The following is a 57671-nucleotide window of genomic DNA, read 5'->3' as shown; positions in this document are numbered from 1 at the left end:
ATCAACAACCCCGACGGGGTGGGCAATGATGACCTTGCAGCTAGGGTTGCACAGATCGCAAAGCGAACCCTTCGAAAGGACGCGAATAAATACATTCGCTTTACCACCCGAATGCCACTGACCGTTGCCTTCACCCCCAGTGAGGATGAGATCCAACTCTATGAGTTCATCAATTCCTACTTGCAACGGCCGTTTCTGTGGGCTTTCGCTAAGTCTCAACGCCACCTATCTGCTCTCATTCTCCGTAAACGTCTCGGTTCGTCTTCCTACGCGGTAGCTTCCACGTTGGAGAGCATCGCGAATCGTCTGGAGGCTGAGGCAAATAGTGGTAAACGCCGCAACGACGCTGGAGCGTTCATCGCAGATCCAGATCTGACCAGTGAGGAGCGGGAGGAAGCCAACAACACATCCGCCTCGCCCGAATCTGTTGGGGATCGGGAACACGCTGAGATGCTAGCCGAGGCACAGGAACTCCGTGACTACGCTGCACTCGCACGCTCCATTACTGTCAACCAGAAAGCCGTCAAGCTGGTTGATGCTCTTGAGCAAGGCTTTGCAAAACTACGCGAGATCGGCGCACCTGAGAAAGCGATTATTTTCACCGATTCCACCGTCACCCAGAAATATCTGGCACGCTCCCTGGCAGAGGCAGGTTGGGGTGAGGGGCTTGTCTTGTTTAACGGCACCAACACCAACGCCAAAGCCAACGCAATTTATCGGGAATGGCTGGAGGAGAACAGTGGCAGTGACCTCGTCACTGGGATACCTGCCGCTGATCGGCGCAAAGCTCTCGTTGATGAGTTCCGTCAGCGCGGGCGCCTCATGATTGCCACCGAAGCCGCCGCCGAAGGCATCAACCTGCAATTCTGTTCAATGCTAGTCAACTACGACCTGCCGTGGAATCCCCAGCGCGTTGAGCAGCGAATTGGCCGCGTACACCGTTTTGGACAGAAACATAATGTTGTCGTTGTAAACTTCTCCAACAAAGGCAACCTTGCCGAAGAACGCATCCTTCAGTTACTCACCGAAAAATTCCAGCTCTTCACCTCCGTGTTTGGAGCTTCAGACGAAGTACTCGGGCAAATCGAGGACGGCCTGGATTTTGAGAAAAATGTTGCTGCGATTTTGGAGCGATGTACCACCGCCGAGCAGATTGACGCCGCGTTTACTGATCTTGAAGCGCGCTATGCCTCTCAGATCAACCGAGAGATGAAGCGAACGCGCAAGAAGGTTTTCGACAATCTTGATCCAAAGGTCCGCGATAAACTCAAGTCCTACGATACTCAAACTGGCGTCGTCTTGAACGCTTTCGAGCGACTTCTCATTGCCCTTACGCGCTATGAGCTGTCTGGTATCGCCACCTTCAACGACACCGCTACACAGTTCACGCTCACTCAGCCTCCCACACCCAACATCACCGTTGGAGAGTATTTCTTCAAGACCGAACCACGCAAGGGTGCCCACCAGTACAGGTACTCCAGTGAACTGTGTCAATGGGTGGTTGACTCCGCAAAAAAGCACAAGACACCCCCGGCTCGGCTCACATTCCAGATCAAGGGTTCAGTGCGTGTTACTGCCATAGCAAGGCGACTACGAAATAAGACTGGTCGGATCACCGTTCACGAAACGACGTTTACCATGCAGGCTGGTAACCAGAACCTACGCGAGACCTATTTGTTGTTGGCAGGTTTCTTTGAAGACGGTACGCCCATGGACCACGAGCAGATCCGTGACCTTTTTGACCTCACTTGTATCAACGTAGCCCCGGAAGCCGTGAACACCGATGGTTTCAGTGAAACGATTGATGCTTTACGAAGTCAATTTGCCAAAGACGTGCAAGATCGTAACGCAATTTTCTACCTGCAACAAGAAGCTCTCATTGATGCTGCGCGCCTTGATCTTAAGGCTACGTTTGACGCGAAGATTCGAGACTTCCACGCCAAAGAATCCACCGCTACTAAGGCTGCACGCAAAGCCTCCAGTACAGCCGAACAACTCAAACTCACCCGCGAGGCACGCCAATGGAGACGCCGAGCCGAAGAGGCAGACGACGAATACCGCCGCCAGCGCGACAAACTCCGCAATGAGTCAGACACCTATCTTGACAATGCTGCACAAGCCCTAGAAGTAGAACAATCCACCAATGAACTATTCACTGTCAACTGGGAGGTTCGCTGATACCATCATGCAGAAATAATCTACGGCACCATAACAATTTAACACCCCTATACAACAACTAAAGTGTCAGACATCAAAACACTCAATATGGAGATCAGATGTTGTTGCAGATACTGTGTTACGGGGATTAGAGAAGTATCACAGTCATGATCGCCTAGTAACTCTCCAGATATCAGGATATATTAAGCAAAATTAGGCAGTAAGTACAAACTGGATGCACTGTTAGTTTGAGTCAATTCCAACGCTGTAACCCGCTGCCCTCTCCCCTACCCCTCAATCGCCACTCCGCCTAGTGGATCGATCAGCCCTCGGAAGAAATGCAGCACCAGTTTTTAGAGCCGCCGCCAGCACACAGACAACGGTGGGTGAAATAAGCAACCACGCTCATCTCACCCACCGTTTCTTTCTTTAATTTTTTAATTCAATACAAAGAATATATGTGCTTTGATAAGGGGTTTTACTGACCGCCCCCTGCTACCGTCTCGATTTCTTCCGGGGTTTACGGGATTTGCGGGAGCTCTTTAACCGTCTCATATTCTGTGCTGACTGAGCATTACCTGCTGTTCTCTGCTCTGCCGCAGCCGCACGGTCAGTTGGGCTATCAGCCTGCTCCTGTGCCGCAGCAGTGCTTTCCTGTGGCGAGGTCTCTTCATGATCCGCGGCGTTGGTATCCTGCGGCTCATCCGCTACGGCGCTAACATCAGATGCAGATTCAGACTCACTCCCCTGCTGCGGTGTATTATCCTGCTCGGCCGCATCTTCTTTCTGAGACTCTGGATCAACATCAAGTTCTTTAGCAGAAGGTTCACGCGGACTCTCCCCCGTTTGCTCACGCTCTGCCTGCTCCTTCTGATGCTGGTGCGCCTGGCGAATCTGGCGCAGCTGCTCACGATTTGTCAAAATCACCAGGGTCATGGCGTTCAGGAACACACCAACTAGGAACAGCATCCAGCCGATAAGCATATACCTGCTGCCGCTCAGAACCGCACCAGCAACCAGCAATGCAATAGAGAGCAGATATGCGGGAGAAATCAGGAATCTAGTGTTCACGCCGCTCCCCTAACGCACAGTGGGGCGGGACGACGACTGAGAATCCTCAATCTTCGACGGCAAAACGCTTTTCTTCTTTGGAGTCTCAGAGCCCAGCTCAACCGTGGCTTCCGAATCCAGCGGGTCACCGTCAAAATCGGGCTCCCCCTCAATCGGCTCTTCGCTGCGTTCGGCGGCTTTCTCCCGCATCGCCTCAAAACGCTGCTCAAGGTTGGTCAGCATCGCGGGTGCTGGCTCACCCTTCATCTTTGAAACCGTCACCAGGTGCGCAAAAACATTCAGCCCCACAGCCAGCAACAGCAGAAGCCACCCCACCCACAGCATCCAGGAGACGCCGGAACCAATCATGAGTGCACTCACCAAGACGGCGCCAAGTGAGCTAAGGTACGCGGGTGAGAGGTTCTTAAAATCCATGTCTACTTTCCACAAACTTCACAGCGGGGCTACAACGGTACTCGGTGACATACCGTACTCTCTCATTCTATGTGATTCTGAATGCTTAAATCGCCCCTGACGCCTCAATATTTCCGTGGGCGTAGCCCAAAAGACGCCGGGGGAGGTTCTGGCCGGTTCCCCACCTAGTTTTTCTCGCGGGAATCCACGCTCGTCACCAGTGGTGATGACGGCGCATTCTCAACCAACGGAATGGATGAGGTGCCCAAATGTTCCCGCAGAAGCCGGTAACGTTCCAAAGCGACCGCACCGGCGGGCATCGCCGGGAGCACAAAATTATTGTTGGAGCGGATGGTATCGGCCTGCGAGAGGATATCAAGCTTACGAATCACGCGGTACACATCGTTCGGGTCGTACCGGTCTTGTGCGGACAGCACCTCGTGCTGGGCGGCAGTCATGGCCACATCGCGCAGCCTCGTGTACTCCTCGCGACTGTTCTTCAGCGCCTGCATCTTCGGCTTATATTCGTCCGGCAGGTTTTCAATAATGTCGTCGCGGCGGGTGATTGCGGTGCACATATCTTTCACCCGTCGGTATGTCTCAGGGCTTGCCGCGCGGGCCTCCTCCTGCAGCACCTCAAGGGCAGCGTGCTGGGCCAGCTCCAACAGCTCGGGGACCGCGTTATCTTCGGAATGATCCGCCTTAACACCCAAAACATTCACCACGAACGGCAGGGTAAGGCCTGGCAGCACCATCGTGAAGAACAGCACCGAAATGACCACCACAATCGAATCGGCACGAAGTTCCTCGGTGCCCGCAACAGTGGGGATAGAAAGAGCCAAAATGAGGGTTACCAGCCCGCGCATCCCCGACCAGGTCATCACAATAACCTCAGCGAATGTGCCCGGCGCCCCTTCATGCACAGGGGTTTTCTTCAGGTTTCCCAGCATCCAAACAGCAGCAAACCACAGCAGACGCACCGCGATAGCAACCAGAGAAATGAGGGTTCCGTAGCAGAACAGGTTCAGCAGCCGGGTGGAGTCGGCTTGATAAATAATTTCGCTCGCCTGCAGACCGATAAGTCCGAACGCCAAACCGGTCAGCAGCAGCTCAATAACCTGCCAAAATGATGCATTTGAGAGGCGATCTTCGGCTTCCAGAGCCACCAGATACTTGGTGCTCGTAAACTGCACAGCGGCGATCACAACGGCAATCACGCCCGAGGCATGCACGCTTTCAGCAACCAGGTACACACCAAATGGAATAACGAGAGTAACAGCGCTGCGGGCCACAGTCCCGTGAGCCTTCTGCCGCACATATCCGCCAAGCCAACCAAAAATATAGCCAACCACAACAGCAACCACAGCACCAAAGGAGAAATCCCACAGAACCTTCAGCGGGTCCACTTTCTCATGGTGGTCAATGGCGTGAATTGCCGCGTGAAAAAGCACCAGAGAAATGGCGTCGTTAAAACTACCCTCGGTCTGCAGAGTGCCAATCAGGCGGCGGGGGATGCCAACAGGCTCGGCTACAGCCTCAACAGCAACCGGATCCGGCGGGGCGATTGCGGCACCAATAGCCAGGGCCATCGCAACGGTCATCCCGGGAACCCACCACATGGCGCTGCCGGCGACAGCAAGGGCGGAGGCAGTCGTCAGCAAAACCGAGTACAGAAGCACCGAACGCCAGCGGCGTTTAAGAGTTCCCCACGAGAATTTCACGCCAATAGCCCACAGAAGCGGGGGCAGAAAGATCGGAAGAATAATTTCGGAGTCAATCTCAAGGTGCGGCCTGTCAGGTAGCAGCAGGGCACCCACTCCGAGGATTGTCATCATAACGGGCCAAGGCAAATTAAGCCGATCACCAACGCCCACCATAATGACGGTGGCGAGTAGGATCAGCACAATGATGGATAGATATAGCATCGGCCCGAGTATCAACCCCTTGAGTTTAAAGTGTGTGCTTAGCTCAAGCGTACAGGAGGTTCAGCGGAAGGTTTTGCCGCCTCGCACGCTTGAGTCAAACCCACACACAAGCTAAATATGTCTTGCTAGAAATATACTAAAAATGGCTTTTTGAAAATATAGCTATTCCCCTCTAAATTAGTATACCTAATCCAGAGGGGAAATATATGCATTTTTAGCTATTTATTGTGTGTGATACTGCCCCTACGCCCCACACCCGCCAGAACCACAGCCGCACCCATGCGATGCGCTAGCCGCAGCAGGTTGCGGCTCTTCAACAGATTCAGAGGCTTGAGCGGAAGACCCGCATCCTTCAGAGCCGCAGCCACAACCACCCGCAGAAGACTCGGCGGAAGACTCAGCATGATCATGCCCACCGCAGCACCCGCCACCATCGACAGAGCCGCACGCGGAACCGCGGGCCTCACGGTACCCCATTAAATCCACCCCCAGCTCAGAGAGATACCGCAGGTACCCAGCGAGCGCATCCTGCCCGCTGGCACCAGCAATCACAATACCGCCGTGTTTGAGGGCTTTAAGGGTTTCGTTAATAATGGGCCAGCGCTCAATATCGTCACTAATCGTGATGGCACTAACAATATGCATAGCCAGTGACGAGAGGGAACGCAGCGCCTCTTCATAGCCGTCGGGCAGATGAAGAACTTTATCGGGGGCGGCCATGCGGGTAATAGCAAGCACCCGCATGAGGGTCATAGGTACGGCGTTAGCGGGGAGTTTCACGGTAATACCTGTGGCGCTGCCCGCGCCGAGCTCCGCCAGTTTATCCGCGAGCACCTCAGAGTCAATATCGGCGCTTAAATCCAGTGTTTCGTAGCCGCCTATGGCGATAGAACGAGTGCCGAGCGCGGCCGCTAGTTCTTCATCATCAGTATGCACCGCGATCATATTGCGGAATTCGTGGCGTCGGATAGCTGAGGCTGCCTCAATAAGGGCGAAGTCTTGCCCGTCGCTGGTGACGATTAGTTCGTGTATTTCATCCCGGCTCAGGGTTTGCCCGGACATAATGCGTTCGGCAAGTTCGGAATATGTAGTGCTCATACCGAATATTAAACACCCGTTCAGTGTGTGTGCCCACCGGGTTACGCCACCAGCGGCGATTATTCTCCCGCTCATTTGTCGAATATTACCTTCAGGCGCGAATGATTCGCTTCAACGGCGGGTGTGGGGCCCGTAGAATATTGGGTGTGGCTCTTTCGCGCGATAAGATTCTTCACACCGCCTACGAGGTGCTGGCAACCTACGGTTTGGCGGATTTGTCGATGCGCCGATTGGCCTCCGAGCTGCAGGTGGCACCCGGCGCCTTGTACTATCATGTGCGCTCGAAGCAGCATCTGTTGGTGTTGCTGTCCGACTATATTCTAGCGCACGCCCCAGACCAGTTACACGCTCCATGTTCTGCTGGCTCAGCCGATGCGGTGCGTTCGTGTCTTATGCGTCGCGGAGAGATCCTGTTTTCAGTACTGTACCCTATTCGGGAGTGCCCGGAAGTGATCCGGTTGGCTCTCACGTTGCATCCGGGCTCGGTTGTTCTGGTGCGTGTGCTGAGCGCGGATCTGCACCTGCTGGGTTTTTCGGGGGAGCGGGCTCAGCGTCAGGCCCGACTATTAGCTCATCTTGTGCTGAGCCTCATTGAGGAGGCGCAAACTCTGCCGCTGCTGGATCCTGAGGGGGCACACACATATTCTGAGGCATTGGAACGGTACAGAGAGGATATGCAGTGTGCCGTGGATTCTATAATTGGCTTATAGTTCCTAAATCTCTCTAATTACCCTTGCAAAACCACCCCGACCAGTATGTATGCCTCAAATATTATATATTAATGGGGCATTGCGTGGCACTACGGTGGCAGCAGAAGTGCCGTGTGCCCCACCAAGAACCATTTGTTTTCCTACAATGTTTAACATCCCAGTCACATTCCTACTCGGTTCCGTCTCGGAGGTTCTATGACCACCACCGCTGCCCCCCAATGGGACACTCTTCCGGTTCACGCTCAGGAGGTGCGCCGCGCACGTGAGGCGTTCATTGAAACCTACGGCAGAGAACCTGACGGAGTGTGGTCGGCACCGGGACGCCTGAACCTGCTGGGGGAGTACATTGATTTTCTGGGCGGTTCGTGCATGCCCATGCCGTTGCCGTACCGCACCTATGTGGCGGGGTCACTGCGGCGTGACGGCGTGCTGCGGGCCTCATCATTACAGATGCCCGGTGATGAACGAACCGTGGTGGTGCGTGATATTCAGCCGGGTCACCTCAAGGGATGGTTCACATACGTGGCGGGGGTTGCGTGGGCAATGAACCATGAGGGTGGGCGCGATATTGTTCTCCCACCCGATTTCGGTGCTGACCTGCTGATTAATTCACGGGTGCCGGTGGGCGGCGGGCTGTCTTCCTCGGCGGCGTTGGAGTGCTCAACGGCGCTGGCGCTGCTGGATCTTTCATGCCCTTTACGGCCGGGGTGCCCGGAGGCTGATGAGCTCCCTTCAGACCGTTCACCGGGGAATGATGCGCTTCGGGCACGTCTAGCACAGGTGTGCATTACCGCCGAGAATAAGGTGGCTGGGGCACATACTGGGGGTTTGGATCAGACGGCGTCGCTGCGGTCTAAGCCGGGGCAGGCGCTGGTGGTGGATTTCCGTGATTTTTCGATTGACCCGGTGCGGGTAAATGCCGCCGAGAATGGGCTGAGCTTTCTGGTGATTGATACGAAAACCCCGCACGAGCTGACTGACGGCGGGTTTGCGGTGCGGCGTGCCGCCTCCGAATCGTGTGCTCAGGCGCTGGGGCTGCGTTTTTTGCGGGATGCCCTACCGCAGGATTTGTCGTGTGCCGGGCTGGGGGAGCGTGCAGCGAAACAGTGGCGCCTGGATCTGGTGGATTCTTCGGTGAACCGTGCATTGGCGGCGCTTGAGGAGCGCGGCACTCCGGCTGATTTCCCGCGCGGGTGGGTGCGGCATGCCTTTCACGATATGGCCCTTGTGGGGCGGGCTAGTTATCTGCTGAAAAATGCGGATTCTCTGGGTGCGGCGGCTTTTGGTGAGGCGGGCCGTATTTTCACGGAGTCTTTTGTGTCGATGCGTGATGAGCTGCGGGTTTCGCGTCCGCAGATTGATGTGGCGGTGGATGCGTGCCTGGCGCATGGGGCGCTTGGTGCGCGCATTGTCGGCGGTGGTTTTGGGGGAGCGGTGATGGCTTTAATACCTACCGACCGGCTGGGGGAGGCGGCTCAGGCGGTCGCGCAGGCGTATGCTGAGCACGGGTTCGCCGAGCCGCGTTTTTTGCCGATGGTGGCTGGTTTCGCGGCGGATCATGACTGGCCTGAGCACAGCAGCGCGTTAGGGCGTGAGGGGGATACTCTCAAAGGCTGTTCCTGCGGGGATTAGCCGCCAGCCTGCACGGGTGTTGTGCCCGTTAGCGGGCTAAAGCACTGCGCTGAAGATTTTCGGTGACCAAGAAGGTAGAATAATCCACGGTACTTATGTACCGCACCGTCCTCACACCGAGGGGCGGCACCGCACAGAAAGGAGCCTCACGATGGGCTTTGATATTAAGGGCAGCGTTGATCAGGGCCTGGATAAGGCCAAGGACGTTGTGAACGATAAGGCTGGCAAGGAAGTTGTCACCGATGAGCACGTCGATAAGGCTGGCGAGGCTGTGAACGAGAACGTACAGAAGCTGACCGATAAGTTCGGTAAGTAACCTGTATTGGGGACACGGGGCGGAATTTTTAGGTTTCGCCCCGTGTTTTCTATGTTGGTCCGTGCGGTACGGATGGGAGGGTCACAATGGTGGCTTTACCGGTTTTGAGAACTATTTTTTGAGGAGCAACTTTAATGCTTGAACGTCAGCAGTCCACCCAGGAGCAGGCACGGCAGGTTATGGCCGATGGTGGTGTGGTGATTTATTGGCGCCCTGGGTGCCCGTTCTGTGAGCGTCTTGATTCTAAGCTGGGCGAGCTGGGCGATCACGCCACGTGGGTGAATATTTGGGAGGATCCTCAGGCTGAGGAGCATGTGAAAAGCCTCAACAACGGTAACGCCGTAGTACCTACCCTTGACACGGGGGATGTGCACTTTGTGGTGGCTGATGTGAAGTCCCGTAATCAGGCGGCTCAGCTGATTAGGAATGCCATGGAAGGGGCTGTGCAGTAGCCACGTAGCCACCCTTTGGCCCGCTATTTATGAGGAGGCTCCGGTGCGTCCGGCTTTAAATAAGAACACGACCGTCTGCATTTCCCTGTCGGGACGGCCGTCAAACCACGGCATTAAGTTCCACAATTACCTGTATGAGAAACACGGCCTTGATTACCTGTATAAGGCGATGACAACCACGGATATTGAGGGTGCTATTGCGGGTGTGCGCGCCCTGGGTATTCGCGGGTGCTCCGTTTCTATGCCTTTCAAACAGGCGGTTATTCCGCTCATGGATGAGGTCGATCATTCGGCGCAGGTCATTGGGGCGGTTAATACTATCGTCAATACAGATGGATACCTGCACGCCTACAATACCGATGTGATTGCGGTAGCTTCCTTGCTGAAGTCGCATGCTGTTGATCCTAAGCTGCCGTTTCTTCTGCGCGGTTCGGGCGGCATGGCGGCGGCCGTTGCGGGTGCTTTCTACGATGCTGGGTTCCGGGCGGGCACTATTATCGCCCGCAATGAGGCTGCGGGCACGGCGCTTGCACGCCGGTACGGGTATGCGTGGGCGCCTGAACCCGGCGATCTTACCGCCCCGGTGATTGTGAATGTTACCCCGATCGGTATGTCTGGCGGTGCCGAGAGTGAGCAGCTGGCGTACCCGCAACCCACGATTGAGGCGGCGTCGGTGGTCTTCGATGTTGTGGCGATGCCTGTGGAAACCCCGCTGATTCGTGCCGCTCGCGCTGCCGGTCGTGAGGTTATCACGGGCGGTGAGGTGATTGCTTTGCAGGCGGCTGAACAGTTCCGGCTGTATACGGGTGTCACGCTTAGCCCTGATGACATTGCTCAGGCTGAGGCGCAGGCGAATTAGCTTGTACAGGCATTCCTCTGGGTGCAGTTCGTTGTTCGGACTGCACCCATTTTTTGTAATTACAGATAATGCATTGCACACCCTGGGACTTAAGTTTTCCACAGGTGGGGATAAACATGGGGAAAACCCTACATGTCTGTAATTTCGAGATGATTAAGCCTTTTATCCACAGGCCATAATGGGGTACTACCACCGATGGAATTACATCATTGTAGTTATTCACAGTGTGGATAACATCTGTGGATAGATAGGTTCCACCGCGTGTTTAAAGGGTTTTCGGGTGCTCCCGCCGCTGATTTTCTCCACGGCGGGAACACCCGGAAGAGCCGCTATATTCAGTACTCTCAGTTCACCCCGTTTAGCGGCCGCGTGAGCGCATAAGCTGCGGGGCGATACACAGCAGGGTCGCTATTGCACCGGCAATGAAACCACCCAGGTGGGCCTGCCACGAAATGCCGGGCATTATGAACCCGTAGATGACGTTCACACCAATCAGCACCATCACCGAGCGCACATTATCGCGTTCTTTGAGGGCAACCATAATGGTCAAGTAGGCGCCCATGAGCCCGAAGATACCACCGGATGCGCCTACTACCACGGCGTGTGGTTCTAGCACCCACACGGCTGCTGAACCGCCTAGGATGGCGGTGAGGTACACCAGCAGGTACCGCCAGTTCCCGATCATTTTTTCGATGGCGGCACCGAAAAGATACAGGGAGACCATATTCAGCAGCAGGTGGCTGGGGTCGTTTTGGGAGTGTAAGAACCCGCTGGTAATGGCACGGTAGTATTCGTGGGAGTATGCGACCCAGTCGGCCTTGTACGCGAATTCGTTATAGACCCAGTAGTTAGGGATGATCCACTGCAGCAGGTATACCACCACGTTAATACCAATGAGGGTGTAGGTGATATTGGGGTTATTGCTGGTACGTGCCCGCTGCGGCCGGGAGTGCCCGGTAACGTCGCGGTAGCAGTCGGGGCAGATCATGCCGACTTCCAGGTGGATTTGGCATTGCCCGCAGGCTGGGCGCATGCACCGGGTGCACCGCGCGTAGCTGGCCCTTTCGGGGTGGCGGGGGCACACGGGTTCCTGCTGTTGGCCGGGGGAGTGGCTGATAGGTGGTTCGCTCATGGGGTGTCCTTTCGGGGCGCCTATAAGCCGTTGGGCGCACCAGGGGATAAGCGGTTTATATACGCGAAGGGGACCCCCCTCGGTTTCCCGAGCGGGTCCCTGGTTCGGTTCAGAGGTTTTTAGAGCTTCTGAATGTCGATGGAGGAGATGACCACATCCTGCGTGGGGCGATCCTGCGGACCGGTTTCTACGCTCTCGATTGCGTCGACGACCTTCTTGGAGGCTTCGTCAGCGACCTCACCGAAGATGGTGTGGCGGCCGTTGAGCCAGGGGGTTTCGTCGGTGGTGATAAAGAACTGCGAACCATTGGTGCCGGGACCTGCGTTTGCCATGGCCAGCAGGTAGGGCTTGGAGAAGGTCAGTTCGGGGTGGATTTCGTCTTTGAACTGGTAGCCAGGCCCGCCCACACCAATACCGAGGGGGTCGCCGCCTTGGATCATGAAGCCCTTAATGATGCGGTGGAAGATAACATCCTTGTACAGGGGGCCGTTTTGCAGCTCACCGGTGCGCGGGTGTTTCCATTCGCGGGTTCCATCTGCCAGACCAATAAAGTTTTCAACAGTTAGTGGAGCTTCGTAACCGAAGAGGTCCACGACGATGTCACCGTAGTTAGTGTGAATAGTTGCTTTAGCGGTTGCGTTAGTCATGTCTCTATTTTGGCATGGCGCGCGCTTGTGCGCTAGGACGGCGCGCGGCGTGGGTCTTCAGTAAATTTAGCCGGTTGAGAAAAACCGTATAGTAAAACCTATTTTTTAGTGGTTGAGGCGGTTTTAAACAAGATTTTTGGTGTAAAACTCTTTATGCTGAAAGGTAAATATTCTTTTTGTTGCGGTGCTCTCGCTGTGTGTGGGTGCCCGTGGCTCTATTTATGGGAGATACCTATGTTCTGTTGCAAGAAACGCAAGGCTCGTAAAGCGGCGAAAAATGCGGCCGTGGTGGCAGCTATGGCTGTTGCCGAGAAGGCTAATGATTTGAATGTGCCGCAGAAGGCTGAGCTGTTTGCAGAAAAGCTCACCGGTGATCGCAAGGCGATGAAGAAAGCACGTAAGGTGGCCGCGAAAACCGCCCGTAAGGCGCAGAAGGAGCTGAAGGGGATTGAGCGTCGTGGCGGTAAGCGCCGCCCCCGTAAGGTTCTGGCTCTTCTTGGCCTAGCGTTGGCTCTGGGGGTTGCCGTGGTGGCTGCTTACAATGCGGCACGCCCGGTGGAGGACCCCTGGAAGAGCGCCTAGGTTCTTTTCTTTTGTATCGGCTAAAAGTCGCTTTCTGGCCGACTACCGCCCTGTAGGTGGTTTCAGGTTAGAAAGCGGCTTTTAATGTTTGAAACAGCTTTTGTGCTCTCATATTTTTATGCCACAAAAAAGGAGCCTCAGACACATGCTGTGTCTGAGGCTCCCACAAAACTAGTCCGGCGACAACCTACTCTCCCACACCCATCAAAGTGCAGTACCATCGGCGCAAAAAGGCTTAGCTACTGGGTTCGGAATGGAACCAGGCGTTTCCCTTTCACTATCATCACCGAAACGTGGAGGCGAGGGGACTCGAACCCCTAACCCTCTGCTTGCAAAGCAGATGCGCTACCAATTGCGCCACGCCCCCGCGGTGCTCTACAACTATATACTATTGCGCGTACCGATGCAAAACGCACCCCCGCAGAGGCCGTTTTCCATGGTGTAATGCGGTTTTACGGCTATTGTGCACTGTTAATGTCTATCTTCGCACCGCCGTGGTAGGCGGACGCCTCCGTACCAGCTGGCAGTTTTGAGAGCCATTTTGACAAGTATTTTCTGCATCCTGCAGCGAGGTTCTTCGGATCGTTATCGCGTCTAAAATCTAGCCGCAATGCACGGTCCTTCTGCTGCGCCGTATCACCCAGCCACACGAAGGAGAAACTGGTGAGGGTACGGAAATCACCCCGTTTCGCGGCGGCTTCTAAAGCGCCTGCTACCGATGGAACATGTTCGGTACCCACCACATCTACCCGAACCTCTGCGTTTGCCCCCGAAGGCAGGGGAGTGTCCTTAAGGTTCAGGCGGTACCGGGCGGTAACCTGCTCGGGTAGTTTCACGGTTTTGAGGTCTTTAAACCGTTTGATGCCTTCCGTCCAAGGCCCGGTAGTGATACGGGCGGTCACTACCACCCCTTCTTCGGTGGAGGTGGTGGCTTCTAAAGCATCGGATGACTTGCCTTTATATGACTGTGCCGCACGCAGAATTTTAACCCACTCGGTCTCGGTGATGCTCGCAAACCGGTACACGTCAATAACAGGGGTTTCCTCGTCCTGCACAATACTCACCCGATGCGGACGCCCATACTCGCCTAAGGCGGCAAGTGCGGCCGCAGCAGCAGATATATCGCCCTGCCCGGCATCGGTCAGCCCAATACGCGCCACTAAACGCTGGGAATCCTCATCTTCGCTCTCCCCAATGTAGATACGACCGATGTCTTCAAGCACCAGGTATTCGGTGTTAATGTTCCCGTGGATCTCACGCTCCCACTTCACCAAACGTTTACTGTTTGATGCGGTAGCTGCGGCTTCCTCACCAAGCACCCCGGTGGAGGCAATCGCGGGTAAAAACACAACGAATCCGGCCGCAGCCACACACCCGCCTCCCAGCAGCAGGGAGCGGCGGCTCATACGCCGTGGACGGTTTTTCGGGGTGGAAGGCACGGGCCGTTTCCCTTCGGTCAGGCACCCAGCGGAAGGCTAGGTGTGAGAATCGGTGCATAGTGTCGGCAATCCCCTCCGCATGAGGGTAAAAATCGCCGCAGGTGATACGGTTCCATTGTATGAGAACTACGCTTTTCAGCGCGGCAGAAATGGGCGTGATAGCCCACTCAGAATCTGAAGACCATTCAAGAGTGCACCGCTACATATAATGCGATACAAGCCGGTTAACACACGGTGGGCGGAAACTAAGATGTCTCCGCCCACCGTGTGTTCTCTGAGGCTCCTACGCCGAGTCACCGGCCTGTTCGGTGATTTTCTCGGTCTCCTGCTTCTCTGCGGCATTCTCAAGCGCCTCATTCGGCAAGGTAACACCCGCCGCCGCAAGCTCAGCAATTCTGATTTCCCCGGTGGTGGGGTCTTCATAGGCCACATACTCCGGGTGGCCGTCAGCATCCACGTCGTCGTTCACGTGGGTTTCGGAGATGAGGAAGCCGTGCGCACCGAGGATTTTAGCTACTCGGTCAATATCCTGCGGGGTCGGCGCATGGTCCACAACACGCCGGATGTACTCGTTAATGCGCTGGTCGCTCACGTACGCCTCACCACGGGCGGCACGGGACTGCATGAGGCGGCGTACCACTTCCTGCAGCTGCTCATCGTTTAGGCGCATCTTTAAAATAGCCATCACGGCAGCACGATCCTGCACGGGCACATCTTTAGGGTAGCCGACGCTAAGCCAGTCGACTACGCGGGATATGATGTTTTTATCGGGCATCTAACACCTCCTTCACACATTCATAGGTTATGAGCTGTCTTAATAATTCTAGTGCCCTCCACCGGTTACACCGAAAACATTCCAGCCGAAGGTGTGGTAGATGAAATCTTTGGCGACCCAGAGGATACCGATAAACACGATTCCTACGATAATAGCAAATACTACGGTGGCAGCCATCCGTGAAGCCGTTGATGGCGGCTCAATTTCGATCAGCTGCCCATCAGCCGTGTACTCGGTCGTCCCAGACAAAAGGCGCATCCCAAAGGCGTAAAGTGCTGGCAGACCGGCCCCGAAGAACAAGCCCGCAAGAATGACAGGAATGATTTTTTCGAGAAGTTCAATCAGGGACATTATGCACCTGCCTTCTGCGGGAGGGCTTCTTGATGGTTCTTAGCGGAGTCATCCATCGGTGCCTCATCTGCGGTCAAGGATTCCTCAGCAGCGGCTACGGCTTCACCATCCCAGCTGTTGGTCACATTGGAAGCATCAATAGCGTCCTTCTGGGAGTGGCGCCACATCCAGAGGCAGAAGACAACCAGGATAGCGAAAACCACCAGTTCGCCCACGAACTGGGTGTTGGTTAGGGAATTCAGCCCCGCACCAATCATCCAGGTGGTGGCACCAATTGCTGCGGCGGCGGGGAGTGTAATCACCCAGGCCACCACCATGCGCCCGGCCACACCCCAGCGCACCTCGGCACCTTTACGGCCTAGTCCGGTGCCAAGAATCGACCCGGTGGCAACATGCGTGGTAGAGAGCGCCATACCGAAGTGTGAAGAAGTAAGAATAATGGCTGCGGATGCCCCATCTGCCGCTACACCCTGGGGGGTGTCAACTTCGACAATACCCTTGCCAAGAGTGCGGATAATGCGCCAGCCGCCCAGGTAGGTACCCAAAGCAATGGCAATAGCACAGGATGCCTTGACCCAGAAGGGGATAGCGTCGTCATCGTTCACGCTACCGGAGGCAACCAGCGCCAGGAAGATCACGCCCATAGTTTTCTGGGCGTCATTCGTACCGTGCGCCAGCGACATGAGGGAGGCGGTTCCCACCTGCCCCCACCGGAAGCCACGGGTTTTCCTCTCGTCCGAGACGGGGGAGGCAATACGGTATACCAACCATGTGCCCACAGTTGAGACAAGTGCGGCAACCAGAGGTGACATAACTGCCGGAATCACGATTTTAGAGAGCACACCGCCCCACTGCACACCTGAGAACCCCAGAGCGGCAAGCGCCGAACCAATCAGCCCACCAAACAGCGCATGCGAAGAACTAGACGGTAAGCCCAATAGCCAGGTCAGCACGTTCCAGAGGATACCACCCACAAGCCCGGTGAACACTATGAGCATAAGCGCCGAACCGTCTTTTTTGATGTCTATCTGATCTAGATCTACCAGCCCTTTACCAACGGTTTTAGCGACCTCGACGGAGAGGAAAGCACCGACGAGGTTCAACGATGCCGACAGGGCAACCGCTGTTTTAGGTTTAAGCGCGCCCGTGGCGATGGAAGTAGCCATCGCGTTACCGGTATCGTGAAAACCATTCGTGAAGTCAAAAGCCAGCGCCGTCAACACCACGATCACGAGGATAATCAGTTCTGTAGTCACACCATGATTATGGGACGGATGGGGCGAAATCTAAAGTGTTCGTAGCAAATCATGAATAACAAATAAAACCACATTTTTAAATAGGTGATTCACAGCAGAAGTTTAAGCGTCTCACTGGTTTAACGGGGATAACCGCTATTTTTAGGGGTTTCCAAGCTCGGTTCTCATGATAGAAGCAGACCATTTTTTATTGCTTCATGTGGTTTTATCTCACGAGTTAGCACACCGTCAGGACGTGCGAAATACGGGATTTATAGGACGTTCATCTATTGTTCATTTTCAAAGCTGGATAGGGGTTAATGAACCTTAATACGAAAGTACCCAGTCGATGATTTCAAGACTTATATCGTGGCATATTGGTTTCCTCAAACAGGCATCTTTTGCCCCTGCGCCTACCCGGTCTGCAGCCTTTACCTATCCGCCCAGCACTAATACAAAAAGGAGGGGTTTCAGGCTAACCTGAAACCCCTCCGTAAAAACTAGTCCGGCGACAACCTACTCTCCCACACCCATCAAAGTGCAGTACCATCGGCGCAAAAAGGCTTAGCTACTGGGTTCGGAATGGAACCAGGCGTTTCCCTTTCACTATCATCACCGAAACGTGGAGGCGAGGGGACTCGAACCCCTAACCCTCTGCTTGCAAAGCAGATGCGCTACCAATTGCGCCACGCCCCCGCATCAGCGGAAAATCGCTATGTAATTCTAAATAGAATCCGTGGATTCCTGCCAGGCCTGACGAACCTGATTCCCCTGGAACTTCTTGAATCCCAGGAAAGCAGCACCCGAAAGGAGGATTAGAATCAGTAGTTTCTTCATCGTTTTTCCTTCCCATCGTGCAGTGGGCGTACCAAGACTTGAACTTGGGACCTCTTCGTTATCAGCGAAGCGCTCTAACCGCCTGAGCTATACGCCCTCACCGCCTCCAAGGGGTTTTCCCCTTAGGACGAAATATAACTATACAGACACTTGCCCCCATAACCAAATCTTCATGAGGTGTTCTATAACACACATATTTCGCTGTTGGTGGCGGAGTTTAACCGAGATTACTCATCCTTCATGGTGAGGGTAATACCACCCACCAGCTTCGCCGCCAGGTTATACAGGATCGCACTGATCATACCCAGCAGCGTGAAAATCACGGTATTAATCACCGCAATAACGGTCGTCGCCAACGCCACCTGACCCAGCGAAACCATCTGCGCAATATCAATTGAGCTATTGCCACCGGTACCCAAGGAGCTCAGCAGCTGGTTCAAGCCATTGAAGGCGCCTGTAGCCTGCAAAAACAGCCACAGGATCATAGAGGCCACCACGGTCACAATACCAACGGCAATGGACAGCAAGAACACCAGCTTTGCCACCGACCAGGTATCAACCTTAGCAATGACAAGGTCAGCGCGACGCACCTTCGTACGACGCACCAGATTCTGACGTTTACGCCGACCCTGCTGCTGTTGCGGCGGGGCGCTACGCCTGGGGCGACGCTGGTTCGAACCAGACCGTGCGCCGGGGCGGTTAGCGGACGCGGCACGCCTCGCCGGGGCCTGACGCCTCGCGCCCTGCCCGGCCTGTACCCGCCCCTGTGGGTTCATGCTCATTACTTACCTCCGTGTGCTTCAGCAGTATCGGTGACAGCCTGCTGACCGTCCTGGTTCTCATTCACTTGAGGGTCTGCGGACTGCCCACCGGGAGCGTCCATGTCCGCTTCATCTGGTTCGTCAAGCTGACGATCCTGGTTTCGGGCGACGCCGATAATGCTATCGCCCTTGCCGGGCTTTGCAAAAATCACGCCCATCGTGTCTCGGCCCTTAGCAGGAACCTCGCTCACCCCGGTACGCACCACTTTACCGCCTTGCATAACAACCAGCACCTCGTCGTCCTCATCCACGATGAGAGCACCGACAAGAGCGCCGCGGTCTTCAACCAGTTTAGCGACCTTAATACCGTAACCGTTACGGCCCTGAACGCGATACTCATTGACACTGGTGCGCTTAGCATAACCGCCCTCAGTGACGACAAACACGAATGAATCTTCAGTCACCACGTTCGCCGAGATTAACTCGTCTCCATCGCGGAACTTCATGCCGGTCACACCCGAGGTGGAACGGCCCATTGGGCGCAGCGCCTCATCATTAGCGTTAAACCGCAAAGACATGCCCTGGCGGGAAACCAGCAGAATATCCTCATTGGGAGAGATCAAGAAGGCGGAAACCACCTCATCGCCCTCACGCAGGTTAATCGCGATCAGCCCGGCGGTACGGTTCGTATCGTAATCACTCAAGCGGGTCTTCTTCACCAGACCGCCCTTAGTAGCCAGCACCAGGTACGGAGCATCCTCATAGGAACGCAGCTCCATGACCTTCGCAATAGTCTCACCCGGCTGGAAAGCCAACAGGTTCGCCACATGCTGGCCTTTCGCATCACGCCCGGCCTCCAGCAGCTCGTAAGCTTTTGTACGGTACACACGGCCCATATTGGTGAAGAACAAAATCCAGTTGTGGGTGGTGGTCACAAAGAAATGCTCCACCACATCATCCCCACGCAGCTGGGCGCCCCGAATACCCTTACCGCCGCGATGCTGGCTGCGGTACTGATCACTGCGGGTGCGCTTCACATACCCGCCGCGAGTAATGGTAACCACCATCTCCTCTTCAGGAATCAGGTCCTCCATCGACATATCTCCGTCAAAACCGCGCAGAATCTTGGTGCGGCGCTCATCGCCATACCGGTTCACAATCTCGCCCAGTTCTTCGGAAATAATCTCGCGCTGACGATCCTCAGAAGCAATAATCGCGTTGTACTCGGCTATCAGACGCATCAGCTCATCGTGGCGGTCCTGAATCTTCTGACGTTCCAGAGCCGCCAGACGACGAAGCTGCATATTCAAAATAGCCTGCGCCTGCGCCTCATCAATATCCAGCAGCTCCATTAAGCCCGTGCGCGCATCATCAGCGGTGGGAGAGCGGCGGATAAGGGCAATGACCTCATCCAAGGCGTCCAGGGCCTTGAGCAGCCCACGCAGAATATGTGCCTCTTCCTCCGCCTGACGCAGACGGTAGCGGGTGCGGCGCACAATCACGTCCATCTGGTGGTTTACCCAGTGGCGCACGAACGCATCCAGCGACAGGGTACGCGGAACCCCATCCACGATAGCCAACATATTGGCCGAGAAATTCTCCTGCAGCTGAGTGTGCTTATACAGGTTATTCAGCACCACTTTAGCCACAGCATCGCGCTTAAGCACAATCACAAGGCGCTGACCGGTACGGCCCGAGGTCTCATCCCGCAAATCCGAGATGCCGGTGATTTTGCCTTCCTTAATCAGGTCGGCAATCTTAATAGCCAGGTTATCCGGGTTCGCCTGGTACGGCAGTTCGGTCACCACCAGGCAGGTACGGCCGTGAATCTCTTCAACATTCACCACGGCGCGCATTGTAATGGAGCCGCGTCCGGTGCGGTAGGCATCCTCAATTCCCTTCGTACCCAAGATTGTGGCACCCGTGGGGAAATCAGGGCCTTTGACACGCTCAATCAGCGCATCCAGCAGTTCCTCGTTCGTGGCCTGCGGGTTCTTCAGGAACCATTTCACACCCTCAGCAACTTCGGTGAGGTTATGCGGGGGAATATTGGTGGCCATACCCACCGCAATACCCGAAGAACCGTTGACCAGCAGGTTGGGAATACGTGCGGGCAGCACAGTTGGTTCCATAGATTTACCGTCGTAGTTCGGCTGAAAATCTACGGTGTCTTCGTTAATGTCCCGCACCATTTCCATGGCGATAGGGGCCATCTTCGTCTCGGTATAACGCGGCGCAGCAGCCCCATCATTACCGGGAGAGCCAAAGTTGCCCTGCCCAAGTGCGAGGGGGTAACGCATTGTCCACCCCTGGATCAGACGCACCAGTGCGTCATAGATAGCACTATCGCCGTGCGGGTGGAACTGACCCATCACATCACCGACGATGCGCGCGCACTTATTGAAGGAACGGTCGGGGCGGTAACCGCCATCGTACATGCCGTAGATAACACGGCGGTGCACGGGCTTCAGGCCGTCTCGCACATCCGGTAGTGCACGGCCGATAATGACCGCCATTGCATAGTCCAGATAGGAGCGCTGCATCTCGGTCTGCAGGTCAATCTGTTCGATATTTCCGTGCGGGTTATCGACCACGATCTCACCTTGGTTGGTGTCAATTTCGATATCGACGTCAGGGTTTTCGCTCTGGTTTTCTTCGCTCATTACCTTCTCGTTCCTCAAAGACTCACTCGGTTATATAACCATTCAAGAATATTCCGTATTAGAAATATTTCTTTTCTGCTAAATATCGAGGAATCGGATGTCCTTTGCATTCTGCTGAATGAACTCACGGCGAGCCTCAACATCTTCGCCCATCAGCACCGAGAAAATCTGATCCGCAGCTGCAGCATCTTCCATTTTCACCTGCAGCAGGGTGCGGCGCTGCGGATCCATCGTAGTGTCCCACAGCTCGGTGTAGTCCATCTCGCCCAGACCCTTATACCGCTGAATGCCGTTTTCCTTCGGCAGACGCTGGTTATTTGCCTGACCGCGTTCCAAGGCAGCATCGCGTTCAGCATCCGAGAAAACATAATCGTGCGGGGCGTTTGACCACTTAATGCGGTACAGCGGAGGCTGTGCCAAATATACATATCCCGCCTCGATCAGCGGACGCATAAAACGAAACAGCAGCGTCAGCAGCAGGGTCGTAATATGCTGGCCGTCCACGTCCGCGTCGGCCATGAGTACAATCTTGTGGTAGCGCGCCTTATCAATGGTGAATTCGTCGCCAATACCCGTACCAAAAGCAGTAATCATAGCCTGAATCTCGGCATTCGACAGGGCACGATCAAGCCGGGCCCTCTCGACGTTAAGAATTTTGCCGCGCAGAGGCAGAATCGCCTGCGTATTCGGGTCTCGGCCCTGCACCGCCGAACCACCCGCAGAATCACCCTCCACCAGATAAATCTCGGAAATTGAGGGATCTTTCGAGGCGCAGTCCTTGAGTTTGCCGGGCATTGAGCTGGTTTCCAACAGACCCTTACGCCGAGTGGTTTCACGCGCTTTACGTGCAGCAATACGCGCCTGCGCTGCGGTAATTGCACGGCGCACCACATCCTTAGCGGTTGCCGGGTTACGGTCAAACCAGTCCGCTAAGTGATCGTTAATCTCGCGCTGAGTAAAGGACTTTGCCTCCGAGTTACCCAGTTTCGTCTTCGTCTGACCCTCAAACTGCGGCTCAGAAATCTTAATTGAAATGACGGCGGTCAGACCCTCGCGCACGTCTTCACCGGTGAGGTTATCGTCCTTCTCACGCAGCAGTTTATTCTCGCGGGCGTACCGGTTCACCAGGGAGGTGAGTGCAGCACGGAAGCCTTCCTCATGGGTGCCGCCCTCGTGAGTGTTAATAGTATTCGCGTATGAGTGCACCGACTCCCGGTAGGCACCGGTCCACTGCATTGCCACTTCAAGGGTCATATTGCGGTCGGTATCTTCGGCTTCGAACGAGATAATTTCCTCGTTCACCACGGTCTTAGCCCCCGCGTTCAGGAAATGCACATAGTCGAAAAGACCATTATCGTACCGGTAGGTGACGGTGCGGTGCCCATTTTCGTTGGCGCCGACCTGGTTCAGCGGCAGAGGCTTTTTCTCTTCATCTTCGGCAGCTACTTCGTCACCCTCAAATTGATCCCGTTCATCGGTGAGGGTGATGGTCAGCCCCTTATTAAGGAACGCCATCTGCTGGAACCGCGCCCGCAGGGTCTCAAAATCGAACTCTACAGTCTCGAAAATCTGGGGATCAGGGTAGAACGTTTGAATAGTGCCGGTAATATCTGACGTATCGCCCCGACGAAGCGGGCCGTCGGGGATACCACCGTTAGCAAAGGAAATATGCCAGGAATAACCCTGGCGGTGCACCTCGGTTACTACACGGGATGACAGTGCATTCACCACAGAAATGCCCACACCGTGCAGACCACCTGAGACGGAGTACCCGCCGCCGCCGAATTTACCGCCTGCGTGGAGCACGGTCATAACCACCTCAACGGTGGATTTATGTTCGGTGGGATGCTCATCCACCGGAATGCCGCGGCCGTCGTCTTTAACACGTACCGCACCGTCTGCCTGGATGGTTACCTCAATGCGGCTGGCATACCCCGCAAGGGCCTCATCGACAGAGTTATCGACCACCTCGTACACCAGATGGTGCAGGCCACGCTCAGTGGTGGAACCAATATACATACCGGGGCGTTTACGTACCGCTTCTAGCCCTTCAAGGACTGTAATGTCGGACGCGCCGTACTCATGGGGTTGTTCAGTTGCCACTGGTGCGAAACTCCTCGGATTGAATTGGTATGAGCCGTGCTGCTTGTCGCGGGTTCCGCATCCGTTGGGGTGCGGACGGCACATATTCTTTAATATTCTACCGAAATATTCGCCATCACGGAGATTATTCCGTCGTTTTCAGGGAGTATTTTCCGCTCTACGGCCTTCTAAGGTGCCGCGAGGGCTTCACACCCCCAACCCTAGTGAGGGGATACCCACCATAGGCCCGAGGCGGTTATCGGGCAAAAATGCTTGTCAGCTCATTCTCTGTCGGCCTGCTACCCATAAGTATCGCGCACCCCGCGACCACCCGGCGCTCGTTTCGGCCCACGCGAGCTCCATCGCCCGTTATTGGGGCCAAAAATACGCACTGAGCTAACGACACCGGCACCCAGTTCACGGTCAAACATCTGCACAATCTGCCTCTGCATCAGACGCAGCTGGGTTGCCCACGCAGTTGAGTCGCAGCGCACCTCCACTATAGAGTTCTCAAACCGAACCGGCTGTGCGTGAGCCGAGACTTCGGGCCCCATCAAATCGTCCCATCGTGCAAGCACACTGGAAACCGCAACGGGTTCTTTCCACCCGCGTGAGCAAATCAACTGCCCAACAATACCCCCCAGGGGTTTAGGATCTCGGGTACTCTCACCCGGTCCTGTGTAACCGCCCATGACTCGCGGATCCCACCCCTGAGCACGCTGAGACTTCTTGCGTTGGCCCGGCTCGGCACTCATGGCAGTACCAAACTCACGCATAATTTTCTTAGCGGAATAGGCATTAAGTCGCCCTTCACCACGGGCACTGGCAGCCGCGCGCATCCTCTCTAGTAACGCAGCGGGGGCATCGACCTCATCCACATAGTATTCACCGTAAACTTCCGATGTTTCACGTGAAACATCTGTTTTATCACTGTCAAAGGGTTGTTTTTCCCAGAGAATGAGTCGGGGGTGTTCCTTATTCATGGGTTTTCCCATCCGACAGATTCTGCTCACCCGCATATCCTGCCGCACCGGGTGAGACAGTGACGATACGGTATGCACCAAGTTCTTCGGGAATGTCACTGAGTACTGCGCAGGTAATAAGTACCTGCTCCGCTTCACGCACCAAAGCCCCTAACCGGTGCCTGCGTGCCGCATCCAACTCAGCAAACACATCGTCAAGGATAAGTATCGGCGAAGAGCCTGGCGACGGGTCATCCTCCAAATGCACAAACCATGATGCCAACCGCATGGCTAAGGCAAACGACCAACTTTCCCCATGTGAGGCGAACTGTTTAACAGCTAGGCCCCCTAACAGTAGGGTTATATCTTCCCGATGCGGCCCCACCAGAGTAATTCCCCGCTCAATTTCTTCGCTGCGGCGCTCCTCAAAGCAGCGCAGAATCGCCACTTTAAACTCCTCAGGGCGCATACGTGCAGCATGTTCCAGACCCCGCTCAGTCACAGGCGGGAAAACAGTGGACTCGTAGGTCAATGAGACGTCTTTAGAACCATCGGTGAGCCCTGCATAGGCACGTTTAAGCTGGGGGAGCAGGACACACAACACCCGGAAACGAGCAGCTAAAAGCTGAGAACCAACTTCAGCAAGTTGTTCATTCCACACTGCGAGGGTGCTCATTGCGTTCTCATCGGCGCTGGCGGCACCTGTACGACGGCGCTGCATTGACTTCAGCAGAGAATTCCGCTGCCGCAGAATACGTTCGTATTCGCTCCGGTACCCGGCAACAGCGGGCCGCAGCGATACCGCCAGATCATCCACGAACCGACGGCGAGCCGCTGGTTCTCCCCTCACCAACTGTAAATCTTCGGGTGAAAACAGTACCGTACGGGCAATACCCAGCGCTTCACGGGCACGCACCGGGGCCGCACGATTAATCCGCACCCTATTGCTGTGCCCTGGAGCCACCTCAAACTCTGTGACGGTCTGCTGCGATCCACGCACAGTGCGGGTGCGAATATAGGCCCGTGAAGCACCCACGCGCACCAGCGGAGCATCATTACTCACCCGGTGAGAGGACAAATTCGCGGTGTAATCAATGGCCTCCACAATATTGGTCTTACCAACACCATTTGGCCCCAAAAATACCGTCACCCCGGATGACAGCGGCAGACCCAGCAGGGGGTAGGTGCGGTAATCGAGTAACGAAACGTGGTCGATAAACATCTCTACCCCCTCACACGGTCACAGTGGCACACCGCTATAGTGCCCGATGCTCACTACTAGTCGGCGGGCAGCCGTACCGGCATGAGCAGGTACCGGTATTCGGTACTGTCATCGCCCAGAATCTCGTCCTGTCCCGAAAGCACAGCCGGGCGAGTGGGTTCGGTAAATGAGAACCGCACAAACTCCGTAGTGAATGCCCCCAGCCCCTCCGAAAGATAAGCTGGGTTGTATGCAACAGTCACTTCCTGCCCCGAAAGATGTGCCTGCAGCGTCTCAGAGCCCTGAGCCTCGTCACCGCGGCCTGCATCAATCACAACCTCACCCGTCTCGCTAAAAGCCAGCCGCAGGGGAGTGTTACGCTCGGCCACCAGAGAAATACGGCGGGCAGCCTCAGCTAGGTCAGAGGTGCGAATAACAGCGTGAATCTGTGTTTCTTCCGGGAATAGGGCACGAATATTTGGGTAATCCCCATCCATGAGCACACTCGTGGTGCGGCGTGAAGCAGCCTCAAAGCCGATAAGCTCATGTGCATCTGGTAGGGCAATCGATAGTTCACCTGAACCAGCCAAAGTACGGCCTACTTCGGCAAGTGTTTTGGATTTGATGAGTACCTGTGCTGAGATCTCCGGGTTGGTGGGCGACCAGGTGAGTTCACGCATCGCCAGACGGTACCTGTCGGTGGCCAACAGGGTCATAGTGTCGCCCTGAACCTCCAGCCTAATTCCGGTAAGGATCGGCAGAGTTTCATCTTTTGACGCGGCCACCAGAACCTGGGAAACCGCCCGCGCGAACTCAGTACCGTCAACGGTACCCGAGACCTCCGGCAGCTCCGGCAGTTCTGGGTAGTCAACCAGCGGCATAGCAGCCAACTGGAACTTTGCTGAACGGCATGAAATAAACACCTTGGAGTCAGATGCGGCGAACTCAACCGGTGCGCTGGGGAGAGAACGGCAGATGTCGGCGAGCATCTTACCGGGCACTAGGCAGGTGCCGTCCTGCTCAATATCCGCTTCAACTACCTGACGGGCGCTGATTTCATGATCAAATCCCGCGATAGCTACCTCACCGTTTTCTGCAGTAATCAGTAGCCCACTGAGTACTGGGGAGGTGGGCCGTGCCGGTAGTGAACGTGCGGTCCAGCCTACGGCCTCGGCCAATACATCGCGGTCGATGGTGAATTTCATGAGGCGCCTTTCAGAAGTAGCTGAAGAAAGTCCTAAACAAGTGCGGTGGTTCCCGATAAGGGCACCTCTTCCATCCTACCGGAAAAGATGTAATTACAAGCTCAGATGAGGTGCATCGGGAACTGCGGAAGAAGGTAGAAGACTCAAGGATTTTTTGTAATTACATCTTTTGTATGTCGGCAGAAAGTCCTCAGAATGCAGTGACCCGTTTTTCGAGTCACATCCGTTGGGCAGTGTGCGTGATGAACGGGAACATCATGTTGTGTGAAGAGGATTTTTCTTAAAGTACAGTAGTGTTAATAACGCTTGTGGAAATCGTGGAAAAACCTAGAAATCCGCGAAAATCCAAGGAAATTCTCTGTGGATGAAACGTGGATGAATCGGTGCCACACTGAGGATGCATTGTGCATGGATATTTATACATTCCGGGTCTTCCACACCCACGGAATAATCATTCACTTAATATCCACAGTGCAGCGGTGTTTAAAACACACCCTATCCACAGGCGAAAATCCCTGTTTTTACCGGTTCTGCCGCTGATCCTGTTTGATTTTGTTCGTCAGCTCCGTCACCTGATTAAACGTCACGTGCCGCTCCGGCATTTGTGCACTGACCTTCCGCACCGCATGCATGACCGTCGTGTGGTCGCGCCCGCCCAGCTCCTGCCCAATCCGTGGCAGAGACATATCCGTCAGCTCACGCAGCAGATACATGGCGATCTGCCGGGCATTCGTGAGCGTACGGGTGCGTGACTTTGAGCGTAAATCATCAATCGACACATCAAAATACGCCGCCGTGGTCGCCAGAACCTGCGCCGCAGTAATTTCGGCACCCCCAGCATCCGTAATCAGGTCTTTGAGCACCACCTCAGCAAGCGATAAGTCCACCTGCTGCTTATTGAGCGAGGCGAACGCCGTTACACGAATGAGCGCGCCTTCCAGCTCGCGAATATTCGCCGTAATATGCGATGCAATATACTCCATCACATCGTCGGGAACGTTGAGCGATTCGCTCTGTGCCTTCTTACGCAAAATAGCGATACGAGTCTCCAACTCGGGAGGCTGCACATCAGTAATCAGGCCCCACTCGAAGCGTGAACGCATCCGCTCGGCGAACCCGGTGAGCTGTTTTGGTGGCAAATCAGAAGTAATCACAACCTGCTTTTGGTGATTATGCAGGGCGTTGAAAGTATGGAAGAACTCTTCCTGCGTATGCTCTTTACCCGCCAAAAACTGGATATCGTCGATTAGGAGCATATCGACATTGCGGTAAATCTGTTTGAAAGAGGAACCCTCATCGTCACGAATCGAGTTAATGAAATCGTTCGTGAACTCCTCAGAATTTACGTACCGCACCCGCAGTGACGGGTATAAGTGTTTAGCATAGTGCCCGATCGCGTGTAGGAGGTGGGTTTTACCCAGTCCCGAATCCCCGTAAATAAACAACGGGTTATAGGCGTTCGCTGGGGACTCCGAGACGGCAAACGCAGCCGCATGCGCGAAACGATTTGACTGACCAATCACGAACGTATCAAAAGTGTAATTCTGGTTGAGCCGCGCTGAGCTTTCCCAACCGGCCGCGGGAGGCGCTGAGGGATCCGGCATAGCCTGATCTGCCGGTAACTGGTCCGGAAAAATACCGCCGCCAGCATTTGGTACAGCAGCGGGCGTCTCAGGTGCTGCGACGTACGAGTTAGCGGTGTGATGAGAAGCCGTATCGGTTGAGCCCACCCGTTCCGCCTCTACCTCGTGCAGTGGGGGAGTGGTGGAGACCTCTGCAAAACCGCCCGGTTCGGGGGCTTTATAGGGGCGTGCCTCATAAGTGTGCACATGCTGTCCAGAGGGGGCGGGCACCTGAGCATGTCGCGGCGCAGCACCGGAAACAGAATCATACGATGGTATACCGTACTCTGCTGCCCCGTGGGATGGGGAGGCAGAACCGGAAGTATGTTCGCTATGTTCGGACGAACTGGAAACAGTTGGAAGAGGGTACGCGGGCGGGGCACCAACAACAGTTGAAGGTGCCTCTTCAGGGGATGTTTCCGCGGTAGCTGAGAGTGACTCATCAATCAGAAAAGCTTCAGAAATTTCGGGCCCGTAAGCGGTGTGTAGCGCTCGTTTCAAAGGCTCTTTCAGCTTCGACTGGAATGTGTCCCGTGTGTATTCGTTCGGCACCGCAATAAGGAGTACGTTCCCCACCAATGCCTGCGGATGAGCTAAATGTACGAAACCGCGTAACCGGTTCCCCACCTGATGATCGGATTGAAGCAGACTCACCACATGAGCCCACCGCTGCACCATATCATTATTTGTTTCGCCCACAGGTGGTTCCTTCCGATCGGTGATTAAGACTTTACCCACACTATACACAGATTAACACCAATATCCACAGGCGTTATCCACAGTGTGGAAAACCTGTGTAGAATCAGTGGTTTTATATGTGGAAAAAATATATCGAACCGGAATAAACCCTGAAAATACAGGAGAAAACCGGTGTATACGAAAGCTGTGGAAAAAATCCACAACCCGTGCGGGTTGTTGAAAAATCACATTCTGTGGATGCCCTCTATCCACTGTATACACAGAGCGCGCATCATGCACACCCGCACCGGAGGCACGCCCGCATTAACTTGACCGACACCGCCAGCTCTTCTAAAGTTGTTCTGTTGTATGTGTACCGCCTACCCCGAAGAGTCAGGGTACCCCTGTACACAAAAATCTTAGGGAAACCCGCCTGCAAGATGTTGGGTTATCCCGCACCAGAACAAGGAGAAAAGTATGAGCAAACGTACTTTCCAGCCGAATAACCGCCGCCGCGCCAAAAAACACGGCTTCCGTCTGCGTATGCGCACCCGCGCTGGTCGCGCCATCCTGGCGAGCCGTCGTTCCAAAGGCCGCGCAAAGCTTTCGGCCTAACGAACCACATAATCGCCCGCTACCGCACACCAGCGTTAGCGGGCGATTGCCACAACGAAGGGAATCACGTGCTGCCCTTACAGCACCGGATGCGCACGGGCGTCCAATTCTCGCAGACAATCCGTTCCGGTGTCCGCTCAGGGCGTCGGAACATTGTTCTATCTGCGGCAAAACAAAACGGAGAAACAACCCGCATAGGTTTTATCGTTTCAAAAGCCGTGGGAAATGCCGTCGTCCGCAACCGCGTTAAACGTCGTCTGCGTGAAGCAGCTTCCGATACCGTGAAAACCCACCCGCACGGCTACTACATTGCCGTGCGGGCACTACCCGCATCCAAAAACGCCACCTACCAGCAGCTGCACCATGACTACACGCAGGCGCTCACAGCGGCGCTGACGAAACTAGCGGGAGAACATAAACCACGCGGGGCGGGACAAAGCCATGAGTAAAAACCGCCGCGACGAACGGTTCCACCAGCACAGCAGCGCCACGCACCACGCACACAGCGACCCGGATGCTCTTCTACATGCCGCACCCCACGAGTTCGTGCGGCCTGTCTCTGTGCTGCACGCTCTGTACACGCTGCCCCAAAATATTTTTATTGGGCTTATTAAGGCGTACCGTAAAGTAATCTCCCCGCTCTACGGGGACGTGTGCAGGTACTACCCAACCTGTTCCGCCTACGGGCTGGAAGCTTTCACCACCCACGGGGCCATTGGTGGGCTTTCCCTGACGGTGCGGCGCATTCTACGCTGCACCCCGTGGGCGACCGGCGGAATCGACCCTGTACCACCCGGAAAACGCGTTTTCACCCCGGGTGAAGAACCTAAAATTGTACTTCTGAACCATCCGCCCACCAGCCCCTAACAAGGCTGACTAGGGCCTTCGCTGACTTAGCCGAGTCAAAAGGAGAAAAACTCTCGTGCCAAATATTTTTGACCTTATTCTTTGGCCCTTTAAATGGGCAGTGTCGGCGGTTTTGTGGGTTTTCCATTCCCTCTTTACCGCCATTGGTATGGATCCGTCCTCAGGTCTGACCTGGGTGCTGTGCATTATCTGCCTGACCCTGGTTATGCGTACCCTCACCATCCCTCTCTTCGTCAAACAGATTAAAGCGATGCGCGGTATGAGCGCCATGCAGGGCGATATCGCTAAGCTTCAGGCCAAATACAAGGGGAAGAAAGACCAGCTGTCCCGCCAGGCGATGGCACAGGAGCAGATGGCGCTGTACAAAAAACACGGCACCAACCCGTTTGCCTCCTGCCTGCCGATTATTGCCCAGATGCCTATCTTCTTCGGTTTGTACCAGGTGCTCATGGGGGTTTCCGGGGCGGCAGCAGCGAATGAAGGCATCCTCATGCTTCCTGCCGATCTGGTGAAACAGTTCAGCGAAGCCCACATTTTCGGCGCCCCCATTTTCTCGACCATGATGAACCCCGGCGACGGTAACCATACCGCCACTGTAATTCAGGCAATCGTCATGATTCTGCTCATGAGTGGTACCCAGTTCTTTATTCAGAAGCAGCTGAGCGTGAAGAACATGTCGGAGGCAGCGCTGAACTCTCCGATGTTCCGTCAGCAGCAGATGATGATGTACATTTTCCCCATTATTTTCGCGGTGACGGGCATTAACTTCCCTCTTGGTGTGATGTACTACTGGACCGTCTCAAACTTCTGGGCACTGGGCCAGCAGTGGTGGGTGATCCGCAATAACCCCACCCCCGGTTCCCAGGCTGAAAAGGAACTCAATGAGCGCCGTGCCGCTAAGGGTCTGCCTCCGGTCGGCAAGACCAAAGAGCAGCACGAGAAAGAGCTGGAAGAGGCACGTGAACGTGCCAATGCAGGCCAGCGTCAGCAGCCGATGAGTAAGAAGCGCCAGAAGCAGCAGCGCGCTAAAGGCAAGGGCGGGCAGAAGGGCTCTTCAGACGGCTCACAGAAGCCAAAATCGAATTAGCCGCCGCATCGCATCACCACCGCACAACCACGTAAAGGACATCCGATCCATGACTGACGTTACTGAAGAAAACGAAACCTACGAAGAAACCCCTACCGAACGTCCCAATACCTTCGAAAATATTGAAGAAGAAGGCGACATCGCTGCCGATTACTTGGAGGAACTGCTGGATATCGCCGATATTGATGGTGATATTGATATTGAGGTGCGTAACCAGCGCACGTACCTGGCTGTTCTTAACGACGAAGATAACAATGAAGAACTCCGCCAACTGGTTGGCCGTAATGGGCAAGTGCTTGAGGCCCTGCAGGAGCTGGTGCGACTGTCGGTGCTAGCCGCCAGTGGTAACCGTTCCCGCCTCATCCTTGATGTGGCAGGGTATCGTGCAGAACGCCGTGAACAGCTGGCTGATGCGGCCCGCCAGGCCGTGGAAGAGGTGCGTGAAAGCGGGGAAGACTACCATATGAACCCGCTGGGCGCCTATGAGCGCAAAATTGTGCACGATATTGTGGCTGAGCAGGGACTCTACAGTGAGTCTGAGGGGGAGGGTCCGTCCCGTCACGTTGTTATTTCGCTCCCGGAGGTATAAATGGAGCACACACCCCTGGATGGGAAAAACCAGGTTGCCGCTGAACAAATCTTTGGTGACCGTCTGCCGCTGGCACAGCGCTACGTAGAGCATCTGGCCACCAGCGGTATTGAGCGCGGACTCATTGGCCCGCGTGAGGTGCCGCGCCTGTGGGAGCGTCATGTGTTGAACTGCGCCGTAATACAGGAACTTATCTCCGAGGGAGCTTCGGTGGTGGATGTTGGCTCTGGTGCGGGCTTGCCGGGGTTGTGTCTGGCGATTGCCCGGCCCGATCTGAAACTGACTCTCATTGAGCCGCTGGAACGCCGCGTTAACTGGCTCAATGAGGTCGTGGAAGATTTGGGACTTGAAAACGTAACGGTGTTTCGTTCCCGCGCTGAACAGGCTGTGGGTGCGGTGGAAGCCGATGTGGTAACCGCTCGCGCCGTCTCTGCGCTTGTGGGACTGGTTGATATTACTCTGCCGATCCTGCGCGGCACTGGAGAGCTGCTGGCTCTCAAGGGACGTTCAGCTGCTGAGGAAGTGGCAAAAACGAAGAAAAAACTCAACCGTTATGGTGCCAGGCAGACCGAGATTCTTACGGTGGGGGAGGGGCTATTAGACGAGCCCACCACCGTGGTACGCATCCAGTTATAGTCGGGTACTGTTTCTCAACTTGATGGCCTCTCCCCAATGTGGGAGGGGCCATTTTTATTGTCTGTTGTGGTCACGAGTGCAGGTTTCACCATTCCTCGATGTTTCACGTGAAACTTTCACGGGTAATACTCGGTGTTTAACCCCTCGCGCGTGGTGTTGAAAGAAATCTACGGGTAATCTTATAGAGAGTGAAAAAGACGGAGACCCACCTTCAGGCGCGCACACGGCGCATGAAAAAGGGGAATAATCCGAATGTTTCACGTGAAACATCGACCGATACGCATCCCTAAACGGCACCCGACTGCATGACGCCGAGGAGAAAAAATGACCGAACAAGCAACCGATAACGGTTCGCTTTACACCCTGTCGAAGCCCGCACACACCCGCATCCTCACTATCTCAAACCAGAAGGGCGGCGTAGGTAAAACCAGTACCGCCGTGAACCTGGCGGCAGCGCTCGCTGAGGCTGGAATGAATGTGCTGGTTATCGACAACGACCCGCAGGGTAATGCCTCGACCGCACTCGGTATTGAACACGATGTAGAAACCCCCAGCATGTATAACGTGCTGATTGACGACAAGCCTCTGCATGAAATTGTGCAGACCTGCCCCGACCTAGAAGGGCTGTGGTGCGCCCCGGCCAATATTGACCTCGCCGGGGCTGAAATTGAATTGGTCTCAATGGTGGCGCGTGAAACCCGTCTTAAAGGTGCCCTGGAGGATTACAGCACGTGGCGTGAGTCCCATAACCTGCCGCGCCTTGATTACGTATTAATCGACTGCCCGCCGAGCCTGGGGCTGCTTACCGTCAATGCATTTGTTTCGGCTGACGAGATTCTAATTCCCATCCAATGCGAATACTATGCACTGGAAGGCTTGAGCCAGCTTCTGAAGAATATCGAGATGATTCAGAAACACTTGAATTCGCGTCTGAGGATTAGCACCATTCTGCTTACCATGTATGATGGGCGCACTAATCTTGCAGCACAGGTGGCTGATGAAGTGCGCGAGCATTTTCCTACAGAAACTTTGCAGACCCTCATCCCTCGGTCAGTTCGTATTTCTGAGGCTCCCAGCTACCAGCAGACCGTTATCACCTATGACCCGGCATCGACAGGTGCGCAGGCGTATCGGGAAGCTGCGCGCGAGGTAGCCATGCGATAGGAACACTAAAAACACATAAAAACATACGATTAAGGTTGATTGTATGTTTCATATACGGCAGAAGTGGCGGTGTGGAAAGTAAAAGGGCACACCCAGTGAGTAACCCAAAACCTGCCGAACATATGCGAGGGAATACGTTAATGAGGAGGAAAGATGGCTGAAAAACGAAGGGGCCTCGGTAGGGGGTTAGGGGCGCTTATCCCCAATAGCACCAAACCCACATCCGAGCAGAAGGAAGTATCCAGTACACAAAAAGGTGGATCCACGAGCCCCTCAGCAGCCGCAGGAAAAAAACGGGCTGCAGGTATGGGCCGTCAAGAGACCGGTACTGTCCAGAAGAAGACCACGGAACAACAATCCTCACCCTCTTTAGCGAAGCTTCCTGCTCCTAAAAAGTCCTCATCGGTGCGCGGCGGATTGGGCCGTAAACATATTCTCGATCAAGAAGTGCTGCCTGTGCCAACCGATCAGAAGATGGAAGAGGCACCTCATAACACGCAAGAGAAGGAAAAGGGCACCAAAGCACAGCCTGCTATTAAGGACAAAACTTCGGTAGCAGCCGCAGATTTGGCGGATAAAAAGGCTGCTGCAGACACCACGGCGGTAGGGGAGAAGGCGCCAGCTGCTGAGACTAAGACCGCCTCCGCACCATATTCGTTGGGGAAAAAATCGGCGTCAGAGCATGATCTTTTCGATGAACTGCCCGCAGAATCAGAACGGCCGGTACCCTCCCAAGCTGTTTCTCAGGAATCAGCCCCAACTGAGGAAACGCCTCAACCGGCGGCCGATACAAAGGATGTTTCACGTGAAACATTGAAAAAGAAACAGCGTCTCGATATGGGTCAGGCACTTCGTAATACGACTCTTACCCGCCGTCCTGTTGACTTCTTCTTTGGTGAAGAAGTGAAGACCCCCAGCTCTTCTGAGGACCTGGTACCTGTTCCGGGTGCGCAGTTTGCGATCCTCAATATTTCGGATATTCACCCAAACCGCAAACAACCTCGCGTTGATTTTGACGAACATGATATGGACGAACTTGTTCATTCGGTGAAAGAGATTGGGGTTTTACAGCCCATAGTCGTGCGTCCATCGCGGGAAAAAGGCCACGAGAAATATGAGCTGGTGATGGGGGAGCGTCGCTGGAGGGCAACCCAGCGGGCGGGACTGCCTACAATTCCTGCGATTGTGCGCGATACCCAGGATAACGATCTGCTTCGTGATGCCCTCCTTGAAAATCTGCATCGGAGCCAGCTGAACCCCATTGAAGAGGCGGCCGCCTACCAGCAGCTGATGGAGGAATTTGGTGCCACCCAGGATCAGCTGGCTAAGCGTATTGGTCGATCACGTCCGCAGATTTCCAACACCATCCGGTTGCTTAAGCTTCCTGCATTGGTACAGCGTCGTGTAGCGGCCGGCGTTTTATCAGCCGGTCATGCCCGCGCTCTGCTCATGCTCACAGATCAAGCACAGATCGAAACTTTGGCGCAGAAGATCGTTAATGAGGGCCTATCGGTGCGTGCTGTTGAAGAACTGGTGGCCGCAGCATCCGGCGCAGAGGATAAGAAACAGCGAAAGGAACCTCGCCCGCAGAAACATCGGGAGCGTCTGGACTATATCGCCGATGCCTTTGCCGATAAGCTGGATACCTCGGTAAAGATAAGTCTGGGTGCACGTAAGGGAAAGATGACAATCGAATTCGCCAATGTCGATGATCTGAACCGGATTATTAAGACGCTGGATACTAACTTCGAAAACTAGGTGTAGTCAGTGCCGGTGGTGATGTTTCACGTGAAACATCACCACCTCTGTTTTTAATCGTCGTGCTGATACGGTGCTTCTGAGATTACCTCCGCTAAAGTGTCAGACCGGAGTGAACTGGACATGGCTAAGAACAATATCGGCAGAAGATAACCACACCTGATCACTCTGGCCTTCTGCAGGGTGCAGTCCTTGCCAGAACGGGAGAAGCGGGGGAGGGAGCTTCCTGTTGTAGTAGACCGTATATCTATCCCCTGTGCGTATCATGTGCCCAGAACTGAATAGGTGTGGATAAAGTGCTGGAAACACAGTGGGGGCGGATGTTTCACGTGAAACATCCGCCCCCACTGTGTGAAGAGATTTTAGTCGATGTACTCTGCAAACTCTGCGAGCAGAGCTTTTTTAGCCTTGGCACCTACGGTCGGTTTGACGAGTTCGCCGTCCTTGAAAAGGTGGATTGCAGGGATGGAAGTGATATTGTACTTCAGTGCAATATCACCATTTTCTTCTACATCTACCATCACCACATCTACTTTACCTTCATATTCAGCGGCAATCTCCTCAATAACCGGAGCCACTAGGCGGCAGGGTCCGCACCATTCAGCCCAGAAATCCACAATTACGGGCTTGCTGCTTTTGAGCACCTCAGCGTCAAACGTAGCGTTAGTAACCTGCTTAACCGAGCTCATTGTTCTGCCTCCTCTTTACATATTTTCAATATAGTGTTGCGCATCAAGCGCCGCCACGGCACCGGAGCCCGCAGCGATAATTGCCTGACGATACGTCGGGTCGATAACATCCCCGGCAGCAAATACGCCCGGGACAGAAGTCTTCGAAGAACGTCCCTGAACCTCAATCGTGCCCTGCTCACTGAGCGTGAGCTGATCTTTGACCATATCAACACGGGGGTCTGAACCGATGGCTATAAAGAGTCCGTTCAGGGGCAGCTCGCGCTCAGAACCATCCTTCGTGTTCTTCAGAGTTACCTTCTCAAGGTTCGAATCACCGTCAATAGCACTGACCTCAGAATCCCATAGGACCTCAATCTTCGGGTTCTCAAAAGCACGTTTCTGCATAATATCGGATGCGCGGAACGAATCACGGCGGTGAATAATATAGACTTTCCGTGCAAAGGTTGTCAAAAACAGTGCCTCTTCAAGTGCTGAGTCGCCGCCGCCTACCACGGCAATATCCTTTTCTTTGAAAAAGAAACCGTCACAGGTTGCGCACCAGGATACGCCGTAGCCGGAAAGACGATCCTCACCCTCAACGCCGAGCTTGCGGTATTCTGAACCGGTCGAGAGGATTACAGTCTTTGCCAGATGCACCGAACCATCCGAGAGGATTACTTTTTTCACCTCGCCGGTAAGGTCAAGTTTCTCAACATCCTGGTAGCGAATATCTGTGCCGAAACGCTCAGCCTGTGCACCAATATTCGTCATGAGTTCGGGGCCCTGAATACCTTCAATAAAACCCGGGAAATTCTCAACTTCGGTGGTGTTCATAAGAGCACCACCGGGGGATACGGAGCTGGCAAACAGCACGGGTGAGAGATTAGCGCGGGCGGCATAAATTGCCGCCGTATACCCTGCGGGGCCCGCACCCACAATAATGACATTGTGCACCGTCTGCTCGCCCTGTTCAGCGGCAGATGTGCTCGCACCCTCAGGTTTCGTTGATGCGGCGCCAAGACGTACACCTCCAAGCGCGGCATTACCAAAAAGGCCACCGGTTGTTGTATTGGTGCTCATTTTTCTCTCTTTCGTCCCAATCATTGATATCGTGCCACATAAACGTGATAGTTCCTTTGATTATTCCATTTCGGGCCTCGGTATGCCATACGTTACGTTTTCTAACAGACTTAGGCATCTCAGCCCGCCAGCACCACACTGGGGTACTACGGCGCATACAAAAGCCCGCAGAGACGCTCAACGGTGTGAGCATCCCTGCGGGGCATAAGGGGAGAGAAAAGGGACTGGGCTACTCAGCCTTCAACTCGGCAAGCCGCAGCCCGTACGGGTAGATTGAGATGGGCTGTGAAAGCTTCGGGGCCTCAGTGAACTGAATAATCACATACCCGCCCTTGTCTGCGCTCTGCTTGGAAGTATCCAGCTCAACCACGGCGTCTTTCCCATTAAACGTTCCCTTACCCACCTCGGTGGCCCCGTTGAGGGAATTCTGGTTGTTCACGTACACGGTGTACGCCCCGCCGGTACCAGTGTTCTGCTGCATCGTCACCTTAGAAACAACCGTGGGAGTTTGAAGTTTGGCAGACAGCGCGAACGGAACAGCCAGCTTACCGCTCCCAAAGCCGTAGCTCATCCACACGGTAGCGGGGTTATTGTCCGCAAGCTTGGGCAGGTTCGCATCCGTCTCAGACATGAACGTGGGGTTATTCGGCACTAGACGGGCCACGGTGGCGATCTTCGCTGGGGCGTTTGAGGTGGTTTCCGGGCTGGGAGTGGGGGAGGGGCTCTCGCCACCCTCACTGGCCGAGGCTGAGGCGGATGTAGACTTGGCTGGCTTTGGCTCCGCGGTTTTAGACGACCCAATACCCGTGAGCGAAATCAGCACGGCACCGGCCACAATCAGCAGCAGCAGTACGGCGGCGAGAACGATCACCCACGTACCGCGGCGGCCGTCATCTTCATCATCCTCATCATCGTCATACAGGTCCCCGCCGGGGTACATGCCGCCGCCCATCTCCGGCTGGATAGGGTTACCATCCCAGCTTTTAATGGCGCCAATAACCTCCATTGCGGCGGGCTGAGTCGGCACGGTCGCACCAAAGATTTCGGTGCCTAGGGCGGCTTCATCGTCGTACACGTCCGAAAGCGAGCGCTGCTCGGTCAACAGCGCATCCAACAGCACAGAGGGGGCGGTGTACGACGTAATGAGGTACTTGCTGCCTTCGGGGGTGATACCCATATCGAGCATCTGGAAACTGTAGGGGTTGCTCTCATTGAGCACACGCGAGTTGTTCTCAAGCAGGTTGCTGCGTGCCGGGGACGCAACGACCACCGACACTTTACGGCTGAGAATCTGATCCATGCCGTCGAGAATCATATCTGTCTCGGCGGTAACGATAATCTGTGCGGTGATCTCGTAGCGGCCACCGAGTACCGTGCCTACCGGAATCTGCTGAGACAAGTGCTCTCCCGAATTTTCGCTCGTACGCCCAGTTCAAGGGCTGTTCTCTATCAAAAGTTTACCCGGCTTAACGGGTTCTGTGGGTTTTCAGCGGTTTTGCCGACCTAACGGCGTGCTAATCTTCCCAGTTTACGTGTGATGGGTGCGAAAAGCGCGTCGGCTTCTTTCACCCGGAAAACCCGCAACCCCACCATATAAGAGCCGAGCATGACCGGCCCGCACACAATCAGGGTAATAATGGCGCTGATTTTCGACGCCCAGGCGAAACCGCTGGCGCTGTACCCGCCCAGCAGCCACAGGACCCCGGCGGTCACCCCGGCAGCGAAAACAGCTGCGAATGTGGCGCGGGCGTACACGCTCAAGATACGTTTCTGTCCGTAATAGCCAAGGCGGCGTTTCACCAGGTAGTGGCTAATACCGGTGAGCAGAATATTGTGCGTAGGATAGATGCACGCCAACGCGTAGACGGTGTACTGGGCATCCAACAGGGAGGCGCTGAAGCTCATCACTACCATGATGGAGGCCGAAAACAACTGAATTTTGAAGGGGGTGCGGGCGTCTTCACGGGCGTAAAGCACACGCCCGTACAGGAACGTGACGGTGAGTGTGGGGGTACCTAACGCCATAATGACAATGAGCTTGGCAATAATAGTGGCCGCCACCCGGTCGCCGCCGCTGAACAGGATAGCAACCGGCCCGGCAAGGACAATAAGCGCCACGGCGCAGAAAATGGTGGCCACCCCGGAGGTACGCAGCCCGTGAGAAACGGCGTGGATGACACTGTCCCTATCATCGGCGCTGGCGGAGGCGCTCATCCGATTAAAGAGCACGGTGGCGATGGACATACCAATCACACCGTGCGGGAGGATATACAGCATTGAGGCGTAGTTGAGGGCCTGCAGGCCGGGGATTTGGATGCCCATCTCCGCGTAGCGGGCACGTTCACCAACCACAGATGCAGCAACCTGGTTCATATACATGAAGGAAAGGTTAGCCACAGCACCCGCTGCAAGCGTCCAAGCGGCGAGTTTAGCGGGTTCACGTAGTCCAATGCCGCGCCACCCGAAATTGGGGCGCAGATGCATCCCCAGGCGGCGTAGAGGGATAAACAGCACGAGGGCCTGCATGGCGATGCCGAGGGTAGTAGTACCTGCAAGCACAACCGTTTGAGCGCTGGTCCAGTTCTCAACCGAGTGCAGCGGCGGGTTAATGGTGGTGTTCTGCGCCCCGAACATAACAATGAACACCAGCAGGCCGATAATGGAGATGACGTTATTCAGCGCCGGCGACCACATGTAGGCTCCGAACGCATCTTTAGCGTTCAGCACCTGCCCGATGACGGTATACAGGCCGTAGAAGAAGATCTGCGGCAGACACCAGAGCGAGAAAATGACCCCTAGTTGTTTCTGCTCCGGTGTCCAGGTGGAACCCATCACATCAATAATGGGCCAAGCGCAGGCGACCATAATGACCGTAATCAGCCCAATAGCGGTGACGGTGAGGGTTACCAGCTTTGAAATGTACAGCGCCCCACCGTCTTGGGCTTTGGCGGCTTTAATGATCTGCGGCACGAGCACGGCGTTGAACGCGCCCCCGGCAACCAGCACGTAAATGAGGTTGGGGAGGGTATTGGCGACCTCAAACACGTCGCCGACGGTTGAGAGGGAGCCGATGGCGACGGTAATAAGAACCGTCCTGACTAGTCCGAGCACTCGGGATACGAGCGTCCCGGCAGCCATGATCGCGCTTGCGAGCGCGTCTGTTCGTGCCAACTGGTGCCTCCTGTGCGTAGCGTAGGTTTAGAGCCGTGACTGGATGAATTCGCGGGCGAGGTCGGCAATATGCCGCTCGTTAGCGAACGATAGCCTGCGGTTAAGATCCGTGAACGGTACCCAGGCCACATCTACGGCCTCGTGGTCGGGGTCGTTATCGATGGTGATTTCCCCTCCGGTTGCCTTCAGCAGGTAGTGGTGCACCGTTTTGTGGATGCGCTGCCCGGAAGAGGTGAACCAATATTCAATGTTACCGAGTGAGTGCAGGATATCACCACGTATCCCGGTTTCTTCTTCAATTTCGCGTTGTGCAGCCTCTTCAAGGGTTTCTGCTTCTTCAATATGCCCCTTGGGCAGACACCATTCGACGCGTCCGGCACGGTTAATGCGCGCAATAATGGCAGCAGGCAGACTCTGGCGCGCGAAGTCTATGATGATGCCTCCAGCGGATACTTCACGGTGTACCGGCGTGTAAGACGCGGTTAACAGGGTTCGCATCTTGGGTGCGCGCGGTACGGGAAAGCTCATGGTTCTACCTTAACCGATACGGGGGCTTTTTGGGTTGTTCGCGCCCGCGGTGAGGCGGTGAGGCGGTTTATCTGGCAGGATTAAGAGACTATGTCGCAGAAAATTGATGTGCTTTCGAAGTTCCCGGATGCCGCGCAGCTGGGTGAGCTGTACCGCCGGGCGGGTTTTGAGCTGTACCTGGTGGGCGGTATTGTGCGTGACCAGTTGCGTGATACCCCCGGTGATTTTACGGATTTTGATTTGACCACGGACGCCACCCCCGCCGAAAGTGAGCAGATCCTGCGAGTGTGGGGTGAACACGTGTGGGATATCGGTAAGGAGTACGGCACTATAAGCGCCCGTAAGAATAGGACCGTGTACGAGGTGACCACCTACCGGGCGGAGGTGTACGCCTCTGACTCCCGCAAACCCACGGTCGAGTTTGGCACGGATTTACGCGCCGATCTGGTGCGGCGTGATTTTACGATGAACGCAATGGCAGCTTCACTTCCTTCGGGTGAGGTGGTGGATCTCTTTGGTGGCGCTAAAGATTTGGCGGAGGGTGTTCTGCGTACCCCGCGCTCGCCTCAGGATTCTTTTTCGGAGGATCCGCTGCGGATGATGCGTGCGGCACGGTTTGCGGCACGTTTTAATCTGCAGGTGGCGCCGGACGTGTTTGAAGCGATGCGGCAGATGGCCTCGCGTATTGAGATTATTTCGGCGGAGCGAGTCCGTGATGAGCTGGTGAAACTTATCTGTGCCGACTACCCGCGGGTTGGGCTGAACCTGCTGGTAGAAAGTGGGCTTGCAGACTATGTGCTCCCAGAGCTGCCCGCGCTGCGTATGGAGATCGACCCGGCGCACCACCATAAGGACGTGTACGGGCATTCGCTGAAGGTGATGGAGCAGGCGATTGAGAAAGAAACCGGTGCTGATGGTCCCTGCCCGAAACCTGATTTTGTGCTGCGGTTTGCGGCTCTTCTGCACGATATTGGTAAACCTAAAACCCGCAGATTTGAGAAAGACGGGTCGGTGTCTTTTCTGCACCACGAGGTGGTGGGCGCGAAACTTGTAAAGAAGCGCATGCGCTGCCTACGTTTTGACAACGACACTATTAGTGCGGTGGCGCGCCTGGTTGAGCTTCATATGCGTTTCTACGGCTACCGTGAGGCTGGCTGGACTGATTCTGCGGTGCGCCGGTATGTGCGGGATGCGGGGGAGCAGCTGCAGCGCCTGCACCGGTTGTCCCGGTCGGATGTGACCACCCGAAATAAGCGTATGGCGCGTTCGCTGGCGCAGGCGTATGACGATTTGGAGCGGCGTATTGAAGAGCTGGCCGCACAGGAGCAGCTGGATGCGATGCGTCCCGAGCTGGACGGTGAGCAGATTATGGCGGTATTGGGGGTAAAACCTGGCCCGGTGGTGGGGCAGGCGTATAAGTTCCTGCTGAATCTGCGCCTGGATGAGGGGGAGCTGGGTCGGGAAGCAGTCACGGAGAGGTTACTGACCTGGTGGAAAGAGCAACAGAGCGCATAAGAATTTTGCGTAGCAACCTGAAATAGCATCATAATGCGGGATTTACGCGTAAAATTTTCTGTGAGCGTGTTTTGCTCCTTATAGCACAGTCACTGAAAGGACCTCAGATGTCTCAGGAACCTCATGTAAATCAGCAGAACCACGAGGCCAACAAGTACCCCTCTCAGCCCGGTCAGCTACAGCCTCAACCCGTAGTAGCTACACCGGCGGTAGTTATGGTTCAGCAACCCGTATCCGTGGGAGTCGCCTATGTACTGTGGTTTTTCTTAGGTGGTTTAGGCGTTCATAAATTTTATCTAAAGCAAGCGGTTATGGGCGTGGTAATGCTGGTTCTGTGGATCGGGGGCATAATACTATCAGCTACCCTGATTGGTGCGCTCATTGGTGTTCCCATGCTTATAGCCTGGATCGTACTGTGGATTATTGACGCTTGCACTATGCCCAACCGGATTAATGAGCTCAACGGTGTGGTGGCTGTAGCACCAACCCGGCCCATGTAAGTAGTTCTAGCTTTTTCAGTAGAAATACGGCCGTGTTCCCTATACCTTGGTAAGAAGGTGTAGGGAACACGGTGTTATAGCATCCCGGCACGATTTATAAAAAATAAGATAAAGCAACTGTTGTGCCGGTATTGGTTTCGTGTAAACTTAGAAAGTCTGTGCGCTCACCCCGAGTGGGCCCGGACCACACCATGAATCTCCTGCTATGGAAATACCATAGCCGTTTAGCCCAGAGGAGGGGTCTAATCATGCGTGCATACGAACTGATGGTGATCTTCAGCCCCGAGGTTGAGGATCGCGCGGTTGAGCCGTCCCTGTCTAAGTTCCTTGAGATCGTCACCAACGCTGGCGGCACCATTGACAATATGGACATTTGGGGCCGACGCCGCCTAGCATACGAAATTCAGAAGAAGTCCGAGGGCATCTACGCGGTTGTTAACTTCACCGCAACCCCCGAGACCTCCGCTGAGCTTGACCGCGTTCTGAACCTGAACGAGTCCGTCATGCGTACCAAGATCATCCGCCCGGAAGAGCAGAAGATCTCCGCCAAGTAGTTCCTCCAGGCGGAATGCAGCCCTTAAATTGTCAGGGGCTTGTGTTTCACTAGAAGCAACATACTTGATACCCATACGAGGAGGCATCTCATGGCCGGCGAAACCGTTGTAACTGTCATCGGTAATCTCACCAGCGATCCTGAGCTTCGTTTCACCCCCGCCGGGGTGGCCGTTGCTAACTTCACGATCGCATCCACTCCGCGCACCTACAACCGTAATAGCGGCCAGTGGGAAGACGGGGAGGCACTGTTTTTGCGTGCGTCTATTTGGCGCGAGTACGCAGAGAACGTTGCGGAAACCCTGAAGAAGGGCACCCGCGTCATCGCTCAGGGCCGCTTGCGGTCCCGCTCGTATGAAACCCGAGAAGGCGAACGCCGCACCTCAATGGAGCTTGATCTCGATGAGATCGGTCCCGCGTTGCGCTACGCTACCGCACAGGTCACCCGCTCACACCGTAACTCCGGTGGGGGAGCCCAGCAGGGCAATAATTATGGTGGCAATACCTTCGGTGGTCAGCAGCAGGCTGGCGGCTATAATGCCGCACCTCAGCAGGGGTACAACAGTAACTCCGGCGGCGGCAACGGCTACTCCAATAATTCTGGTTACGGCGCATCCGCGCCCGCCGCTGGTGCGGCACCGGCCCAGTCCCAGCAGCAACAGCAGGCTCCTTCGGCTGACCCGTGGAGCTCGCAGGCTGGTGGGAACTATGATTGGGGCACCGCAGGCGACGACGAACCCCCGTTCTAAACCGCTCGTCTTCTCACCCAATAAAACTATTCATCCATCCCGCGGTTTACCCGCCGCGGGCTCCCAAACTGAAGGAGCACCACGATGGCTAAGGCTGAAATCCGTAAGCCCAAACCCAAGCAGAACCCGCTCAAGGCTGCTGACGTCACCGTTATCGACTACAAGGACGTCGCGCTTCTGCGTAAATTCATCTCCGACCGCGGTAAGATCCGCGCCCGCCGTGTGACCGGCGTGACCGTTCAGGAGCAGCGTAAGATCGCTCAGGCTATTAAGAACGCCCGCGAGGTTGCACTGCTGCCCTACTCCGGCGCTGGCCGCTAAAAAGAAGGAGAGAGTACAGTACCATGGCTAAGATTATTCTCACTCAGGAAGTAACCGGTCTGGGTGCCGCTGGCGACATCGTCACCGTGAAGAACGGTTATGCACGTAACTACCTCCTTCCCCGCGGTTTCGCTGTTACCTGGACTGTTGGTGGCGAGAAGCAGGTTGAGTCCATCCGTGCGGCCCGTGCGGCGCGCGCTAAGGCATCCCTCGAAGAGGCACAGGCTCTTGCTGCTGCCCTGTCGGCTAAGCCGGTGGTTGTTGCCCACAAGGCTGGTGCTGATGGCCGCCTGTTCGGTTCCGTGAAGGCAGATGCCATTGCCGATGCTATTGAGGCTGCTGGCATTGGTTCGATTGATAAGCGCACCATCCACTTGGGTTCCGCTATTAAGCGCACCGGTGAGTATCAGGTGACTGCTCGCCTGCACCAGGATGTTGTTGCTAACGTTACTCTTGATGTTGTAGCGGCTGCCTAAACAAGGCTTATAGGGCTCTACAAGAGGCCCGGAAGGCGTCACTGCTCTTTCCTCGATGGGGAGGGGAGTGGCGCCTTTGCCTTTGTGCTTTATGGCCTTTCGGAGGAGCTGCCACCCATAGTTTAGATCTTGACCGTTGCGAGATGACTGTCAGTTCGTTGAGACAGCGGTATTTGTGAGTGATGTTTCACGTGAAACATCGCTATTTTTGTGCTAAGAACTCAACAATGAGGGGGTTAGTTGCCGCGAACCTCATAACTCTTTTGATCCTCCCAGGATATTGCCCCAGTATCGTTCTGGGCCTCGGCATAAGCCGTCTTAAACGACACCATAGATTGTGCAAAGCCAAGACAAATATCGCCGCGTAGGATGTACATGTAGTTGCCCCTCCGCCCGCCGCTGGGAACGACAGTAAACGCATTTTCGTAGGGGTGAATAGACCAGTTATCTGGGGTGTTGCCTAATTCCCGTGTGGGGTTGCGATGCTTTAGCCAGGCAATGAATACATCAGTTGCTTCCTCCACAGTAGGGGCATGATTGCCTTGTCCGTAGGTGCTGGTTGGGGGAACAAGTTTATTCTTGTGCATGTACTTCATGGGGTTCCTCCGTTCGTCAGTTTATCCCTACCAATAAATTATAAAGGTTGATTTTCGTAATAAAAACTGAATGTTTTGCAATAATGTTTCACGTGAAACATCGCTGATTACGTTCTGCCCGGCGCTGAAGATGGACCCGGATCGAGCTGTTCATGAAATCTTCCGCCGGTTTCCTGAACAAAGCAGTCAATCATCTCTGTTGGGCTAAGGCTCATGAGATGGGAGAGTGCTGCGGCATTTTTCTCGTTTGCGCTGTGAATTACCGTGTTGAGAATGGAGCCGGTGGGAGTTATCAGGCACACGCAGCCGGGGTGTTCTTGTGGAGAGTGTGTAGCCCATCCGGGGGCCAACCGCGGTTTCCAGTAGTTGGTGAGCAGCATCGGCCACCCGTTATCCGCACGTGCATCATTCAGTACATCGTACGCGGCCCAGCGCAGTATCACAGCGAAATGCGGGCTTGATACATCGGGGGAGCGAAGCTCGCCGCGCTCCGTATGACCGTAGTGCCAGCATCCGTCTTCACACCAGAAATGAGGGACTCGATCGAAACTGCCCGGTGGCTGTATCTCATCGTCCAGGTAATACCAGACTTTGCCTCGTGCCGTCACCAAACGGTAGAAATCATCACCCATAGTCCGGTCTGGGGTTCCCCGTTCCAGAAGATGCATCGGCAGCGGGCTGCCATCGGGGTCTAGATAAGCATCCAGTACCTGTTGGGGAGAGAACTCCATAAGGTGGGAAAGCGCCGCAAGCTCAATAGCATGTGGAAAGGCGGTAGCCATGCGCATGTGCAGCGGGAGCCCGTCAGGCTGGATAAGACGCGCTTCAACCGTGCCAGCATAGGAATCCTGCACGCTCACCTGCTCGGCACTCCACCCTGAAGCAAACCTACCTGCCGTTCGTAGGGGGAGCAGCTGCGCCCAACAGCGTTTTGAGTGAGTGCGGTACTGGTTAGCGGTGCGGCAGATAAGCCAGCGCAAGGCCACCTCAATATCCGGGGTGGAGAGCGTAGCAATTTTTAGGTTCTCAGTGTGCCCATCGGTGAACCGGGTACTGTGATACCCCACATGCCACAGCTCGTCCTGACTCCAGAACAGTACACTGCGCACATTTTGTTCGCGGCCAATAGATAAGACCCTATTTTTAATGGTTACACCAATGCCCGCATCTGTCAGTATAAACACCAGTCGGGCTAGCACAGGATGCGGTGACACGGTAGCTACCAAACCGTCAGCGAGTATGAGGCGCCCCTTAATACGACTTGCGGTATCAAGCCAGTAGGGTCTACGTAGCGCAATATCTAAAGCGGTACCGCCGTATTCGGTTGAATAATGCTTGAGTCCGGGGTGCGGTTGCTCCAGCCACAGATCTATGAGGGGCTCATGGTCTTGGGGTTTAAAATCTTTGGCGGCCAGGACGTGCATCAATGGAACTGTTCCGGCCCTATTGGGAGCTGCTGCATCCACTCCCCGGTTGATGAGGCGTTGCGCCAATTCGATATCTTCTGCAACATGATGTTCCTGGTTAAAACCACGAAAAAGAATATGTAAAAGATTGTTTTTATGGCTATCTACGTCACCAAGGTCGGCATGCTGATTAAGCAGAAAAGTAGCTATACGGTAGCGAGATTCGCTATTGGAATTAGCGAGCGCATAGAAGAGAAGTGAATGTCCGCCGTAGTGAGAATGTTCGTCTCCGCTACGATAGACGGTCATGAAGTCGTCGAAACTTTTCTGCTGCGCTGCGGTGAAGACATCCATAGTCTATTGTAACCACTCGCACTTTAATAAGCGGTCCGTCAACTAAAATCCCGGTAAAACACCTGTGATGAGTGCCCACCATAGGTTGTGGGTGAATGTTTCACGTGAAACATCCTCATCATTACGATGTTTCGCGGATGAATTGAGCAATGGCGTGCCGTACCTTCCCGGGATGTCCCTGAATCATATGACCACCTGTGTCAAAGAGGACCGCGGTGAGATTCGGGTATCGGTTCAGAGACTCCTATACCTGCCCCTGCGGGGAGCGAAAGGAACAACCCGATCTTCTTTTGTGTGGAGAAGAAGAACAAGCGGCTTTAACGTCTCAACAGGGTAATGTTCATAATGTACCGCCATATCTGGATTCGTGATCGTGGCATCAATATCTATTCCTGCCCTCCGTCCATGCAGCGGGAGCATCCCGTAAATCGTGTTTGAAGGCAGCCCAAAGATCGGTTGAAAGAAGGGGGACAGCAGCCACATTAGGGAGTTGCGGTTTACTACAGAGGCAAGTCCCACACGCCCGGCAGCTTTTGCGGCTTTTTATCCCAGACGGGGGCGGAGCTGAGAAGAATAATGCCTGTGGTACGTTCTGGGTCATCAAGGGCGAAGCGCATAGCGGGTGTTCCTCCGGCTGAGGCTCCCAGAACATAGACCTTTTCAATATTTAAAGTATCCAGAAGCTCAATAAGCGCGGCGTCCTGTTCCTGTCTGCCGCCTTGATGAGGCGCTAGAACTACCACCCATGAGTACCCTAACTCTCTTGCCTGCTTCATACAACAATAGCGCTGTCTGTACCGGTACACCACCCCAAAAGAACCGAATAGGTATTGATGTGCAGGCGGTCTTTTCTGAAGTCAGTGATCCACTGACGTCCCCGCACACTGGTTTCAGTGTTAGGCTGAGGAACAACGGTGAGCGGAAGCTCTCCGTATCACCGTGTGACACGGAAATAGTAAGGACGGTGTTTTTGTGAAACACTCCGAAAAATATTCATCATTCTACCGCCTGAGGGTGAATCCTTGGGTGAGTATGTTTATTGCTTTTCTTATCCTTCTGGTGATCTCGCCCCTGATTGCACAGGGTTTTTTCGCCCTGTACCCCTCCGTTAGTGCCGGTGATCATCCTTTGTTCTCCAGTGCCCGATTATTATTGCCCTCCGCATTAACCATTACGGGGATACTTGTGTGGGCACGGACTATGGATAAGCTCTCGCTTAACGATCTGGGCCTTACACAGAAGAAAGTGTTTGTATCCTGGGTGATTGGTTCCCTGTGCGGGGCAGGACTTATTGCAGTGGTATTAGCCGGGCTGATCCTGTTGGGAGCCGCTCATCTCTCATGGGGCGGCGTATCTTCTGCTGCCCCCATTCTTTTATATGCTCTTGTGTATGCCGTACGAGGACTATCTGAAGAGATTGTTTTTCGGGGATATCTGCTAAATATCATGAGTTCTCAGTGGGGCATGGTGGCAGGTATTCTGGTGAATTCTGTGCTTTTCTCGGCGGCTCATATCTTCAATGCGGGGTTCAGTATCGTCGCTTTTATTAACTTGTTTCTAGCGGGCACGGTATTTGCATCGCTGTACTGGCTGAGTGCAAATGTGTGGTTGGTGAGTGCCGTACATGCGGCTTGGAATTTTACTTTGGGTATTATCCTGGGCGGGGTAGTCAGCGGAACTACTCAACCTGTCCACCTTTTGACGCTGCACACAGAGCAGGGGAGTTGGCTAATAACTGGTGGCTCCTTCGGGATTGAGGGTTCGCTGAGCTGTTTCATTGTTCTCGTAGCGGTTCGTGCCGTGTTATGGCGCCGAGTGGTTCACCGCTACTCAATTACTAGCCCTTTTCCTCAACGTTAAAAAGTTGAGTTCTCAGGATATTTCTCCAATGTTTCACGTGAAACATAGCAAAAGCTGCGTTGCGGGCAGGCCTGCGGAAAAGATTCTCTATAGCTGTTAAAGGGTAAGTAAATCCTACACATCTTCTTCTATAAACCCTAGACTTAAAGTGCAGGTTTTTATAGTTGACTCTGCGGAAGGCAGGTGGCGCATGCTACAAGTTCAAAACCTCAGCAAGCGGTACGGTGAAAAGACTGCCGTTAATGATGTTTCCTTCACGGTTCCCGACGGTAAAGTCACTGGGTTTCTGGGACCAAACGGAGCCGGTAAATCCACAACGATGCGCATGATTGTGGGGCTTGACCGCCCCACTGCCGGTACGGCGCTGGTGGATGGTTCGCAATATACTTCCCTTAAATCCCCGCTGGGTTCTGTGGGTGCGCTTCTGGAAGGGAAAACTCATCCCGGCCGCAGCGCATACAACCATTTACGTTCTATCGCGTACACGCATAATATTCCGCTCGCTCGCGTGCACGAGGTAATTGAAATGACCGGCTTGAACGCGGTCGCTAAACGCAAAGTGGGCGGATTCTCTCTCGGTATGGGGCAGCGTCTGGGAATAGCGGTGGCACTGCTGGGCAATCCGCACAATGTTATTTTGGATGAGCCCGTGAACGGCCTTGACCCGGAAGGCGTGGTGTGGGTGCGTCAGCTTGCTAAGCACCTGGCTTCCGAGGGTCGGGCGGTACTGATTTCTTCACACCTGATGAGTGAGATGGCGCAGACCGCCGATGACCTCATTATTATTGGCCGCGGTCGCCTTTTGGAGCACACTTCGTTGAGTGAGCTGCTTTCCCGAGTGGGAGGGCACCGTGTTCTGGTGCGCACCGACGAGCGGGAACGGTACGCGCAATTGCTGAACCACTATTCCATTCAGCATACTCCCGTCGATACCGACGGGCTGCTGGTGAGCGCGGATGCGCGCGCCCTAGCAGAACTGGCCTTTAATGAGCATATTCTGCTGTACACTCTCGCCCCGCAAGAGGCAAGCCTTGAGGATGTGTACCTTGAGATTACTCGTTCTGAGGTGGAGTATGCATCAACTGCTGTTGCTGGTTCCGGACCGGTGAACAGTCAGCAGCCCGTTGCTATGGCTCCTACCGGTGGGGCACCGCAAGCCCCGTACACCGCCCCGGAGATGGGGCAACAATTCGTTCAGCAGCAACCCCAATACACGCAAGCCCCAGCGAACACTCCGTGGTCGTCTGCGCCCGCAAACGGTAATGGCGCCGAGAATATAGGGAGGGAATAATACCCATGAGTACAGCAAAGACCGCCCCGGTGGCTAAGAATTTATCGCCTATCGGGATTGCCCGTTCGGAGTGGCTGAAAATGCGTTCCTTGCGGTCACAACAGATTCTGTTTGTGGTAACCATCGTTGTTCTTCTGGGCCTTACGATGCTTCTGGCGCCCATGTTGAACCTGCAGCTGGCGGATTATGAGGAGCACGCTGGCCAGCAAATCGTAAACGGTGAGGTGGTGAGCGGCTCTGAGGTTGTGAACCAGATTAAGGAGTCTTCGTACTCTATTGGGGTTGTGGGTGCATCACTGGCGGGTATTATCCTCTCCTCAATGGCGACTGTTTTTATCGCTACTGAGTACGCTACTGGCTCCATCCAGATTACTCAGCTGACGGTGCCACGCCGATCTCTACTGTATTTCACTAAAGCGCTCGTGGCCTCTGTTGTGGCTTTTCTGGTCGGTACGCTGGGTGGCATTGTCGCGTTCTTCTTAGGGCAGATGATGCTTACGGAAAAGTTGCGTGTTTCGATGGATACCGGGGTGCTGCGTATTAGCCTGATGCTTGGCTTCTACCTGGTGGTACTAGCCTGGATGGGTTTTGGCTTTGGTGCGCTTTTGCGTAATAGCGCTGGGGCTATCGTACTGGTGGCTGCCATCCTCTTTGTGGCGAGTATCGTGTTGGGCATCTTTAAGGTAACGGGCCAGGACTGGGTAGATGACGCGATGAAGTATTTGCCGTCTTCACTCAGTAACGATGTGATGATCTACCACAAAGACAAGATTAAGGGTGACCCCAGTTATGAGGTGCGGTGCCTGATTCTTAGCCTGTGGGGTATTGTTCCGCTGCTGGCGGGCTGGATACGCTTTAAACTCTCCGACGGGTAAATTTACGAAGTATTCCCGAGCTAGTACTGTGGAGCTCTCTGTGCTGCATGTGCCTCACTGGTTGCCGCGTACCCGGTGTTTTATCACGGGTCGCGGCAACCAGTTTATGTACCCGCACGGGGTGCGGCTTCGCCCGTGGTGGCTTGAATGGTGAGGATTTCATATACCCTAGAACTATGCCTGAAACGAAGACGCGCGTCCGTAAAAAACTGTTCCCTAGCACCCAGCTGCTTATGACCACCGTGTTTCTGGAGGTTGCCACTGTTTGCCTGCTGGTGCTTTCGTGGGCTCCAATCGGCTCTTTTGAGACGGCTCTTGCACTTTTCCTGGTGGCAAATGTGCTGGGGATTATTACGGCCAGTATCGCCTTTATCTGTGCCATGGTCGGGTTTTTTAAATTTGCCAGGTACCGTATTGTCAATATTATTTTGGCGCTGGTGTCGATCGTTATTAACCCTCTCACTTTAGGGTTTATTCTTACTTCGCAGAACAGCTAACGATTTGACGGTTTATATTTCTCAGCAACCGCCGGGCCGGTTCACAGCATTTTTTCAGAAAAACCTCATGGTCTGCCAAGGTTGCTAGTGTTTACTATTAAGTGTTGGTTCGAGAGGACTGCGATGTGAATGTGTGTGTTTCGTTATAGCGGGAATGCTGAACCGCTATATCGGAAAAGAAATTGGCGAGACCATGGCGGTCTCGCCAATTTTCTTTTAACACTTTACGAAGAGCTCTGACCGCTATTTTCTTGGGGAAAGTACTGAGTAAAGCACCAGTACGCACAACACCGGGATTGTGAGTTCCTGCCGCGGATACGGCGGTGGGGTAAACGAGCCGCACGGCCCTGTATGTCAGCATCATGAAGACTTCTCAGTGTGCTGAAAGTTTCGGCGCGTTGAGGAGAACACCGGAAGTGGTGATATATACATCTTTATGAATAGTATTAGTTTTTAGGTGAGGCTCAGGGGGCCTTTGTTGGTTGTGCATAAAAATCACATCTTTATGAATAATTTTTAACTTTTTGATATTTTCAGTTCTAGTTCAAAGTCTCCCTGAAATACCCATATGTCCGGTGACTGTACGCTTTATCGTCCCACTCACCTGCGGATAAAGTAGGTGCACCGCTAAATCTCTGATTCACAGTTTTTATTCAGCTCTGGCTAACGGGGAATAAAGGGCTGTAACCCATAGTTGTAATAGTTAGTTCGAGAGGACTAACTGAAAGTTGGAATTTCCTTGCGGAAGTGGCTCTGATTTTCGTATGTATGTGTGTGATTAGTTTGGGTGGTACCTTTGGGTGCCGCCCAAACTTTTTAACATGCTGTTCCCTGCCGTAAGACGCAAGGGCAAGAGGGGAGATCGTCTGCGGATAACGTGCGACCCATAGGATACGATGACAGGTGTAGAATAAAGTCATATAAATATTGCGTATTTAATGCGAAATAAAGGCTTTAAGGAGAAACGCTGTGTCCAAAACCCCGAATGTTCCCGGTACTGATCGTCCCGCTGAAAAAGCCGCTGGACACTGGCTTCTTGCGCAGCTTGGCAAGAAAGTGCTGCGCCCTGGGGGACGCGAAACCACTAACTGGTTATTACGACGCGCGCTCGGTGGACAGATTGACGTGGTTGAGTTCGCCCCCGGCTTGGGGATTACCGCCGCCGAAATCATTAAACGCCAACCCAAGACCTACACCGGCGTAGATCTTGACCCCAAAGCGGCCGAGATCGTGCGTGGACGCATTGGTGATAACCCCAACTACAAGGTTGTGAACGCCGGGGCCCAGGAGACCGGGCTGCCCGATGCCAGCTACGACGTGGTGGTGGGTGAGGCCATGCTGACCATGCAGACCGATAAGCACAAGCTTGAGATTATGCAGGAGGCCGCCCGCATCCTCCGCACCGGCGGCTACTACGCCATTCACGAGCTGTCGCTAACCCCCGACTACCTGCGTCCCGAAGTGCAGGAAGAAATTCAGAAGGACTTGGCACGGAGCATTCGCGTGAACGCCCGCCCGCTGACTGTTGCGGAATGGACACGAATCGCAGAAGAAGCCGGATTTGAGGTGCTGGATGTGTACCAGACCGAGATGGCGCTGCTAGAACCCAAACGCATGATCGCCGACGAAGGTATTGGTGGGGTTGCCAAGATTATGTTTAACCTCGCCCGCAAACCGCAGATTCGCGAACGTGTGCTGGGGATGCGCAGCGTATTCCGCCGCCACGCCGACCACATGGGCGCTATTGGGCTGATTCTGCGTAAGAAATAAAAGTGAGGCTTGCGGTCTTTCCTCTCCGCAAGATTCACACACATATGGTGGGGCCGGGGAGTCTTCAAATACTCACTGCGGTAAAGGCGGGCCCGGCTTCACCCTCATATTTACTGCATCAGTGCGTGCCTGCTGCGGCGCGGCGAACTATAGGTTGTGATGGGAGGTGGGACGATGAGCCGTATTCTCTTCTCGCCTGAAAGCTTCAATATGGGCGAGACCACCAGGGGGATCGAAATAGCGCGCGCCGCCGTGCAACACGGACATGAGGTTCTTTTCCACGTCTATTCACCCCGACACCTGAAACTTATAGAGGACGCCCAACTGCCGGTGTGCCTGAGCGAACCTCTCGTTTCTGAGGCCGAAGCGGATCAGCTCATGGCGCTGGATCAGGGCAGGGGAGTGCGGCATCCTTTCACTACCGAGAAGGTGCGCCGCAGGGTTGCCGCTGAACTTGTGGCCATTCGTACCTTTAATGCGGATGCTGTGGTGATTGGTTCGAACCTGACGATGCTCATCTCCGCGCGTGTGGCAGGGGTACCGCTATTCTATGCGCGCCCTTACGCATACTCCACCACCTATTTTTCGGCTGCCCCCGAGGGGGAGAGGGCTGCGGCACCGGGGTGGGTGCGTGTCTTGGCGCAGGTAATTTCTTATAAACCGGCGTCGTTTACAGCCGTGGCGCGTGAGTACGGGCTGAAACTGCCGCGCCGTACCGTTGATATGCTCAGTGCCGACGTAAACCTTATCTGTTCTCTTTTTACCGAGCTGCGCGGCGACCTGTTAATGGCGCCGGATGTCAGCGTGGGGCCGATCTTCTACCGTGCCCCCGGCGAGCTTCCGCAGATTGTTCGGGAACCTAAAAAACGACCACTGATCTACGTGGGGATGGGCTCGTCCGGGTCTGCGCACATCCTGGCGGCGGTGCTTCGGCAGCTTTCCTCAGCACCGGTGGATGTGCTGGTCGGCGGTGGGATGCTGTTATCGGATGTGGATGCGCGTTCGCTGGGTAATAATATCCACCGCGCGGGAACTGTTCCGGCTCATCTGCTCGCCGGGCACATTGATGCCTCAATAACGCACGGTGGTGAAGGAACCGTACAGACTGCGTGTCTGGCGGGGGTACCGTTCGCGGGTATCGCCATGCAGGCCGAACAGCGCTGGAATATTGAGGAATGTGTGCAGTACGGCAACGCCCTGCGCTTTACGAAACATGATGTGCACCGAGGCCAGATGCGCAACATCCTGGACCGCTTGCTCTCAGACGAGGCCATGCGTGCCAAGGCACGGCAGCTTGGCGAGGCAATGCGCGGCATGGACGGTTCAACCTGCGCCGTCGGCGTGATTGAGGACTATCTGAGAAATCGTCATCCCCTGTAAAACGGCGAAACTTTATGCACAGAACACACAGCGAGGTGAAACGATGAATATTGTGGTTGTCGGAGCGTCGGGCTATGCGGGGCGCCATATTGTGGAGCAGGCACATCGTCGCGGGCATCGGGTGCGTGCCGTGGTGCGCGATAAGGCTCGGGCTGAGAGTGCTGGGGCGTGGGGTGCATCATCGCTGACGAACATGGTAGATGAATGGGCGGTTGGTGATGTAACCGACCGTTCCTGGGCGGCAGGGGTCTGCGAGGGCGCTGATGCGGTTATTTCGGCACTGGGGGTGACCTGGCAGAAGGCCGACCCGTGGGATATTGACTACCGTGCGAACCTGAATATTTTGGAGTCTGCGCGCGCCCATAACGTCACCCGTTTTTGCTATGTGAACGCCATACATGCTGAGTCGATTCGTTCACAGCTCACGCGGGCGAAGACGGCTTTCGCGCAGGCGCTGATCCAGTCGCCGCTGGCGCATCAGGTGGTGAGTCCGAGCGGGTACTTCTCGGATATGAGCTCTATAGCACAGATGGCGCGCCGTGGCCGGGTGTATCTGCTGCGGCCGCAGGGGCAGGTAAACCCCATTCATGGGGCGGATGTTGCCGCATACTGCCTTGATAAGGTGGAATCTGGCCAGGAAGGTTCCTACGATATTGGTGGTCCCGAGGTCCTCTCATGGCGCGAGGTGGCGCAGTACGCTTTTGAGGCGGTGGGGCGCCCCACGAAGATCACGGTTATTCCGCCCCGGTTAGCAGATGGTGCAGTGAAGGGGATCGGACTTATCAAACCGCGCGTGGCCGATACTTTATCGTTTATGCTGTGGGGCTTAACGCATGATTGTGTGGGAGAGACGATCGGCACCCATCGTTTGCTTGATTTCTACCGCACCCAGGTTCAGGGTCTTTGAGTGTAAGGTGCATCTTGAGCGTACTCTCTCGTACACTGTTTGAGTGAGCTGGCGCTTGGCGCGTAACCGTCAAGAGGCAGAAGGTTGTCCTCAATGTTCAGGGAGAGACGTGTCTGAAACACCCGTTGATTATGGTTCCCGCACCCTACCGCATGATGATGTGGCGGAGCAGTCTGTGCTGGGTGGCATGATGCTTTCGAAGGACGCTATTGCGGATGTGGTGGAGACCCTGCGGTCCACCGATTTTTATAAGCCAGCCCACGAGATTATCTATGAGGCGGTGATTTCGCTGTATGGGCATGGTATGCCTGCTGATGCGATTACTGTCTCTGACGAGTTGAAGAAGCGTGGGGAACTGACTCGCGTGGGTGGGGCCACCTACCTGCATACGTTGATCGCCGCCGTCCCTACCGCAGCAAACGCTCAGTATTACGCGGATATTGTGAAGGAGCACGCGATTATGCGTCGCCTGGTTGAGGCGGGCACAAGGATCGCGCAGCTGGGGTATTCGAGCGATGGCGAGGTCGATGCGCTTGTTGATAAGGCGCAGGCTGAGGTATATGCGGTTTCTGATGGTAATACTGCCGAAGACTATGTGACGTTTTCTGAGGCGCTTGAGGCGACCGTGAATGAGATTGACGCGAACGCTAACCGCCCCGACGGGGTGTATGGGGTTCCCACGGATTTTATTGAGTTTGATGAGCTCACCGGTGGTTTGCATCCGGGGCAGATGATTGTGATTGCGGCCCGCCCGGGTGTGGGCAAGTCTACGTTGGCTCTTGATTTTGCGCGGTCTGCAGCGATTCACCATAACCAGTGCACCGTATTTTTCTCGCTGGAGATGAGCCGCACTGAACTTGCGATGCGTATCCTCTCGGCTGAGGGAACTATTTCGATGTCGCGACTGAAGAAGGGTGATCTTGACCAGGACGGGTGGACCCAGCTGGCGAATTTGCAGGGCAAGATTAATGGTGCGCCTCTGTTTATTGATGATTCTCCAAATATGACTCTGATGGAGATCCGGGCGAAGTGCCGCCGTCTGAAGCAGCGCCATGAGTTGAAGATGGTGGTGCTGGATTATTTGCAGCTGATGAGCTCGGGAAAGAAGGTTGAGTCGCGTCAGCAGGAGGTGTCGGAGTTTTCTCGTAGTCTCAAACTCTTGGCGAAGGAGCTTGAGGTTCCGGTGATTGCGTTGTCTCAGCTGAACCGTGGGTCGGAGCAGCGTACCGATAAACGCCCCATGATCTCTGATTTGCGCGAGTCGGGGTCAATTGAGCAGGATGCAGACATGGTGATTCTGCTGCATCGTGAGGATATGTATAACCCCGATACTGATCGCGTGGGTGAGGCGGATATGATGATCGCTAAGCACCGTGGCGGTCCGACCCGCACGATTCCGTTGGCGTTTAGCGGTAAGTATTCGCGGTTTGCCAATATGGCCTTTAGCGATGCGCCCCCGCAGTACGAGGGGTAGCGCTGGCGCTTTATGTGCGGGTAAACGACCGTGTTGACGCGGGTACACCAGGGCTCCCAGACCGTAGCTGTTATGTGTGGTGTAGTTCATGGTGTGTGGATTTGCGTGTTGTGTGGGGGGTGTGTATAGTTGTATGAGTCGCCGCGGCGAGGGGCCCTGAAGGGGTGCTGTTGATGTTGTGGTTGGCTCTGAATGAT

At 54.8% G+C, this 57671-nt stretch carries 55 protein-coding genes, 3 tRNA genes and 2 rRNA genes (1 of these 60 running past the window's edge); 29 read left to right on the top strand and 31 right to left on the bottom strand.

The annotated features are described in order from the left end of the window. Positions 1 to 2178, top strand: the 3' portion of a protein-coding gene (locus tag D8M41_RS09360; protein WP_126926871.1) for an SNF2-related protein. The gene continues 681 nt to the left of window position 1, outside the view; 2178 of the gene's 2859 nt are visible here — the last part of the coding sequence; the start codon falls outside the window, past its left edge; it ends in the stop codon at positions 2176 to 2178. A 474-nt stretch (positions 2179 to 2652) separates the two neighbouring features. Here the strand turns inward: D8M41_RS09360 and D8M41_RS12015 are convergent, their stop codons facing one another. From D8M41_RS12015 to D8M41_RS09340, 4 genes are all read right to left on the bottom strand, one after another. Beyond that, entirely contained in the window at positions 2653 to 3228 is a 576-nt protein-coding gene (locus D8M41_RS12015) for a hypothetical protein (RefSeq protein WP_236588822.1), read from the bottom strand. Between the two features lie 9 nt (positions 3229 to 3237). Next, complete coding sequence (locus D8M41_RS09350; protein WP_037237213.1) at positions 3238 to 3642, bottom strand: hypothetical protein; 405 nt, start codon at positions 3640 to 3642, stop codon at positions 3238 to 3240. 164 nt (positions 3643 to 3806) lie between these two features. After that, complete coding sequence (locus D8M41_RS09345) at positions 3807 to 5546, bottom strand: cation:proton antiporter (protein WP_006888640.1); 1740 nt, start codon at positions 5544 to 5546, stop codon at positions 3807 to 3809. Between the two features lie 243 nt (positions 5547 to 5789). Continuing rightward, on the bottom strand, positions 5790 to 6644 hold the full coding sequence (locus tag D8M41_RS09340) for a biotin synthase (RefSeq protein WP_126926870.1): 855 nt from the start codon (positions 6642 to 6644) through the stop codon (positions 5790 to 5792). A gap of 146 nt (positions 6645 to 6790) precedes the next feature. Between D8M41_RS09340 and D8M41_RS09335 the strand changes: the two genes are divergently transcribed. The 5 genes from D8M41_RS09335 to D8M41_RS09315 all read left to right on the top strand — a co-directional run bounded on the left by D8M41_RS09335 (position 6791) and on the right by D8M41_RS09315 (position 10613). After that, on the top strand, positions 6791 to 7354 hold the full coding sequence (locus tag D8M41_RS09335; protein ID WP_037237202.1) for a TetR/AcrR family transcriptional regulator: 564 nt from the start codon (positions 6791 to 6793) through the stop codon (positions 7352 to 7354). Between the two features lie 195 nt (positions 7355 to 7549). Beyond that, positions 7550 to 8986, top strand: coding sequence for a galactokinase (locus D8M41_RS09330; protein WP_126926869.1), 1437 nt, complete (start codon positions 7550 to 7552; stop codon positions 8984 to 8986). A 151-nt stretch (positions 8987 to 9137) separates the two neighbouring features. Beyond that, positions 9138 to 9302, top strand: a complete 165-nt coding sequence (locus D8M41_RS09325; RefSeq protein ID WP_037237200.1) for a hypothetical protein — start codon at positions 9138 to 9140, stop codon at positions 9300 to 9302. Between the two features lie 134 nt (positions 9303 to 9436). Next, a complete protein-coding gene (locus tag D8M41_RS09320; RefSeq protein WP_126499366.1) occupies positions 9437 to 9754 on the top strand; it encodes a glutaredoxin domain-containing protein in 318 nt (105 codons plus the stop codon). A 43-nt stretch (positions 9755 to 9797) separates the two neighbouring features. Next, entirely contained in the window at positions 9798 to 10613 is an 816-nt protein-coding gene (locus D8M41_RS09315; protein WP_006888431.1) for a shikimate 5-dehydrogenase, read from the top strand. Between the two features lie 358 nt (positions 10614 to 10971). On the opposite strand, the gene D8M41_RS09310 is transcribed toward D8M41_RS09315, so the two are convergent. Both D8M41_RS09310 and D8M41_RS09305 read right to left on the bottom strand, forming a co-directional pair. Next, positions 10972 to 11745 carry a rhomboid family intramembrane serine protease gene (locus D8M41_RS09310; RefSeq protein ID WP_126926868.1) on the bottom strand — a complete coding sequence of 258 codons (774 nt, stop codon included), beginning with the start codon at positions 11743 to 11745 and terminating at the stop codon, positions 10972 to 10974. Positions 11746 to 11864: 119 nt separating this feature from the next. Beyond that, on the bottom strand, positions 11865 to 12392 hold the full coding sequence (locus D8M41_RS09305) for a peptidylprolyl isomerase (RefSeq protein ID WP_006888592.1): 528 nt from the start codon (positions 12390 to 12392) through the stop codon (positions 11865 to 11867). Positions 12393 to 12626: 234 nt separating this feature from the next. Here D8M41_RS09305 and D8M41_RS09300 point away from each other — a divergent pair, with 234 nt between their 5' ends. Further along, positions 12627 to 12974 (top strand): hypothetical protein, encoded by a 348-nt coding sequence (locus tag D8M41_RS09300; RefSeq protein WP_037237194.1) that lies wholly within the window; start codon positions 12627 to 12629, stop codon positions 12972 to 12974. A 174-nt stretch (positions 12975 to 13148) separates the two neighbouring features. Here the strand turns inward: D8M41_RS09300 and rrf (D8M41_RS09295) are convergent. The 17 genes from rrf (D8M41_RS09295) to dnaA form a co-directional block, all read right to left on the bottom strand. Beyond that, positions 13149 to 13265, bottom strand: a 5S ribosomal RNA gene (rrf, locus tag D8M41_RS09295). A 3-nt stretch (positions 13266 to 13268) separates the two neighbouring features. After that, positions 13269 to 13341: transfer RNA gene (locus D8M41_RS09290), tRNA-Ala, on the bottom strand. A 91-nt stretch (positions 13342 to 13432) separates the two neighbouring features. Then, positions 13433 to 14413, bottom strand: coding sequence for a hypothetical protein (locus D8M41_RS09285; protein WP_126926867.1), 981 nt, complete (start codon positions 14411 to 14413; stop codon positions 13433 to 13435). 283 nt (positions 14414 to 14696) lie between these two features. Further along, positions 14697 to 15188, bottom strand: coding sequence for a DUF3349 domain-containing protein (locus D8M41_RS09280; protein WP_006887399.1), 492 nt, complete (start codon positions 15186 to 15188; stop codon positions 14697 to 14699). Between the two features lie 48 nt (positions 15189 to 15236). Then, positions 15237 to 15539, bottom strand: coding sequence for a hypothetical protein (locus D8M41_RS09275; RefSeq protein ID WP_006887400.1), 303 nt, complete (start codon positions 15537 to 15539; stop codon positions 15237 to 15239). Beyond that, positions 15539 to 16795, bottom strand: coding sequence for an inorganic phosphate transporter (locus D8M41_RS09270; protein WP_006887402.1), 1257 nt, complete (start codon positions 16793 to 16795; stop codon positions 15539 to 15541). The genes D8M41_RS09275 and D8M41_RS09270 overlap by 1 nt, the downstream gene beginning before the upstream one ends. Positions 16796 to 17277: 482 nt before the next feature. Beyond that, positions 17278 to 17394: ribosomal RNA gene (rrf, locus tag D8M41_RS09265) — 5S ribosomal RNA — on the bottom strand. A 3-nt stretch (positions 17395 to 17397) separates the two neighbouring features. Then, positions 17398 to 17470 (bottom strand) — tRNA-Ala (locus D8M41_RS09260). A 27-nt stretch (positions 17471 to 17497) separates the two neighbouring features. Beyond that, positions 17498 to 17611: an SE2200 family small protein gene (locus D8M41_RS09255; protein WP_126926866.1), complete on the bottom strand. Its 114-nt coding sequence runs from the start codon at positions 17609 to 17611 to the stop codon at positions 17498 to 17500. Positions 17612 to 17634: 23 nt separating this feature from the next. Then, positions 17635 to 17708 (bottom strand) — tRNA-Ile (locus D8M41_RS09250). Between the two features lie 130 nt (positions 17709 to 17838). Then, the gene (locus D8M41_RS09245; protein ID WP_126926865.1) at positions 17839 to 18393 is read right to left on the bottom strand and encodes a DUF3566 domain-containing protein; all 555 of its coding nucleotides are present in this window, start codon (positions 18391 to 18393) and stop codon (positions 17839 to 17841) included. Then, positions 18393 to 21035: a DNA gyrase subunit A gene (gene gyrA, locus D8M41_RS09240; protein WP_126926864.1), complete on the bottom strand. Its 2643-nt coding sequence runs from the start codon at positions 21033 to 21035 to the stop codon at positions 18393 to 18395. Before gyrA ends, D8M41_RS09245 begins: the two co-directional genes overlap by 1 nt. A gap of 78 nt (positions 21036 to 21113) precedes the next feature. After that, the gene (gene gyrB, locus D8M41_RS09235; protein WP_006887411.1) at positions 21114 to 23138 is read right to left on the bottom strand and encodes a DNA topoisomerase (ATP-hydrolyzing) subunit B; all 2025 of its coding nucleotides are present in this window, start codon (positions 23136 to 23138) and stop codon (positions 21114 to 21116) included. 278 nt (positions 23139 to 23416) lie between these two features. Beyond that, positions 23417 to 24100 (bottom strand): DUF721 domain-containing protein, encoded by a 684-nt coding sequence (locus D8M41_RS09230; RefSeq protein ID WP_126926863.1) that lies wholly within the window; start codon positions 24098 to 24100, stop codon positions 23417 to 23419. After that, positions 24093 to 25301: a DNA replication/repair protein RecF gene (recF, locus tag D8M41_RS09225; RefSeq protein ID WP_126926862.1), complete on the bottom strand. Its 1209-nt coding sequence runs from the start codon at positions 25299 to 25301 to the stop codon at positions 24093 to 24095. Before recF ends, D8M41_RS09230 begins: the two co-directional genes overlap by 8 nt. Before the next feature lie 56 nt (positions 25302 to 25357). Next, entirely contained in the window at positions 25358 to 26485 is a 1128-nt protein-coding gene (dnaN, locus tag D8M41_RS09220; protein ID WP_006887406.1) for a DNA polymerase III subunit beta, read from the bottom strand. A gap of 521 nt (positions 26486 to 27006) precedes the next feature. Continuing rightward, entirely contained in the window at positions 27007 to 28806 is a 1800-nt protein-coding gene (gene dnaA / locus D8M41_RS09215) for a chromosomal replication initiator protein DnaA (RefSeq protein WP_424823507.1), read from the bottom strand. Between the two features lie 456 nt (positions 28807 to 29262). On the opposite strand from dnaA, the gene rpmH reads away from it, so the two are divergent. The 8 genes from rpmH (at position 29263) to D8M41_RS09175 (ending at position 35501) form a co-directional block, all read left to right on the top strand. After that, positions 29263 to 29400 (top strand): 50S ribosomal protein L34, encoded by a 138-nt coding sequence (rpmH, locus tag D8M41_RS09210; protein ID WP_006887407.1) that lies wholly within the window; start codon positions 29263 to 29265, stop codon positions 29398 to 29400. A gap of 68 nt (positions 29401 to 29468) precedes the next feature. Next, positions 29469 to 29849, top strand: coding sequence for a ribonuclease P protein component (gene rnpA, locus D8M41_RS09205; RefSeq protein ID WP_037285578.1), 381 nt, complete (start codon positions 29469 to 29471; stop codon positions 29847 to 29849). Continuing rightward, the gene (gene yidD, locus D8M41_RS09200; protein ID WP_006887440.1) at positions 29842 to 30267 is read left to right on the top strand and encodes a membrane protein insertion efficiency factor YidD; all 426 of its coding nucleotides are present in this window, start codon (positions 29842 to 29844) and stop codon (positions 30265 to 30267) included. The genes rnpA and yidD overlap by 8 nt, the downstream gene beginning before the upstream one ends. A gap of 55 nt (positions 30268 to 30322) precedes the next feature. After that, positions 30323 to 31354 (top strand): membrane protein insertase YidC, encoded by a 1032-nt coding sequence (yidC, locus tag D8M41_RS09195; protein ID WP_023133405.1) that lies wholly within the window; start codon positions 30323 to 30325, stop codon positions 31352 to 31354. Between the two features lie 49 nt (positions 31355 to 31403). Then, positions 31404 to 31943 (top strand): Jag family protein, encoded by a 540-nt coding sequence (locus D8M41_RS09190; protein WP_006887424.1) that lies wholly within the window; start codon positions 31404 to 31406, stop codon positions 31941 to 31943. Beyond that, a complete protein-coding gene (rsmG, locus tag D8M41_RS09185; RefSeq protein WP_023133404.1) occupies positions 31944 to 32579 on the top strand; it encodes a 16S rRNA (guanine(527)-N(7))-methyltransferase RsmG in 636 nt (211 codons plus the stop codon). Between the two features lie 324 nt (positions 32580 to 32903). Beyond that, entirely contained in the window at positions 32904 to 33743 is an 840-nt protein-coding gene (locus D8M41_RS09180) for a ParA family protein (RefSeq protein ID WP_006887405.1), read from the top strand. Positions 33744 to 33896: 153 nt separating this feature from the next. Then, the gene (locus tag D8M41_RS09175; protein WP_126926861.1) at positions 33897 to 35501 is read left to right on the top strand and encodes a ParB/RepB/Spo0J family partition protein; all 1605 of its coding nucleotides are present in this window, start codon (positions 33897 to 33899) and stop codon (positions 35499 to 35501) included. 362 nt (positions 35502 to 35863) lie between these two features. Here D8M41_RS09175 and trxA read toward each other — a convergent pair whose 3' ends face one another. The 5 genes from trxA to D8M41_RS09150 form a co-directional block, all read right to left on the bottom strand. Next, positions 35864 to 36190, bottom strand: a complete 327-nt coding sequence (gene trxA, locus D8M41_RS09170) for a thioredoxin (RefSeq protein ID WP_006887416.1) — start codon at positions 36188 to 36190, stop codon at positions 35864 to 35866. 15 nt (positions 36191 to 36205) lie between these two features. Further along, positions 36206 to 37252 (bottom strand): thioredoxin-disulfide reductase, encoded by a 1047-nt coding sequence (gene trxB / locus D8M41_RS09165; RefSeq protein WP_126926860.1) that lies wholly within the window; start codon positions 37250 to 37252, stop codon positions 36206 to 36208. A gap of 229 nt (positions 37253 to 37481) precedes the next feature. Beyond that, a complete protein-coding gene (locus D8M41_RS09160; protein WP_006887417.1) occupies positions 37482 to 38651 on the bottom strand; it encodes a hypothetical protein in 1170 nt (389 codons plus the stop codon). Between the two features lie 104 nt (positions 38652 to 38755). Further along, positions 38756 to 40423 carry a murein biosynthesis integral membrane protein MurJ gene (murJ, locus tag D8M41_RS09155; RefSeq protein WP_126854426.1) on the bottom strand — a complete coding sequence of 556 codons (1668 nt, stop codon included), beginning with the start codon at positions 40421 to 40423 and terminating at the stop codon, positions 38756 to 38758. 27 nt (positions 40424 to 40450) lie between these two features. Then, positions 40451 to 40951, bottom strand: a complete 501-nt coding sequence (locus D8M41_RS09150) for an NUDIX hydrolase (protein ID WP_006887432.1) — start codon at positions 40949 to 40951, stop codon at positions 40451 to 40453. A gap of 90 nt (positions 40952 to 41041) precedes the next feature. On the opposite strand from D8M41_RS09150, the gene D8M41_RS09145 reads away from it, so the two are divergent. The 6 genes from D8M41_RS09145 to rplI all read left to right on the top strand — a co-directional run bounded on the left by D8M41_RS09145 (position 41042) and on the right by rplI (position 45064). Continuing rightward, a complete protein-coding gene (locus D8M41_RS09145; RefSeq protein WP_126926859.1) occupies positions 41042 to 42466 on the top strand; it encodes a CCA tRNA nucleotidyltransferase in 1425 nt (474 codons plus the stop codon). 107 nt (positions 42467 to 42573) lie between these two features. Beyond that, positions 42574 to 42966: a TM2 domain-containing protein gene (locus tag D8M41_RS09140; RefSeq protein WP_172425638.1), complete on the top strand. Its 393-nt coding sequence runs from the start codon at positions 42574 to 42576 to the stop codon at positions 42964 to 42966. 248 nt (positions 42967 to 43214) lie between these two features. Continuing rightward, entirely contained in the window at positions 43215 to 43520 is a 306-nt protein-coding gene (gene rpsF, locus D8M41_RS09135) for a 30S ribosomal protein S6 (RefSeq protein WP_006887423.1), read from the top strand. A 90-nt stretch (positions 43521 to 43610) separates the two neighbouring features. Next, the gene (locus tag D8M41_RS09130; protein WP_006887419.1) at positions 43611 to 44267 is read left to right on the top strand and encodes a single-stranded DNA-binding protein; all 657 of its coding nucleotides are present in this window, start codon (positions 43611 to 43613) and stop codon (positions 44265 to 44267) included. A gap of 84 nt (positions 44268 to 44351) precedes the next feature. Continuing rightward, the gene (gene rpsR / locus D8M41_RS09125; protein WP_004005948.1) at positions 44352 to 44588 is read left to right on the top strand and encodes a 30S ribosomal protein S18; all 237 of its coding nucleotides are present in this window, start codon (positions 44352 to 44354) and stop codon (positions 44586 to 44588) included. A 23-nt stretch (positions 44589 to 44611) separates the two neighbouring features. Further along, positions 44612 to 45064 carry a 50S ribosomal protein L9 gene (rplI, locus tag D8M41_RS09120; protein ID WP_006887421.1) on the top strand — a complete coding sequence of 151 codons (453 nt, stop codon included), beginning with the start codon at positions 44612 to 44614 and terminating at the stop codon, positions 45062 to 45064. A gap of 236 nt (positions 45065 to 45300) precedes the next feature. Here the strand turns inward: rplI and D8M41_RS09115 are convergent, their stop codons facing one another. From D8M41_RS09115 to D8M41_RS12010, 3 genes are all read right to left on the bottom strand, one after another. Next, positions 45301 to 45660: a hypothetical protein gene (locus D8M41_RS09115; protein ID WP_006887420.1), complete on the bottom strand. Its 360-nt coding sequence runs from the start codon at positions 45658 to 45660 to the stop codon at positions 45301 to 45303. A gap of 107 nt (positions 45661 to 45767) precedes the next feature. Then, entirely contained in the window at positions 45768 to 47420 is a 1653-nt protein-coding gene (locus D8M41_RS09110) for a hypothetical protein (protein ID WP_006887427.1), read from the bottom strand. Positions 47421 to 47920: 500 nt separating this feature from the next. Beyond that, positions 47921 to 48196 carry an alpha/beta fold hydrolase gene (locus D8M41_RS12010; protein ID WP_232617518.1) on the bottom strand — a complete coding sequence of 92 codons (276 nt, stop codon included), beginning with the start codon at positions 48194 to 48196 and terminating at the stop codon, positions 47921 to 47923. A 196-nt stretch (positions 48197 to 48392) separates the two neighbouring features. Here D8M41_RS12010 and D8M41_RS09100 point away from each other — a divergent pair, with 196 nt between their 5' ends. From D8M41_RS09100 to dnaB, 8 genes are all read left to right on the top strand, one after another. After that, positions 48393 to 49280, top strand: coding sequence for a CPBP family intramembrane glutamic endopeptidase (locus tag D8M41_RS09100; RefSeq protein ID WP_126926858.1), 888 nt, complete (start codon positions 48393 to 48395; stop codon positions 49278 to 49280). A gap of 190 nt (positions 49281 to 49470) precedes the next feature. Beyond that, positions 49471 to 50571, top strand: a complete 1101-nt coding sequence (locus D8M41_RS09095; protein ID WP_126926857.1) for an ATP-binding cassette domain-containing protein — start codon at positions 49471 to 49473, stop codon at positions 50569 to 50571. Between the two features lie 5 nt (positions 50572 to 50576). Further along, complete coding sequence (locus tag D8M41_RS09090; protein WP_126926856.1) at positions 50577 to 51446, top strand: ABC transporter permease subunit; 870 nt, start codon at positions 50577 to 50579, stop codon at positions 51444 to 51446. A 176-nt stretch (positions 51447 to 51622) separates the two neighbouring features. Further along, the gene (locus D8M41_RS09085) at positions 51623 to 51943 is read left to right on the top strand and encodes a hypothetical protein (protein ID WP_023133388.1); all 321 of its coding nucleotides are present in this window, start codon (positions 51623 to 51625) and stop codon (positions 51941 to 51943) included. A 969-nt stretch (positions 51944 to 52912) separates the two neighbouring features. After that, the gene (locus tag D8M41_RS09080) at positions 52913 to 53713 is read left to right on the top strand and encodes a class I SAM-dependent methyltransferase (RefSeq protein ID WP_006887435.1); all 801 of its coding nucleotides are present in this window, start codon (positions 52913 to 52915) and stop codon (positions 53711 to 53713) included. Between the two features lie 174 nt (positions 53714 to 53887). Continuing rightward, positions 53888 to 55093, top strand: a complete 1206-nt coding sequence (locus D8M41_RS09075; protein WP_006887408.1) for a glycosyltransferase — start codon at positions 53888 to 53890, stop codon at positions 55091 to 55093. 43 nt (positions 55094 to 55136) lie between these two features. Beyond that, a complete protein-coding gene (locus D8M41_RS09070) occupies positions 55137 to 56000 on the top strand; it encodes an SDR family oxidoreductase (RefSeq protein WP_006887404.1) in 864 nt (287 codons plus the stop codon). 109 nt (positions 56001 to 56109) lie between these two features. Next, complete coding sequence (dnaB, locus tag D8M41_RS09065; protein WP_006887412.1) at positions 56110 to 57474, top strand: replicative DNA helicase; 1365 nt, start codon at positions 56110 to 56112, stop codon at positions 57472 to 57474. Positions 57475 to 57671 lie beyond the last annotated feature (197 nt).

This window comes from Rothia sp. HSID18069, from assembly GCF_003989155.1.
Taxonomy (GTDB): domain Bacteria; phylum Actinomycetota; class Actinomycetes; order Actinomycetales; family Micrococcaceae; genus Rothia; species Rothia aeria.
Note: the sequence above shows the minus strand (reverse complement) of the source record. Positions and strands in the feature narration are given on the sequence as shown.

Bases quoted from the DNA above. Each gene is read 5' to 3' on its own strand.
- D8M41_RS09300 (WP_037237194.1), top strand. From the start codon at position 12,627: ATGTTCTGTTGCAAGAAACGCAAGGCTCGTAAAGCGGCGAAAAATGCG.
- D8M41_RS09280 (WP_006887399.1), bottom strand. From the start codon at position 15,188: ATGCCCGATAAAAACATCATATCCCGCGTAGTCGACTGGCTTAGCGTC.
- D8M41_RS09230 (WP_126926863.1), bottom strand. From the start codon at position 24,100: ATGAATAAGGAACACCCCCGACTCATTCTCTGGGAAAAACAACCCTTT.
- D8M41_RS09345 (WP_006888640.1), bottom strand. From the start codon at position 5,546: ATGCTATATCTATCCATCATTGTGCTGATCCTACTCGCCACCGTCATT.
- D8M41_RS09245 (WP_126926865.1), bottom strand. From the start codon at position 18,393: ATGAGCATGAACCCACAGGGGCGGGTACAGGCCGGGCAGGGCGCGAGG.
- dnaN (WP_006887406.1), bottom strand. From the start codon at position 26,485: ATGAAATTCACCATCGACCGCGATGTATTGGCCGAGGCCGTAGGCTGG.
- recF (WP_126926862.1), bottom strand. From the start codon at position 25,301: ATGTTTATCGACCACGTTTCGTTACTCGATTACCGCACCTACCCCCTG.
- gyrA (WP_126926864.1), bottom strand. From the start codon at position 21,035: ATGAGCGAAGAAAACCAGAGCGAAAACCCTGACGTCGATATCGAAATT.
- D8M41_RS09095 (WP_126926857.1), top strand. From the start codon at position 49,471: ATGCTACAAGTTCAAAACCTCAGCAAGCGGTACGGTGAAAAGACTGCC.
- D8M41_RS09070 (WP_006887404.1), top strand. From the start codon at position 55,137: ATGAATATTGTGGTTGTCGGAGCGTCGGGCTATGCGGGGCGCCATATT.
- yidD (WP_006887440.1), top strand. From the start codon at position 29,842: ATGAGTAAAAACCGCCGCGACGAACGGTTCCACCAGCACAGCAGCGCC.
- D8M41_RS09305 (WP_006888592.1), bottom strand. From the start codon at position 12,392: ATGACTAACGCAACCGCTAAAGCAACTATTCACACTAACTACGGTGAC.
- D8M41_RS09275 (WP_006887400.1), bottom strand. From the start codon at position 15,539: ATGTCCCTGATTGAACTTCTCGAAAAAATCATTCCTGTCATTCTTGCG.
- trxA (WP_006887416.1), bottom strand. From the start codon at position 36,190: ATGAGCTCGGTTAAGCAGGTTACTAACGCTACGTTTGACGCTGAGGTG.
- D8M41_RS09115 (WP_006887420.1), bottom strand. From the start codon at position 45,660: ATGAAGTACATGCACAAGAATAAACTTGTTCCCCCAACCAGCACCTAC.
- D8M41_RS09090 (WP_126926856.1), top strand. From the start codon at position 50,577: ATGAGTACAGCAAAGACCGCCCCGGTGGCTAAGAATTTATCGCCTATC.
- rpsF (WP_006887423.1), top strand. From the start codon at position 43,215: ATGCGTGCATACGAACTGATGGTGATCTTCAGCCCCGAGGTTGAGGAT.
- D8M41_RS09330 (WP_126926869.1), top strand. From the start codon at position 7,550: ATGACCACCACCGCTGCCCCCCAATGGGACACTCTTCCGGTTCACGCT.
- D8M41_RS09190 (WP_006887424.1), top strand. From the start codon at position 31,404: ATGACTGACGTTACTGAAGAAAACGAAACCTACGAAGAAACCCCTACC.
- D8M41_RS09325 (WP_037237200.1), top strand. From the start codon at position 9,138: ATGGGCTTTGATATTAAGGGCAGCGTTGATCAGGGCCTGGATAAGGCC.
- D8M41_RS12010 (WP_232617518.1), bottom strand. From the start codon at position 48,196: ATGAAGCAGGCAAGAGAGTTAGGGTACTCATGGGTGGTAGTTCTAGCG.
- D8M41_RS09145 (WP_126926859.1), top strand. From the start codon at position 41,042: ATGTCGCAGAAAATTGATGTGCTTTCGAAGTTCCCGGATGCCGCGCAG.
- rplI (WP_006887421.1), top strand. From the start codon at position 44,612: ATGGCTAAGATTATTCTCACTCAGGAAGTAACCGGTCTGGGTGCCGCT.
- rpsR (WP_004005948.1), top strand. From the start codon at position 44,352: ATGGCTAAGGCTGAAATCCGTAAGCCCAAACCCAAGCAGAACCCGCTC.
- D8M41_RS09085 (WP_023133388.1), top strand. From the start codon at position 51,623: ATGCCTGAAACGAAGACGCGCGTCCGTAAAAAACTGTTCCCTAGCACC.
- D8M41_RS09175 (WP_126926861.1), top strand. From the start codon at position 33,897: ATGGCTGAAAAACGAAGGGGCCTCGGTAGGGGGTTAGGGGCGCTTATC.
- D8M41_RS09140 (WP_172425638.1), top strand. From the start codon at position 42,574: ATGTCTCAGGAACCTCATGTAAATCAGCAGAACCACGAGGCCAACAAG.
- rpmH (WP_006887407.1), top strand. From the start codon at position 29,263: ATGAGCAAACGTACTTTCCAGCCGAATAACCGCCGCCGCGCCAAAAAA.
- D8M41_RS09150 (WP_006887432.1), bottom strand. From the start codon at position 40,951: ATGAGCTTTCCCGTACCGCGCGCACCCAAGATGCGAACCCTGTTAACC.
- D8M41_RS09350 (WP_037237213.1), bottom strand. From the start codon at position 3,642: ATGGATTTTAAGAACCTCTCACCCGCGTACCTTAGCTCACTTGGCGCC.
- D8M41_RS09320 (WP_126499366.1), top strand. From the start codon at position 9,437: ATGCTTGAACGTCAGCAGTCCACCCAGGAGCAGGCACGGCAGGTTATG.
- D8M41_RS09180 (WP_006887405.1), top strand. From the start codon at position 32,904: ATGACCGAACAAGCAACCGATAACGGTTCGCTTTACACCCTGTCGAAG.
- D8M41_RS09340 (WP_126926870.1), bottom strand. From the start codon at position 6,644: ATGAGCACTACATATTCCGAACTTGCCGAACGCATTATGTCCGGGCAA.
- D8M41_RS09075 (WP_006887408.1), top strand. From the start codon at position 53,888: ATGAGCCGTATTCTCTTCTCGCCTGAAAGCTTCAATATGGGCGAGACC.
- rsmG (WP_023133404.1), top strand. From the start codon at position 31,944: ATGGAGCACACACCCCTGGATGGGAAAAACCAGGTTGCCGCTGAACAA.
- D8M41_RS09110 (WP_006887427.1), bottom strand. From the start codon at position 47,420: ATGGATGTCTTCACCGCAGCGCAGCAGAAAAGTTTCGACGACTTCATG.
- D8M41_RS09130 (WP_006887419.1), top strand. From the start codon at position 43,611: ATGGCCGGCGAAACCGTTGTAACTGTCATCGGTAATCTCACCAGCGAT.
- D8M41_RS09310 (WP_126926868.1), bottom strand. From the start codon at position 11,745: ATGAGCGAACCACCTATCAGCCACTCCCCCGGCCAACAGCAGGAACCC.
- trxB (WP_126926860.1), bottom strand. From the start codon at position 37,252: ATGAGCACCAATACAACAACCGGTGGCCTTTTTGGTAATGCCGCGCTT.
- D8M41_RS09255 (WP_126926866.1), bottom strand. From the start codon at position 17,611: ATGAAGAAACTACTGATTCTAATCCTCCTTTCGGGTGCTGCTTTCCTG.